The following is a 57671-nucleotide window of genomic DNA, read 5'->3' on the forward strand; positions in this document are numbered from 1 at the left end:
GCTGGTGGGTGATACCACCAAACATCACGTGTGAAACTTTATCGATTTGACTGTGAGCAGCGGCATTTAGTTCTGGATGATTGTAGCCGTGGATGGCTGACCACCAAGATGACATACCATCAATAATTCGTTTTCCGCCTTCTAATTCTAGGTAAACACCGTCTGCGTTGGTGACAGGGTAGCAGGTCAGAGGTGTTAACGTTGATGTGTAAGGATGCCAGATATGCTGGCGATCAAAGGCGAGATCCATAGTAACTTCCATTTCTGGTGTGATTAAATAATAACCAGATGTAAACATTTGCTATTATCAATATGTTGACAGTCTAAAGCTTGTCGGTAGACTAGCCAAGCATAAATGCAATCTCTATTGATGGAGGTGCAATATCAAAAAAATAAAAAAAGGATCGACACGTGGAAGTTCGTCATGACTGGACAGTTGCTGAAGTAACAGCACTGCTTGAAAAACCGTTTATGGATTTAATGTTTGAAGCTCAAGTGGTTCATAGACAGTACCAAGAGCACAACCACGTGCAGGTAAGTACGCTTTTATCAATTAAGACGGGGGCTTGCCCTGAAGATTGTAAGTACTGTCCTCAAAGTGCTCACTACCGAACAGATGTCGACAAAGAACGCTTAATGGAAGTAGAGCGTGTTTTGGATGCGGCGCTAAAAGCTAAGAACGCGGGTTCGACTCGTTTCTGTATGGGCGCGGCATGGAAAAACCCGAAAGAACGTGATATGCCTCACCTAACTGACATGATCAAAGGTGTGAAAGGCATGGGCTTAGAAACTTGTATGACGCTAGGTATGTTAACGCCAGATCAAGCTGGTGACCTAGCGGACGCAGGTTTGGATTACTACAACCACAACCTTGATACGTCTCCTGAGTTTTACGGCAGCATCATTACGACTCGTACTTATCAAGATCGTTTAGATACCCTATCTCACGTGCGTGATGCGGGTATGAAGATCTGTTCTGGTGGCATTATTGGTATGGGCGAAAGCACTAATGACCGTGCAGGTCTACTTGTCGAGCTCGCGAACCTTCCAGTACACCCTGAAAGTGTGCCAATCAACATGCTTGTAAAAGTGAAAGGCACACCGATGGAAAACGTCGATGATGTTGAGTCTTTCGACTTTATTAAGTTGATTGCGATTGCTCGTATCATGATGCCAATGTCTGCGGTTCGTCTATCTGCAGGTCGCGAGAATATGAACGAACAGATGCAAGCGATGTGTTTCATGGCGGGTGCGAATTCTATCTTCTACGGTTGTAAGCTACTGACTACGCCAAACCCAGACGAAGACACGGATATGCAGCTGTTTAAGAAGCTGGGTATCAACAGTCAACAGGTGGCTCAAAAGCCTGACGAAATTCAAGAAAATGAACTGTTAGATCAAGTGGTGGAGCGCGTTGCTGCTCGTCCAACGAAAGATGACATGTTCTACGATGCCACTGTTTAAATCTCGCATCAAAAGTGCCCTTGCTCATCGCCGTGAGCAAGGGTTAACTCGTCAACTTAAGGTACTCGAAAACAGCAATAGCCCTTTGCTTAATAGTGAAGGTTCTCGCTTTATTAATTTTTCGAGTAATGACTACCTAGGCTTGGCAAACGATCCTGAATTGGTCGATGCATGGCAAACCGGACTTTCCCAATATGGTGCTGGCAGTGCTGCATCGCCATTGGTCACGGGTTTTAGTCCTGCTCATAAAAATTTAGAGGCTCAGCTGTGTGAATGGCTTGGCTTTGAACGTGCCATACTATTTAGTTCTGGTTTCAGTGCTAACCAAGCTTTGTTGTTTTCTCTGCTCGAAAAAGACGACTCCCTGTTGCAAGACAAACTTAACCATGCCTCCTTGATGGAAGCGGGGATGCTTTCACCTGCAACCATGAAACGCTTTAAGCACAACGACACGCAACATCTAGAGTCGTTATTAAGCCGTTCTCTGCAATCCTTGGTTGTGACGGAAGGCGTATTCAGCATGGATGGCGACCAAGCTCCCCTCAATCAAATATCTAACTTGATCAATCAATACGACAGTTGGCTAGCGGTTGATGATGCCCACGGTATTGGCGTATTGGGTGATAAAGGGGCAGGGAGCTGCAACGCTTCGCAAATAACGCCTGATATCTTGGTGGTGACCTTTGGTAAAGCATTTGGCCTTTCAGGGGCTGCGATTCTTTGTTCGTCAGAAGTGGGTGATTACTTAACTCAGTTTGCTCGTCATCATGTGTACTCTACGGCGATGCCCCCTTCACAAGCGATGGCTTTGTCTCATGCATGTCACATGATTCAAACGCAAGAGTGGCGTCGAGAGAAGCTCATGGAGTTAAGTGCGCTCTATGCTGAGCAGATGAGCGGCACGAAAGGTTTTATTGATACTCAGACTCCGATTAAGCCGTTTGTGATTGGCGATGCTCAGGTGGCCTTATCTATAGCGGAGGTATTAAAGCGTAACCAAGTTTGGGTAACGGCGATAAGGCCACCAACCGTTCCGACAGGGACTGCTCGTCTGCGAATTACGTTAACGGCCAACCACAGCCAGAAGCAGGTTCTTCAGTTAACTGACTCGTTACTTCAAGCAATAGATCGAAGCGACAACGTTGGAAGCGAACTAAGCATAGAATCAAGCGTTGAATTAAAGAAAGAGGCTCAGTAAATGTCACAAGAAGCAGTAGTGCATAATTACGTAAGCCAAGATAAGAATGCGATTGCCGAAGCCTTCGGTAAAGCAGCAACAACCTATGATAAACACGCTGAGTTTCAGCGCGATGTCGGCCACCGACTATTGGATAAGCTACCGAGAGACCTCTCAGGTTTAAAGATGCTTGATTTAGGTTGTGGCACTGGCTACTTCTCTGAGCAGATGGTGAAGCGTGGTGCTGAAGTGGTGTGTGCTGATCTTTCTGTTGGAATGTTAGAAAGGGCAGAGCAACGTTGTGGTGTATCGGTCCCTTTATATCAACAAGCCGACGCCGAGCAATTACCGTTTGAAGATGGGTGTTTTGACATCGTTTTTTCAAGCTTAGCGTTACAATGGTGTGACGATTTATCGTCACCTTTAAAGGAGATGAAGCGCGTTGTAGCGGCTGGTGGACGTGTTATTTTCTCAACTTTGCTTGATGGGTCACTGTTTGAGCTGGAAAAATCATGGTCCAAAATTGACGCACATCAACACGTTAACCATTTTATTACAATCAATCAGGTAAAAATTGCGTTAGCGCAATCTAGCTGTACTGCTCATCAACTAGACTTGCCCACCATCACCGTTTGGTACGACACTGCGTTTGAACTGATGCGCGATCTTAAAGGTATCGGCGCTAATCACGTAAGTGGTCGCTCACAAGGTTTAACAAGCCGCCGCATGTTGCAGCTTGTTGAACGGGAATATCGAGAGTTTAAAAACCATCAAGGTTTCTTACCAGCTACATATCAAGTTTGTTTAGGGGTTATTCAATTATGATTGATGCATTATTCATTGCAGGTACGGATACCGAAGTGGGAAAAACTGTGGTTTCAAAAGCGATTCTTCAAGCTTTGGCTGCACAAGATTTATCAACAATTGGCTATAAGCCAGTTGCTGCAGGGTGCGAAGAGTACCCAGAAGGGTTACGTAACAGTGATGCATTGCATCTTCAAGAAGCGGCGACGCAAGATGTTGCTTACGAAGACGTTAACCCGTGCGCATTGTTACTACCATCATCACCTCATATCGCTGCAAAGCATGACGGTGTCGTTGTTGATGAAGCGGTATTATCAGCGAAGTTAGAACAGCATAAGCAGAACTCTGATATTGTTTTAGTTGAAGGTGCTGGTGGTTGGCGTGTGCCGGTTTCAGATGATGAATATTTGTCTAGCTGGGTTAAGAAAGAGCAGCTTCCAGTCGTACTGACTGTGGGTATTAAGCTTGGTTGTTTGAGCCACGCTCTATTAACTGCAGAAGCTATTCGTGCAGATGGTCTAAACCTAGTCGGTTGGGTAGCGAACCGCATTAATCCAGGCACTGAACATTATGCTGATATTATTGCGATGCTTGAAGACAAGCTAGGTGCACCGAAATTAGGTGAAATCCCTTACGTACCAAAAGCGAAGTCTAAGAACATTGGTAAGTACATTAATGTACAGTCATTGCTTGATCTGTAAGTTTCAAGTTATACGTGTTAAACAAGAAAAGGGCTGCGATTGCAGCCCTTTTGCTATTTTAAGCCTTTTGACCAGATGTTTATAAAACTGGTCTTTTAAACAAGCTTGAGATTAATGTTCTTTTGTCAGTCCCATTAGTGCTTGTTGTGTCTCTGTTATATTGGTTTGCGCTGCTTGTGGCGTAAGAATACCGATCTGTTTCTTTGCTTCTTCTTCAGTAATCCCTAGGTGACAGCACAGTAAATCGATAGCCATTTGAGTATTAGTACCTTCAACCATGATCCTTTCCTTTTGTTCCATGAACTAGCCAATACAGTAATTGACTGACACTCTAAACGGATCGCTGGTGGTTAACCATACGACTTAGGTCTAATGGACGATTGAGAAATGAACCACTCCCGTAATCAAATGTTGCAATTTAATGCTTAACCTTGTTTTCTTAATCTAAGACTATATGTATAAGTAAGTATAAGTCTTCAAGGTTGGAATAAATTGCTGTCTGCCTTGTCTATAACAATAAGTTTTATAAAAACAGCTTTTATGCGGAGATAAGTAATGAAGCGAGTAATGTTGTTCCTTGCAACCAACCTTGCGGTTGTATTGGTACTAAGTGTTGTTCTTAATATTGTATATGCAGTCACAGGTATGCAACCAGGAAGCCTCTCAGGCTTGTTGTTAATGGCTGCGGTGTTTGGTTTTGGCGGCTCATTCATTTCATTAATGATGTCAAAGAAAATGGCGCTACGCTCAGTAGGCGGCATGGTCATTGAAAGCCCCCGTAACGAAACAGAACATTGGTTGATGGAAACGGTAAGCCGTCAATCTCAACAGGTTGGTATTGGTATGCCAACAGTGGCGATCTACGACTCGCCAGACATCAACGCATTCGCGACGGGTGCTAAGCGTGACGATTCTTTGGTAGCGGTATCAACAGGTCTGCTACACAACATGACACGTGATGAAGCTGAAGCGGTATTAGCGCATGAAGTGAGCCACATCGCGAACGGCGATATGGTAACCATGACGTTAATGCAGGGTGTAGTGAACACGTTTGTTATCTTCCTATCTCGTTTCATCGCCAACATTGTTGCGTCGAATGACAACGAAGAAGAGGGCGGCAGCAACATGATGGTGTATTTCGGTGTGTCTATGGTACTGGAGTTGGTATTTGGTTTCTTAGCAAGCTTCATTACGATGTGGTACAGCCGTCATCGTGAATTCCATGCTGATGCAGGTGCAGCGCACCTAGTCGGTAAAGAGAAAATGATTGCAGCGCTTGAGCGTCTGAAGGTGAGCCATGAGCCACAACTAGAAGGTTCTATGATGGCGTTTGGTATCAACGGTAAGAAGTCTCTTACAGAGCTTCTAATGAGCCACCCACCACTAGATAAGCGTATTGCGTCTCTACGTAACATGTAATCGCTACGTATTATTCAGTCGCTAATCGACAAGATACATTTGAAAGGCTTCCTTCGGGAGGCCTTTTTTGATCTTGGCATCTAAGACAGTAAGTATTCGAGGGATAGGTGTCTGGTGATCGAGGGTTACTAGTGATGAAGCGTTGCGATATTTTTTGGTTGATATCGCACGGGCTGATATGTGTAGGGCAATAAGGAGGGAGCGTTTGGTGTTCATTTGATGACAGCTCGTACTCAATACACTTGGTTCCAATCAACAAAAAGGCTTCCACATGGGAAGCCTTAGTCTATTCTGTGATTCGAAATTCGAATCTTACAGCTTGTCGGTTAGCTCGATTGCTTGACCGATGTAGTTCGCTGGAGTCATCTCTTTCAGGCGAACTTTCTCGTCTTCAGGAATCTCTAGACCATCGATGAATGCACGCATGCCTTCGCCATCTACACGTTTACCACGAGTTAGCTCTTTTAGCTTCTCGTATGGCTTCTCGATGCCGTAACGACGCATTACTGTTTGTACTGGTTCAGCCAATACTTCCCAGTTCTTGTCTAGTTCAGCAAGTAGCGCAGCACGGTTAACTTCAAGCTTGCTAATACCTTTAAGAGTCGAAGTGTATGCAATGATAGCGTAGCCAACACCCACACCTAGGTTACGAAGAACTGTAGAATCAGTAAGGTCACGCTGCCAGCGAGAAACTGGAAGTTTTTGTGCTAGGTGGCTAAATACTGCGTTAGCTAGACCAAGGTTGCCTTCAGAGTTTTCGAAGTCAATTGGGTTAACTTTATGCGGCATAGTAGAAGAACCGATTTCGCCAGCAATAGTCTTCTGCTTGAAGTGACCAAGAGCGATGTAGCCCCAAACGTCACGGTCGAAGTCAAGAAGGATAGTGTTGAAACGAGCAACAGCATCGAATAGCTCAGCGATGTAATCGTGAGGTTCGATTTGAGTTGTGTACGGGTTCCAAGTTACGCCAATAGATTCAGTGATGAACTCTTCGCTGAACTGGTGCCATTCAACTTCTGGGTATGCAGAAAGGTGTGCGTTGTAGTTACCTACAGCACCGTTGATTTTCGCTAGGATCTCAACGTTTTCGATTTGCTTGTATTGACGTTCCATACGGTACGCAACGTTAGCCATCTCTTTACCCATCGTAGAAGGGGAAGCAGGCTGACCGTGTGTGCGAGACAGTAATGGAATATCACGGTACTCGTTCGCAAGTGCTTTGATAGCATCAATTACGTTACGGATTTCTGGAAGAATCACTGTATCACGAGCTTCTTTAAGCATAAGCGCGTGAGAGGTGTTGTTGATGTCTTCAGAAGTACATGCAAAGTGAATAAATTCGTTTACAGCGTGAAGTTCAGGGACGCCAGCAACTTTCTCTTTCAAGAAGTACTCAACCGCTTTAACGTCGTGGTTAGTCGTGCGCTCGATCTCTTTGATACGTAGAGCATCTTCTTCACTGAAGTTAGCAGCTAGTTCATCAAGAAACTGGTTAGCTTCTGCACTGAACGCTGGTACTTCTTTGATTGCATCTGTAGCTGCAAGCTTTTGTAACCAACGAACTTCAACGATAGAGCGGTACTTTAGTAGGCCAAACTCACTAAAGATGCTGCGTAATGCAACAGTCTTGCTTCCGTAACGGCCGTCTACTGGTGAAACAGCAGTCAATGCTGACAGTTCCATGGTGTTCTCCTGAATTGAGTTTTCTAAATTTTGAGAGGTTTATACCAGTAACAATCGCAATTGTCACGCACATGGCGCAATCGTTTGCGTGAGAGTTGTATTGGTACGAAAAACAAGCTCGCGACGAGGCGCGAGCTAATAAATCACATGCGAGCTAGCAGGATTTGAGCCTGCTCGATCATTTTTTTGCGACCGAAGATAAGGTGGCGACGTTTGCCGCCAACTTGCCGCCATAACACAGCGCTTCGAATTCCTGATAGCAGCAGAGCACGAACCTTATGCTGGCTCGATGTCTGTTGAAGTACTGCTGGCGTACCAGAAACCTGAATACGAGGGCCAATAGGGCTCACTACATCTAAGTAGATGCTCGCAAGGTTGCTGATCATTTGCTCGTCAAACAGATCGAAGTGCTCAGTTTGACGCTCTGCAGTTTGAATACGATCACCAAGCTGTGACATAGAGTCATTGCGAGCAGATAGTTTACGTTCAAGCGCCATCAAGCTGATGATGTAGCGAGTAATGTCGCTACCAGCAGGAGTACTGTCGATTCCTTTTACTAAGCATTCAAGGCCTAGTTTTAGGTTTGCCTCACGGCCAAATACACCCACAGTGTTCGCTGGGTTGGTATTTAAGATGGCATTGAGTGAAGCTTCGAAGGCATCTTTATCACAACGGCCGTCTTTCGCTACTTGTTGAACCAAAGCCACAGCTTGGCAAATTCCAGCGAAAGCAATAGTACGGTCATAAAGTGTATTAGCCACGTAGTAACTCCTAGTTGTTTTCTATCGTTTGTTGTTCGTTCGATTAGATTAGATGCGTTTTTCGATGATACCACCACCAAGACATACCTCATCTTGGTAGAACACAGCCGATTGGCCTGGCGTTACAGCGATTTGCGGCTCATCGAAGATAACCTTAATGTTATCATCGTCAATTGGAATGATTGTACAAGGAATATCGGTTTGACGGTAACGTGTTTTTACCGTGCATGTCATAACTTCAGTAATTGGTGTGCGATTAACCCAATGAAGCTGAGATGCGAACAAACCTTCTGATTTAAGAAGCGGGTGGTCTTTACCTTGAACCGCGATCAGAACGTTACGCTTAAGATCTTTTTCACCAACAAACCATGGTTCTTCGTTACCGCCGCCACCTTTAGTGCCGCCAATATGAAGACCTTTACGTTGACCCAAAGTATGGTACATCAAGCCTTGGTGCTGACCAATTACTTGACCGTCTGGCGTCTCGATATTACCCGGTTGAGCTGGTAAGTATTTGCCTAAGAACTCAGTGAACTTACGCTCACCGATAAAGCAGATACCGGTAGAGTCTTTTTTCTTCGCAGTGATCAAGTCTTGCTCTTCAGCAATACGGCGCACTTCAGGCTTCTCTAATTCACCAACAGGGAATAGGCTGCGTGCCACTTGATCTGAGCTTAACGTGTATAAGAAATAGCTTTGGTCTTTATTGCTGTCTAGGCCACGTAGCATTTCTGGTTTCACGCCAGCGTCTAGCTCTTCTTGAGTTGGGAAAGTACGACGAACGTAATGACCCATCGCAATGTAGTCTGCGTCTAATACTTCATCCGCAAACTCCAAGAATGCTTTGAATTTGATTTCTTTGTTACAAAGGATATCTGGGTTCGGTGTACGACCCGCTTTGTATTCTTCAAGAAAGTACTCGAATACATTATCCCAGTACTCTGCTGCAAAGTTGATAGTGTGAAGGTGGATACCTAACTTGTCACATACTGCTTGAGCATCAGCAAGGTCTTCAGCTGCCGTGCAGTATTCTTCGTTATCGTCTTCTTCCCAGTTTTTCATGAAAAGGCCTTCTACCTGATAGCCTTGTTGCTGAAGAAGATACGCCGATACTGACGAATCTACACCGCCGGACATACCGACAATTACTTTCTTTTCGCTGTTTCCAGAGCTGATATCTGACATGTCTAAACACCGTTACTATTACTTGGTCGCAGATTCTAACAGAAAGAGAAACACCGTGACAGATCCGAGACCGGAATCACAGTTTCATTTGCACAAATATTGCGCTGACTTCGTTAGAGAATCGCATGAACGCGAGGAGACTCGCTAGGATGTCAGATCTATATGTGGCATAGTCGCTCGAAATCCAAGACCTGAGATAAAAAATGTCTGAACAAAATGAGTTTATGCAAGAAGAACAGTTGATCGAGATTATCGAGAACCAACTTGAAGATGGCCAACCGGTGAAAGTGAAAGAGACGCTGATGCGTTTAATGATGACAGGAACTCCTCGTGAAGAGGCAATTGCTGCGATGGCATGTGCATTGGCAATTGAAGTATTTGACGTGATGAAAAACGGCGCTGAGTTTAATCAAAAACGTTACGCTGAGCATTTGGGCATGCTGCCTGATTTAAGCTTTATGGAAGGCGAATAAAAAAATAGCCTCGCAAACGTTTGCTATAGTTTGAGAGATTGCCGCGTTAAATATAGCGCGGTAGAATCCGCCACCTATTTCCCCTTGACTTAGACTGCCTTATGAAATTCCCTGGACAACGTAAATCAAAGCACTATTTTCCGGTTCACGCTCGTGACCCTTTAGTAAGCCAAGCTCAAACTAGCAAAAGAATGTCACGTACTCATATTATCGGTATTGACCAAACTTTGGTGGATATTGAAGCGAAAGTGAGTTCTGAGCTAATCGAAAAATACGGCCTAAGTAAGGGACACTCACTGGTTATCGGTGATGAAGCTGCTGAATCCTTATATCAAGAATTAAAAGAACAGTGCCTGATCACCAATGAATACGCTGGTGGCACGATCGGTAACACATTACACAATTACTCAGTATTGGCGGATGACCGTTCAACACTGTTAGGTGTAATGAGCCAAGATATTAAAATTGGTAGCTACGGTTACTGCTATTTATGTAATACATCAAGCAGAATGGATCTGAACCATTTACAAGGGGTAGATGGCGCAATCGGTCGCTGCTTTGCATTAATTACAGAAGATGGTGAACGTACTTTCGCAATTAGCGAAGGACAAATGAACCAATTAAAACCAGAAAGCATCCCTGAGATAATTTTCCAAAATGCTTCTGCTTTAGTATTAACGGCGTATTTAGTTCGTTGTAAACCAGGTGACCCTATGCCTGAAGCAACAATGAAAGCGATTGAATATGCGAAGAAATACGATGTGCCTGTTGTTTTAACACTTGGTACTAAATTCGTGATTCAAGATGATCCAGAGTTTTGGAAAGATTTCCTTCAACAGCACGTAACCGTTGTTGCAATGAATGAAGACGAAGCAGAAGCCTTAACAGGTGAAAGCGACCCTCTTGCTGCTTCAGACAAAGCATTAGAGTGGGTAGACTTAGTTCTGTGTACAGCAGGCCCTGTTGGCTTGTTTATGGCGGGTTACACTGAAGACGCTGTGAAGCGTGAAACGTCATTGCCGTTGTTACCAGGCTCGATTGCTGAATTTAACCGTTATGAATTTAGCCGTCCTGCCCATAAAGAGTTATGTGACAACCCAACGAAAATCTACTCGCATATCGCACCTTACATGGGCGGTCCAGAAAAGATCAAAAATACCAATGGTGCAGGGGATGCGGCGTTGTCGGCTTTATTACATGATATGGCAGCAAATAAATATCATAAAGAAAATGTGCCGAACTCTAGCAAGCATCAACATGCATTCTTAACGTATTCATCTTTCTCTCAAGTTTGTAAATACTCAAACCGTGCAAGTTATGAAGTGTTGGTTCAGCACTCTCCACGTTTGTCTCGCGGCCTTCCTGAAAGAGAAGACAGCCTAGAAGAAGCATACTGGGAAAGATAAGATATTTTTATCGTTTTCATTTATATTTCTAATAGTGAAATATAAAAAAGGCTCCGAAAGGAGCCTTTTTTTTTCTGAACATATTGAAGCCGTAAATAATACTTTAGTCGACTTTAATATTAATTCTATTGCTTAGCGTGTAATTGATTACTCACTAAGTAAACTAAATGTTTAGATAGCAAATTCTTCTAGAGATTTACCAGCATCTAGTTGTTCTTGGATAGCTGAAGGCGTACGACCTTGACCTGTCCAAGTTTTCTCATCGCCATTGCCATCTACATATTTGTATTTAGCTGGACGAGGAGCACGTTTAGCTTTTGCTGTTTTTGTTTTTGCTTCACCAGAAAGCGCAGCAATAAGATCAGCAACATCGATGCCGTCTTTTGCAATTTGTTCAGCAATAGCAGAAAGCTTAGCTTCTTGCTCAGCTTTAGCAGCTTGTTCTTCTGCTTCAGACTCTTGACGCTCTTGTACAACAATAGTTAGCTTGTCTAGCGCTTCTTCAAGTTGCTCAAGAGTTAATTCACGTGAGAATGCGCGAAGGCTACGGATATTCAATAAAGTTTTTGTTAATTCAGACATGATATTTTCCATCAAGGTAAACTAAATAATCCTCCTAATAATAAACAGAGCCTAGGAATAAAACAAATAGTATTTCTCGTATTGGTTATTTAAATATAAAAGTGAGATGAATAGTTGAAAAAGAAACGGCTCACTTTTGATGAATTTATAATAATTATTAAGAATCTCTTAAAAATCGATATGTGACTGGTAGAGTAATTGCTTTCTGTGGACTATTTTTGTATTGATTAGTTCATTAACAAAAAGCTATTTTTCTCGGAATGATATGTTGCATTGTTGCTCTTGATGAGTACAATTGCGGCTACCTGATGCGATACTTTGGTTAATTTGTTGATAAACTCTTGTTTACACGGTTAATAATATTATCGCACGTAGAGGTGCAATTATAAAAAGTAGTTTTCGTTGGGGTGATGCCAATGAACGGGAATGAAAGGTCTAATTGCCGAAGTAAATTGTATATCTAAGCAATTTGCTGGGGTTGTGCTCAATAGGTACAACACTGCCATAGTCTTAATTTTAAACTATGGAGCGCTACTGTAGGGTTGGGTGAAGTGTTCACTTCCCTTTCGCTTAGTTCAACATGAGCTTGATAAGACGTATCAAGTTTGTCTGCAGTAGATCTCTAGCCAAATAAAAAACTGGTTTTTGAAGATCATGAATTTAATAGATTTTGCAACATCGCCTTTATCGCTGCTTCCTCCTTTGGTAGCATTGAGTCTTGCTATTGTTACCCGTCGTGTATTGGTTTCTTTGGGTGTCGGCATCGTCATGGGTGCGATTCTACTTGCTGATTATTCAGTAGGTAACGCAGCTAGCTACGTGTTTACTAAAGCATCTGGTGTTTTCATCGAAGATGGTGGTATCAACACTTGGAACATGAGCATTATCGCATTCCTACTTATCCTTGGAATGATGACCGCTCTATTAACACTTTCTGGCGGTACTCGCGCATTCGCTGAATGGGCACAGTCTCGTGTGAAGAGCAAACGTGGTTCAAAACTACTTGCTGCCTTCTTAGGCGTATTCATCTTTGTTGATGATTACTTCAACAGCTTAGCGGTAGGTGCTATCTCTCGCCCTGTAACAGACCGCTTCTATGTATCTCGCGCTAAGCTTGCTTATATCCTAGATTCTACTGCTGCTCCTATGTGTGTGATCATGCCAGCTTCTAGCTGGGGTGCTTACATCATTACTATCATTGGTGGCATCTTAGTAACACACGGTGTGACAGAGTATTCTGCATTGGGTGCTTACGTTCGTCTTATCCCAATGAACTTTTACGCTGTATTTGCACTACTTATGGTATTTGCGGTAGCGTGGTTTGGTCTAGACGTTGGTAAAATGCGTGAGCATGAGATTGAAGCATCACAAGGCCGTGGCTTTGATGGTGACAACGATCAAAAGCAAGCTCATGACCTGAATGAAGAGCTAGACATTGAAGAGAGCGAAAACGGTTCTGTCTCTGATCTTGTTATGCCGATCGTATCGCTAATCGTAGCAACAGTTGTTGCAATGCTTTACACGGGTGGCCAAGCTCTGGCTGTTGACGGTCAAGCATTCAACCTGCTTGGTGCTTTCGAAAATACAGATGTAGGCAAGTCTCTTGTTTACGGTGGCATTCTAGGTCTGCTTGTTGCGCTAGCGACAGTATTCAAGCAAAAGCTACCAATGGCTGATATCGCAAGAACAATGTGGATCGGTGCAAGCTCAATGTTTGGCGCTATCCTTATCCTTGTGTTTGCATGGACAATCGGTTCTGTTATCGGTGATATGGGGACAGGTTCGTACCTATCATCTCTAGCGACTGGTAACATTGATTACCACTGGCTTCCAGTTATCTTGTTCCTTCTTGCTGGCCTAATGGCATTCTCGACAGGTACATCTTGGGGTACGTTCGGCATTATGCTTCCTATCGCAGGTGACATGGCTGCAGCTTCTGACATCGCGCTTATTCTACCTATGCTAAGTGCGGTTCTGGCTGGTTCAGTATTTGGTGACCACTGTTCTCCAATTTCTGACACCACGATTCTGTCTTCTACTGGTGCTCGTTGTAACCACATTGACCACGTATCAACTCAGCTTCCATACGCGTTGTCTGTAGCGTTCGTATCGTGCATTGGTTTCATCACGCTAGGTATGACGTCTTCAATTGGCATCGCATTTGGTGCGGCGTCTCTAACGTTTGTTGCAGTATGTTTTGCATTGGCTTACTTCTCTCGTTGCAAAATGGCAACGTGCAAAAGCTAAAAGTGAAAGCTAATCAGTAAAGTATCAGGGAGGCATTAGCCTCCCTTTTTTGTGCCTGTTAATTTAATTTTAAATTTCGTGAAAAAAGTTCGAATAAATGGTTGAAAAAGGATGTGACCTTAGTTAGTGTGGAGAGAAGACAGCAAACAACCTAAGAGCTTATAAGTATGCGTAAACTAGTAATGAACATTCATCACCATCATCACCCTATCTAGTCTTTCGGGGAGATTTACGTATACCGGGAGCAAGAATTCTCCCGGAGGTTAAGTCAAAGAATTTAGATTTAAACCCTCGGGACGACAAAGTCTTCCGGGGGTTTTTTAGTTTTAACGCTTTTAAATAATCAATAAATTCAAATATTTGCACAGGGATACAGCAATGCAGACACAACGCCTAAGAATCGCAATTCAAAAGAAAGGTCGCTTAAGTAAAGAGTGCCAAGATCTACTTAAAAAATGTGGTGTTAAATTTAACATTATGGGTGAGCGTTTAGTTGTTCATTCACTAAATATGCCAATCGACTTGTTACTAGTTCGTGACGATGACATCCCAGGTCTTATCATGGATGGTGTCGTTGACCTTGGTTTCATCGGTGAAAATGAACTGGAAGAAGTTCGCCTAGACCGTGTTGCTCTTAAAGAGCCTTCAGAGTTTCGCACACTGCGTCGCTTAGACTTCGGTGGTTGCCGCCTGTCTATCGCTATCAACAAAGACGAAGAATACAACGGCCCACAAGATCTAGCGGGCAAACGTATTGCGACCACTTACCCACAACTATTAAAAGCCTACATGGACGGGCAGGGTGTTGAATTCAGCACTTGTATGTTAACAGGCTCGGTTGAAGTGGCTCCTCGCGCAGGCTTAGCAGACGCTATCGCCGATTTAGTTTCTACAGGTGCGACGCTAGAAGCGAACGGCCTAAAAGAAGCAGAAGCTATCTTCCAATCTAAAGCAACACTGATTCAACGTGTTGGTGATTTCGACGCAGACAAAAATGCATTGATTGAAAAACTATTGACTCGTATGCAGGGTGTTCAACAAGCAAAAGAGTCGAAGTACATCATGCTTCACGCTCCAACTTCTCAGCTAGAGCAAATTAAAGCACTACTGCCTGGTGCTGAAGACCCAACGGTTCTTCCTCTATCAACAGACAAAGACAAAGTTGCCGTTCACTTAGTAAGTACAGAGAACTTGTTCTGGGAAACCATGGAACAATTGAAAGAGTTGGGTGCAAGCTCAATCCTAGTACTACCAATCGAAAAAATGATGGGGTAACTGCTATGAGAACCGTTGTTTGGCAATCATTAAGTGAATCACAGCAAGACTCAGTTTTAGAGCGCCCAGCGATTGCTGAAGGTGCGAATATCACAGCGACCGTGTCTGGTGTAATTGCAAAAGTAAGAAATGAAGGCGATGCAGCGCTCAAAGAACTGACCGAAAAATTTGATGGTGTAACACCTGAATCGATTCGAGTAACTTTCTGAAGAGATCGAAGAAGCCTGCGCGCGTTTGACACCAGAGATGAAGCAAGCGCTTGAGCAAGCTTATCGTAATATCGCTAAGTTCCACGAAGCTCAAAAACCTCAACCGATTAAGGTTGAAACTCAACCTGGTGTGATTTGTGAGCAAGTGACTCGCGCTATTAATACGGTGGGTTTGTACATCCCTGGGGGCAGCGCACCACTTCCATCAACGGTTCTTATGTTGGGTGTTCCTGCTCAGATTGCTGGTTGTCGTAAGGTTGTGCTTTGTTCGCCTCCGCCAATTGCTGATGAAATCTTGTATGTCGCTAAGCTTTGTAAAATCGATGAGGTTTACAATGTAGGCGGTGGTCAAGCGGTTGCAGCTATGGCTTACGGTACAGAGAGTGTTGCGAAGGTCGATAAAATCTTTGGCCCAGGTAACGCTTATGTGACCGAAGCTAAACGCCAGGTAAGTAACGACTTCCGCGGTGCAGCGATTGATATGCCTGCCGGCCCGTCTGAAGTGTTAGTGATTGCTGACGAAACCGCAGACGCGGACTTCATTGCGGCAGACCTACTAAGCCAAGCCGAGCACGGTCCTGATTCACAAGTGGTATTGGTAACACCATCTCCAATTGTGGCAGACAAAGTAACCGAAGCGGTGCAAAAGCAGCTGAAAGAACTGTCTCGCGCTACGATCGCTCAGCAAGCATTAGCTTCAAGCCTAATTATCATTGCAGAATCGATCACTCAAGCAATTGCGATTTCGAATTTCTACGGTCCTGAACACTTGATTGTTCAAACCAAGAACCCACGTGAACTGCTGCCATTGTTAGATAATGCAGGTTCAATCTTCCTTGGTGACTGGTCTCCAGAGTCTGCGGGTGATTATGCTTCCGGTACAAACCACGTATTACCGACTTACGGCTATACCAAAACCTATTCAAGCCTAGGTTTGGCTGATTTCTCTAAGCGTATGACAGTACAAGAGTTAACGGCTGATGGCTTAAAAGGCCTAGCGCCAACAGTAGTAACAATGGCGGAAGCCGAAGGTTTGGACGCGCACAAACGTGCGGTGACCATCCGAATTGAAAAGTTAAATAAAGCGAAATAAGGGCAGGGCATGGAAAAGTTAGCAAGAAAACAAGTTCAGGCTCTGACACCTTACTTGTCTGCAAGACGCATCGGTGGTAGCGGAGATGTATGGTTGAACGCCAACGAATCTCCGTTTGATAACGAGTACACCCTAAATCTAACTCGACTTAATCGCTACAGTGAGTGTCAGCCGAAAGAGCTGATCGATGCTTACGCTCAGTATGCAGGTGTTGCACCAGAGCAAACGTTGACTACTCGTGGTGCTGACGAAGGTATCGAACTTTTGATTCGCGCGTTCTGTGAGCCAAATGAAGATGCGATTCTTTACTGCCCACCGACCTACGGTATGTACGCTATCAGTGCAGAGACGATTGGTGTTGAGCGTAAGGTCGTGCCTTTGACGTCTGAATGGCAACTGGATCTTCCTGCTATTGAAGCTCAACTCGATAACGTAAAAGTAGTGTTTGTTTGTAGCCCAAACAACCCAACAGGTAACCTAGTTAACCGTAAAGACATCGTTAAACTGCTTGAGATGACTCAAAACAAAGCGATTGTTGTGATGGACGAAGCGTATATTGATTTCTGCCCTGAGGCATCAACGGTTGATTTGCTTGCTCAATATCCGAACCTCGCGATTCTGCGTACCTTGTCGAAAGCTTTTGCACTAGCAGGGCTGCGCTGTGGCTTTACGTTGGCAAACCAAGAACTGGTTGATGTACTGTTAAAAGTGATAGCGCCTTATCCAGTACCAGTTCCTGTTGCTGATATTGCTGTTCAAGCGCTTTCAGAACACGGCTTAGCAAGGGCGAAATTTCAGGTTCTTGATTTGAGTGCCAACCGAGCCTATTTACAAGCGGGTTTATTGGGTATGCCACGATTGACGGTATTCGATGGTTGGGGTAATTACCTACTGGTTAAATTTCCTAACGGCGATGAGTTATTCAAAGCGGCTTGGGAGACTGGCATCATCTTGCGTAATTCGCCAATTGAAGACTGTGTTCGTATTAGTATTGGTAACCGCGAAGAGTGCGAAAAGACACTTGGATTCATTCGCAACTTTTATAAGTAGCGAACGGCTTACCAGTAATAACATTTGTCAGTTTTGAGTTGATTGATAACCAGCTGGCAAATGAAACCGATATTTTGGGTTAGCGTTACATTTTAGCTAGGCCACCAGATTTAAAATTAAAAGGAAGTTCAAGTGAGTAAACAACAGAAAATACTTTTTATAGACCGTGATGGCACCTTAATTGTTGAGCCGCCAGTCGACTTTCAAGTAGACCGTTTAGACAAACTAAAATTCGAACCGTTAGTGATTCCTAGCTTGCTTGCACTACAAGATGCTGGCTACCGCTTAGTGATGGTCACTAATCAAGATGGTCTAGGTACTGATAGCTACCCACAAGAAGAGTTCGATGCTCCACACAATATGATGATGGAGTTCTTTGAATCTCAGGGCGTTAAGTTTGATGATGTTCTAATCTGCCCTCACTTTGATGAAGACAACTGTTCTTGCCGTAAACCAAAGCTAGGTATGGTTAAAGAATACCTTCAAGGCGGTAAAGTCGACTTCCAAAAGTCAGTCGTAATTGGCGACCGAATGACCGATCTTCAACTTGCTGAGAACATGGCAATTCGTGGTATCCAATATGGACCAGATGCGCAAACGGAAGGCACACTCAATTGGCCACAAATCGTTAAAGATCTAACGGTTAATGCTCGTGTAGCAGAAGTGGTTCGTACGACCAAAGAAACCGACATTAAGGTAGCCGTAAACCTTGATGAAACCGGTGGTAACAAGATCGATACTGGCATGGGTTTTTTCGATCACATGCTTGATCAAATCGCGACACACGGCGGTTTCCAATTGAACCTGACTGTGAAGGGCGATCTACACATTGATGATCACCACACAGTAGAAGACACGGCGCTTGCGCTAGGCCAAGCACTGAAAGATGCGCTAGGCGACAAACGTGGCATTGGCCGCTTTGGTTTCAGTCTGCCGATGGATGAGTGTTTAGCTCAGTGTGCGCTAGACCTTTCTGGTCGTCCATACTTGAAGTTTGATGCTAAGTTCAGCCGTGAGCAGGTGGGTGATCTTTCGACTGAGATGGTGGTTCACTTCTTCCGTTCTCTAACCGACACACTGGCTTGTACGTTACACCTTTCTTCTGCTGGTAATAATGATCACCACATCATTGAGAGCCTGTTTAAAGCGTTTGGTCGTACTCTTCGCCAAGCAATCAAAGTTGAAGGTAACGAGTTACCAAGCAGCAAAGGCGTCCTGTAAGGCTAGCGTTAGCAAGGAAAAAACAATGAAAGATCAAAAAGTCGTCATTATTGATACTGGTTGTGCCAACGTTTCTTCGGTGAAATTTGCCATTGAACGTTTGGGCTATGAGGTTGAAATTTCAAAAGAGCCAGAAGTGGTTCTTGCCGCCGACAAGCTATTTCTACCCGGTGTAGGCACGGCGAGTGAGGCAATGAAGAACTTGCAAGAGCGTGACCTTGTTTCTCTTGTACAACAAGTAGAGAAGCCTCTGCTGGGTATTTGTTTAGGTATGCAGCTGTTAGGCAAACTGTCTCAAGAGAAAGGTCAAAAGGCTGATGCGTTGGTTGAATGTTTAGGCTTGTGTGATGGTGAAGTTCGTTTACTTGAAACGGGCGATTTACCGCTACCACATATGGGTTGGAATACTGTTACTGCGACACCTAACCACCCGCTATTCAAAGAGATTGAAGAAGGCGAGTACTTCTACTTTGTGCACAGCTTCGCAATGCCAGTGGGTGACTACACAATCGCACAATGTGATTACGGCAACCCGTTCACAGCGGCGGTGCAAAGTGGCAACTATTATGGTGTTCAGTTCCACCCAGAGCGTTCGTCAAAAGCTGGCTCTAAGCTGATTCAGAACTTCTTGGAATTGTAATAAGGATTAGGCAGCCGCTAACGTTGCCAGATAAGGAATGTAAATGATTATTCCCGCATTAGATTTAATTGAAGGCCAAGTAGTTCGCTTATTCCAAGGGGATTACGGGCAAGTAACAGAATACAAAGTCGATCCAGCAGAGCAGTTCAATTTGTATCACCAAGCTGGCGCAGGTTGGCTTCACCTCGTTGACTTAACGGGTGCGAAAGACACAACCGCTCGTCAACTTGATCTCATCGCTAAGCTACTTGCTAGTACGCCTGCCAATATCCAAATTGGTGGCGGTGTTCGTAATGAGCAAGACGTAGTTGACCTACTTGAAGCAGGCGCGCAGCGCGTTGTTGTTGGTTCAACAGCGGTGAAACAACCTGAGCTTGTTAAAGGTTGGATGGAAAAGTACGGCGCTGAAAAAATCGTACTGGCTCTGGACATCAATATTGACGAAAACGGTACACGTAAAGTCGCGATTTCAGGTTGGCAAGAAGATTCAGGTGTGACGATTGAAGCTCTGATTGAAGACTACCTAACGGTTGGCCTGAAACACGTTCTGTGTACTGATATTTCACGTGATGGCACGTTAGAAGGATCAAACGTAGAGCTCTATGTTGATCTTTGTAAACAGTATCCGCAAGTACAATTCCAATCATCTGGCGGCATTGGTAGCTTAGCTGATATCGAAGCGCTTAAAGGTAGCGGCGTTTCTGGCGTGATTGTTGGTCGCGCACTGCTTGATGGAAAATTCACAGCAGAGGAGGCATTTGCATGTTGGTAAAGCGAGTAATCCCTTGTTTGGATGTCCGTGATGGACAGGTGGTTAAGGGCGTTCAGTTCCGTAACCACGAAATTATTGGCGACATCGTTCCGCTAGCACAACGCTATGCGGAAGAGGGCGCTGATGAATTAGTATTTTACGATATCACGGCCTCAAGCGATGGTCGTGTAGTCGATAAGAGCTGGGTGAGACGCGTAGCAGAAGTGATTGATATTCCTTTCTGTGTTGCTGGTGGTATTAAATCAGCAGAAGATGCCGCACGCATTCTTGAGTTTGGTGCGGATAAAGTATCCATCAACTCACCTGCATTGGCTAACCCACAACTGATCACTGACCTTGCAGATAAGTTCGGCGTGCAGTGCATTGTGGTTGGCATCGATTCATACTTCGATAAAGAGACGGGTAAATATCAGGTTTACCAATTCACTGGCGATGAAGCGCGTACTAAAGCAACTAAATGGGAAACCAAAGACTGGGTGCAGGAAGTACAAAAGCGTGGCGCTGGTGAGATTGTGTTAAATATGATGAACCAAGATGGCGTGCGTAACGGCTATGATATCGATCAGCTAAATATGGTACGTGAAGTCTGTAACGTGCCATTGATTGCCTCTGGTGGCGCTGGCGCGATGGAGCACTTTGCTGAAGCTTATAAAAAGACCAACGTGGACGGAGCACTTGCGGCTTCGGTATTCCACAAACAAGTCATCAATATTGGTGAACTTAAACAGTATTTAAAACAACAAGATGTAGAGGTGCGACTATGAGTTTTGAACCCGTAAGCTTATCAAAAACAGAAATAGGCGCATTATCAGAGCGTATCAATTGGGAAAAAGTGGGTGGCTTAGTGCCTGCTATTGTTCAAGATTACCAATCGAGCCAAGTGTTGATGATGGGATACATGAACCCAGCAGCACTCGAGAAAACAGGCGAGACTGGCCAAGTTACGTTTTTCTCTCGCACAAAAGAGCGTCTTTGGACGAAAGGTGAAACGTCGGGCAATGTATTGCAACTGCAAAACATTGCCTTGGATTGTGATAATGACACCTTGCTGGTCAAGGTTAATCCCATTGGCCCAACATGCCACACTGGTACTACAACGTGCTGGGATGGAGATAAACAACAAGAGTCTCAGATGGTGTGGCTTCATCAGCTTGAGCAGCTATTGGCTGCCCGTAAGGATGCCGATCCTGAATCTTCTTATACTGCCAGTCTGTATGCCCGTGGCACGAAGCGTATTTCGCAAAAAGTGGGCGAAGAAGGCGTTGAAGTCGCGCTTGCGGCGACGTCGGGCGATAAGGCGGAGCTAGTGTGTGAATCAGCAGATTTGATTTACCACCTAATGGTTCTACTACAAGACCAAGGCCTATCGATGAACGACGTCGTGAACAAATTAAAAGAGCGCCATAAGTAAGCCCTCTTTAGATTAATAAAACGACGCAAAAGACAAAAAAAGCCCCGTAAACAAACATGTTTACGGGGCTTTTTTAGTGTTCAATTCTTGAGTACATCTCTTCACCTTTAGGCCTCGTCATTCCGAGAAGCCTAAGCGACATTCTTAATCTGATTCCCTAGATGTACGAGCTACCCACAGCACTTTTTATATTTCTTACCACTGCCACAAATACATGGGTCATTGCGGCCGATCTTAAAGCTCTCAACGGTTTGATTTAAGCGAGGATCAATTTCTGGTTGTGTAGCTTCTTCTTGCTCGTCTTCTTGAGCGGGGAAGGTGCCATCGATATAAAACCAAAGACCATCTTCACGAACGAAACGCGAGCGCTCTTGCATGCAGTATTGTGCACCTTCTTCATTGATGTAAGCTTTAAACTCAACAAAGCCTTCGTTCTCGTGTGAACCTGTTGCTGTATCAATGACTTCTAGACCCGCCCAATCATTATCGATAGATTCTGCAATACCTTCTCTCTGTGATTCTGCATTACAGCTAGGATGATAAGTAGCAACCACATAATCAACCAAACCAAGTACATGTGCAGAATAACGTGAGCGCATCAATTGCTCGGGCGTTTCAACGGCACTGTGGTTAAGGTGCGCTAATTCGCAGCATTGTTGGTAAGTATTTTTGCTACCGCATGGGCATGAAGACATAGTCAAATCCTGTAAAAATGGCCTCTATTAAGAGGCCATAAATGAATGAGTGGAGTTTAACAAGAAATGATCGCTCGCCAAAGCTTAGTTTCTATTGGGGCAGTTGTGTGAAATGAACTATTTCAATGCCGGGGACAAGAGCTCTTGAGCCCAAGTCGTTGCTTCGTCATAAGCTTGTCCGAGTTCTACTTCGCTTAATTTGAGCAGTTTACGAATGCGTGTTGCTTCATCCCATCGAGCTTGTTCATAAGCGATAACCATCGCCAAGATCGCACCTAATACGCCTTTACGTTGTATTAGAGCTTGTTTTATCTCTTCCTCAATCGGTACTGAGTCAAGTACTTGTTTCAACGGTTGATCAAACAATGAATCGAGCAGGGAGAACATACCGGTCAAAAAGGCTTGTCCGGGTTCAACTTTCACATTCATCTTCTCGACTAACAGTTCACACTCACGTGCACGTAATATCGCTAAACCATAGAGTGAATCAGGCTTGTCTTCTTTTGCGGATGCAATCGCCACAAGTGAAACGAACTTGCGTAGCTTTTGTTCGCCAAGGAAGATAAGCGCTTGGCGAAATGAGCGGATGGTTGTTGCTGATCCGCCTGCGGAGTTCACATAGGCAAGTAACTTGTAAGACATCGTTACGTCTAATGTAATCAGACGTTCTACTTCACCGAAGTCGATAGGATCGTTAGCGATCTCTTTCAATAGCTGAACAATCGTCAAAAACGCAGGGTTGAGAGCGCGAGTTTGAATCATTTCCGGTTTACTAAAGAAATAGCCTTGGAAGTAAGTGAAGCCTGCTTGGTTTGCTTCTTGATATTCATCGTAAGTCTCGACTTTTTCAGCGAGGAACTTAATGTCCAACCCTTTGAGAGAGTTCATGAACATTGAAGCTTTCGCGATTGAGATCAAACGGATATCAAACTTAATTATTGAAACGTACGGTAAGAAGCGCTTCCACGCTTTGCTCGGTACAAAGTCATCCAATGCGATGGTATAACCCGCGTCGTAGATGGTTTTGATTGCTTCAAGTAATTCGTCGGTTGGTTCACAGTCTTCAAGAACCTCAACAACGAGGCTTTCTTTTGGAAACAGGGTAGGGACCAAGTTAATTAGGCTTGCATAAGGAAAGTTCACGAACCCCAGCTTATTACCCAACGTATTATAGTGAGTTGATAAAAAGTGATCGGAAAGCAAACGACTAGTAGCGAGCTCCGACTCTACTTCAGGGAAAGTGTTCTTAGGACCATCCCTGAATAGCAACTCGTAACCTATGGTTTTCTTGCCTGTGTCGAGTATTGGTTGACGCGCTACGTATGAATATTTCAACTTGGTACTGTGTTCGGTTTATTTCTGATAGAGAGATAATAGCTAATTCAGTGGAAATTACCACACACAATCTAAGAAACTCTGACCGATAATAATAATCAAAGTGAAAGTTTAAGACGGATGTTAAAAGCTATTGCTAAACTCTCGATTCTGTAGGTCAAAACTTTGCGGAGTGAACACCAGCACTGAACCTTGAGTATACCAATCACCCAATACGATACGTGTTTTAGTGCGATTGTTGGTATTAAAGGTGTGGATGTCAGGACGATGAGTATGGCCGTGGATCATCAGGTCGACGTTGTTTCGCTCCATCACATCTTCGACTTCTTGTTGTGTCACATCCATGATGTCGAGAGATTTCGTCTGCTTGTCATCTTTGATATCAGATTGAACCTTCGAGACAATTTTCTTCTTGATGAAAAATGGAATTCTGTTGAAGACCCATTGCAGCCATGGTTGATGCACTTTTTCGCGGAAGGCGAGATATTTTACATCTTCGGTACACAGGGTATCACCATGCAATACGACCGCTTTTTGTCCGTAGATATCGATAGTTGACAATTCATCTAGAAGTTGTACGCCTGTTTGTTTCGCAAATTTTTTTCCAACTAAAAAGTCGCGGTTACCTTGTGTGAAATAACAAGGTACGCCAGTGTTAACTAAGTCTATAAACGTTTGGCGAATTGAATTCGCGAACTCGCTTGTATCGTCGTCACCAATCCAGAATTCGAAAAGGTCACCTAATACGTAGAGCGCATCTGCTTCTACCGCCTCGTTCTTCATGAAAGTAAGGAAGCAGTCGGTGATGTCTGGTCGTGACGGAGCAAGGTGCAGATCTGATATAAAATATGTTTTCATAGGTCTAAAAAAAGGGAGCGATTCGCTCCCTATATCCTGATTTTATCGGCTCATCAATTATTAATACTAGGGCGTGTTGACCTTTCGCGGTTAAATTTCGTTCGAGGGCAACACGCCTTTAACCGAAAGCGAGTAATTAAGCTTCGATTGTAGTACCAGTGATGATCACTTCTTCTAGAGGTACATCTTGGTGCATACCCATAGAACCAGTGCTAACACCTTTGATCTTGTTTACGATGTCCATGCCTTCAACAACTTCTGCGAATACACAGTAGCCCCAACCGTCTAGGCTTTCGCTACGGAAGTTTAGGAAAGAGTTGTCGTTAACGTTGATGAAGAACTGAGAGCTCGCTGAATGCGGTTCCATAGTACGAGCCATTGCCAGTGTACCCACTTTGTTCGTAAGGCCGTTGTTTGCTTCGTTCTTGATCGTCGCGCGAGTTGTTTTTTCTTTAAGGCCAGAAGTCATGCCGCCGCCTTGAACCATGAAACCATCGATAACACGATGGAATAGCGTGTTGTCGTAAAAACCGTCACGGCAATACTGTAGGAAGTTTGCGCTTGTTTCTGGTGCTTTTTCTTCGTTAAGCTGAACTTTGATGTCACCAAAATTTGTGTGAAGGATGATCATGATTGTTACCTTACTGTCTTTTTAATATGAAGTTCGAATTCTAGCGCATGTTGGCGGACTTTCAAATCACCAAATCATTAACTTAACTCTGTTGTTTGAGGTAATACCAATCGTAGTAAATAACTGGTCATCCTAGCTTGTAAAAACACTTGATAACGTCGTTAGAAATTTTGAATGTAGAATAACTACTTATCGAAAATTTCTTCCTTGTTCTCAAGCATTTTTTCTACGCTATTTATGACCATCTACTTACTGTGATTGGTATAATTCCTGCTTTTGGGGATTACCTATTAAGCTATGACTTGTTATACTGCGAGCTTATTTTTGATTAATCCATAAAATAGATAGAGATCATGCTGAAGATATATAACACGCTCACAAGACAGAAAGAGGAATTTAAACCAATTACAGCTGGCAAAGTCGGTATGTATGTCTGTGGGGTAACCATATACGATCTCTGTCATATTGGTCATGGCCGTACGTTCGTTTCTTTCGACGTAGTAACTCGCTACCTTCGTTACCTTGGTTACGATCTGAACTTCGTTCGTAACATCACGGATATCGATGACAAAATCATCAAGCGTGCTAACGAAAACGGCGAATCTTGTGATTCTCTGACTGAGCGTCTTATCGGTGAAATGCACGCAGACTTCGATGCATTGAACATGAAGCGTCCAGATGTTGAGCCTCGAGCGACAGAATTCATCACTGAAATCATTGAGCTTGTTCAAAAGCTGATTGACCGTGGTTTTGCTTATGTTGCAAGCAACGGCGACGTGATGTTTGAAGTTAATAAATTCGACGAATACGGTAAGCTTTCTAAGCAAGACCTTGATCAGCTTCAAGCTGGTGCTCGAGTTGATGTTGATTCTGCAAAACGTAGCCCGTTAGATTTCGTTCTTTGGAAGATGTCTAAGCCAGGTGAACCTACGTGGGAATCGCCATGGGGTCCAGGTCGTCCAGGTTGGCACATTGAATGTTCAGCAATGAACTCGTCTATCCTTGGCAACCACTTCGATATCCACGGTGGTGGTTCAGATCTACAGTTCCCGCACCACGAGAACGAAATCGCGCAATCTTGCTGTGCACATGGTACTGACTATGTAAACACTTGGATGCACAGCGGTATGGTGATGGTAGACAGAGAAAAGATGTCTAAGTCACTGGGTAACTTCTTCACTATCCGTGACGTGCTTCAGCATTACGATGCAGAAACCGTGCGTTACTTCTTAATGTCTGGTCACTACCGTAGCCAACTGAACTACAGTGAAGATAACCTAAATCAAGCTCGTGCATCGCTAGAGCGTTTATACACGTCACTTCGTGGCCTAGACCTAACAGCAGCTCCGGCTGGTGGTCAAGAGTATGTAACTCGTTTCTCTACGGCTATGAACGATGATTTCAATACACCTGAAGCTTATTCAGTGCTGTTTGAAATGGCTCGTGAAATCAACCGTATCAAGACTGAAAGCCTTGAAAAAGCAAGTGCTCTAGGTGCATTGATGCGTGAACTTGCCGACATCATAGGTATTCTTCATCAAGACCCAGAAGCTTTCCTTAAAGGTGATGCTGCTGGCAATGACGACGAAGTAGCAGAAATCGAAGGCCTTATTAAGCTACGTAATGACTCTCGAGCTTCGAAGGATTGGGCTAACGCCGACCTTGCACGTGATAAGCTAAATGAGTTGGGCATTGTTCTGGAAGATGGCCCAGAAGGCACGACTTGGCGTCGTAAGTAAATCTTATAAAAAGGGCTGATTTTCAGCCCTTTTTTTCTAGCAAAAATTCTTTAATTTCACCTTTGCTTTTATCTTCAACTTTTAATTAACAGGAATATTTCTGTGGCTCAGATGTATTTTTATTACTCGGCAATGAATGCGGGTAAATCCACAACGCTTCTTCAATCTTCATTCAACTACCAAGAGCGCGGCATGACGCCAGTGATCTTTACGGCAGCATTAGATGACCGCTATGGTATTGGTAAAGTGAGCTCACGAATTGGTCTTCAATCTGAAGCTCAATTGTTTAAAAGCGACACCAATATGTTTGATGCGATCCAAAAGCTCAATGAAGAAGAAAAGCGTCATTGTGTTTTGATCGATGAGTGTCAGTTCTTATCGAAAGAGCAGGTTTACCAGCTAACAGAAGTCGTGGATAAGCTGCGTATTCCTGTACTTTGTTACGGTTTGCGCACTGACTTCTTGGGTGAACTGTTTGAAGGTAGCCGTTACCTGTTATCTTGGGCCGACAAGTTAGTTGAGCTGAAAACGATTTGTCATTGTGGTCGTAAAGCAAACATGGTGATTCGTACTGACGAACACGGTGTTGCGATTGCTGAAGGTGACCAAGTGGCTATAGGTGGTAATGACCAATATGTTTCAGCTTGCCGTTTGCACTACAAAGAAGCGTTAGGTAAATAAACGGCTCTTTGCTTGATTTTTCTTAAGCAATAAAGTCGAAATCAACAAGTTCAAGTAATAACTAAGAATAAGAAACGGTGGCTAAGTGCCACCGTTTTTGTTTTCTGAAAGGAGTATTACGTTACTTAAAGCTTTATTCGAACCCCAGCTTCTTCAATGTTTGGTAGGCATGGTCAACGTCATCAGGGATTGGCATTTCAATCTGAAATCCTTGATCAGGATAAGACTTGATTCGTTCGAAATCAGCAATTAAAGCACCCAAAACCATGTCTAGTGGTAACTCCTCATTAAAGTAATCAACCCAGTCTTGCCATTGTGAAGTGACTTGAATATCGATAACTTCGTCAGGCCACTGCTTTGCAAACGTGGCGTAAGTCCGTTTCTCCATAAAGGGTTTCTGTACTAAGGTCAATCGTTTCGGTGATAGCCTACGCTCAGTCAGCAATTTGTGAGTGAATCGTACATTCTCCCCAGTATTGGTTGCGTGTTTCTCAATGATAATGTCAGAGTCAGGCACGCCAGCATCTCGCGCGATCGCCGCAAATGTTTCGGCTTCTGAGCGTTGAAAGTTCCCTTCGGTAAAGCGCCCCACACCGCCAGAAAAGACAATATAAGGCGCCACACCTTGGTGATGATAGAGCTCACCTGCGTATTCAGCAACGCGAGTGTCGTTACTGCACAACACAAATATACAGTCTGAAGGCGCAACCTTGTGACCCATCGACATGAAGTTCCAAAGGATGTCGACCGAGCGATGTAGCTTAGTCCTTGAGTTCTTTGCAGATGGCTTAGCTATGGATTGATTAGTCATAAAGAGCGTCCAATGTGGAATCGAATTTAAACGAGTAACCTAAACCGAGGATCTTTTTAGAAGAGATCAGTTTGTCTGGGGTGTCGACAATAGGAGGGAGTGGCGCGCTGCTATTGGCACTTTTTAGTGCAGCAGCGTAGAACTCCGCCTTGCTCACTGTATTTGGTGTGGTGACATTTACGATTTCATTGTGCAGTTGATTGATTGCGAAATCGACCGCACCAATCGCATCATCAAGGTGAAGCATGTTGGCTGGTGCTTGAGAGCTGACCTGCTTTAGCTTGCTTGCGAATCGAGATGGATGACGACTAGGGCCGATTAATCCACTGAAGCGAAGAACGGTGTAATCGATACCGGAATCCATCACCAATTGTTCAGCCTGAAGCATCACGCGTGCATTGTCCGAAAATGCAGAGGCTTGTTCATCTTCTGAAGTTGAAAGACTGAGTGAGGCGTCTTGCTCGTAAAGAACTCCGGGCTTGTTTGGGTATACCGTCGTGGAACTGACCATAATGAGCTTTTTCACGTTTGCCTTCTGGCAAGCGCTGATCAGTTGTTGCCAATTGTCGGTGTACTTTACACCAGCGCCTTTTCTAAAGCCGGGAGGAAAGCTACCAATAACTATCTCGCTGTTGTTTTCCAACAGGAGTGAGTAGAGTTGGCCAATAGCGCGTTCAGGTTGTATTGCATCGAAACTGAACACTTCACAAGGAATGCGTTCGTTGCCAATAGCGTCAGCGCCTGTTTGGGTAGTCTTCGTCACCACGACTTGGTTACCATGTTTGACGAGATGTTCAGATAAGGGCACACCGACCCAGCCTGCACCCACAATAAATATAGAAGCCATTTGTTCCTCACAACTGCAAGTTATGGATTTATGATAATACCAATCGTTGTAACTAACTGGTCACCTTAGCTTGTTAAAAATCTCGATAACTTCGTTAGGACTTTTAATTGTAGAATAACTACGTATCTAAAAATCCTTCCTTGTTCACGAGCTTTTTTCCTACGCTATTTCTGCTCAGTTACTCACTGTGATTGGTATAAGCCTAACAAACCTTTGCCCAAAAATGAAAAAACTCCACGGCCGAGGCGAGTGGAGTTTTTACTAGAACAATGGAGCTTTAGTTTAGGACGCGAAGTAGTTTGTCTGCGCGCTCTGCCATCTGTATACCTTCATCTGTTAGGTAACCGCCGTCTGGCTGAGTACAAAGGTTCTTTTCGAATAGGCGCTTAACAGCGTCTTGAGTTTCTTGAGCTGCCTCTTGATGAACTTTAATTCCAGTAGCTGCGCTACTAACATCAAATTGAAGAAGGAGGTTTAAATCAGCAATGTTTTCAGCGTTGTACTTCATAATTAACCTATATATTCATAACGTTCTCTACCTTCACCATAGTGCGCATTCACGACTCAGGCAATAGCAAATAAAGAGAATTGATAAGTGATACCAAATTGAATGATTAATCAGCGTATGAGTAGTTGTTTTTTGTTTAATTGGGCGAATTTCACACGCTTCATTAATGAATGATGTTTATTGCTAAGTGGTTGTAATATATTGTGAGAATAGAAATATAATGCATCGAGCAAATATTGTTTAAAAAAGGAAATGCATCAGTGAGATCCAACAAAGTAGCATTAATGATCAGTATGCTATTTGCAATTGTAGGGTGTCAGAGCACTCCCTCTCAACAGACTGAAGTGAACCAAAGCACTAATGGCCGTGAGTCTTCATCAAATGCCCGCACATTTGATTCTGTGCAAAGTGTTCATCTCGAATGGGAAAGTAAGCTTGAAAGCCATGTTCAATTGTCTCTTTATGCGCCAGAAAATTACAATGAACTACTAGATGCTTGGGATGATGCGGAAAGCATTTATGCCGATTTACTGAAAGACGAAACTCGCCTAACGAAAAGCTATTCAATTTTTTCGAGCCTAACGTACGCTGAAGCTTTTGATGAAAAAATCGCTTTGGTTAAGTCAAACTATGATTCGATTCTAGTGTTAAAGAAAAAGGCCGATAGAGTATTAGCGGATTCGATCGTTCAGATGGATTATCTGAAATACTTAGGTGCTGATACGATGTTCGCGTCGAACTATAAGAGGCTTTATGTTGAATACAGTGAGTTGTTTGAATACGTATTGGTTGATGAACTTGAAGATGCTCAGGAAGCGCAGGTTGAGTTTCTTAACCATGCTCGCTCATTAGAAGTCAAAGTCGCTCATAAGAAATACATTGAACCGCTAAAGAACGAATTAGAGTTCTTAGAAGATGAAGACTTTGATGATGTTGTGCCGCTTACCTTTGCTAAGGCCCGTTCTCAAATCGCATTGGCGGAAAATCAGGTAAAGGCGAGTCCCCGCGAAAAATCAATTATCGAAGACGCCGTTAAAGCCGCTGAATTTGAATTGAACCACGTGCGCAGTGTCGCGCATGAGGTCAAGTTGCTTGCTAATGTGAAGGGTGATCGATTTGAGCAATCGGTATTGAATGCCGAGAACCAGTTTTTGAGTATTTCTCAGATCCTGAATGATCAAGACTACCGTGATGTGGTTTTGCGTCTTCAAGCTCAGAAGATCGTCGATAGTATTAAAACGCTAAAAAGCTTAGATATGACCGCGCAACTGAAATTTGAGGTTGCAGCACTTTCAAAACAACTTGCCGATTTAGAACTCGAAAATCAGAAACAAGCCCAACAGCTTGCTGAGACAAACAAGCATAACGAGTTTTTGGATGAGCAGGTTACTAAGAGTGATGCACACATAAATAGCTTGGAAGAGCTGGTGGACAGTTTGAAAAGCTTAGGCGGTAAAGTTGCCACCGAAAGTCGCTCCGACGTGACACCGATTAACGTTGAGTCCAACCTTGAAGATGCCGCTTTAGAGCAATCATCAGAACAAGTGATTGAACCTTCGGTTTAGCATAACTATTTCCTTTATTTGTGATTGACTTAAAAGCGCCTTAGGGCGCTTTTTTACGTTCTATTGATCTATATCAAAATCTTGAGATAGAAGGCGCTGGATAGTGTGTCTTATTCCTTTTTTTACTATAAATTGTTGATATTTAAAGGTCTTTTATTTTTGTTGTTGATAAGATTTCATTCATCAGAGTTTTGTTTTGACTACTAAAGTCGTATAAATTTTCAATATCATTGCAGGTTTGGTGCTTTTTCGGTTGCTGTTGGTAATTTGAGCGCAAAATAGCTCTTGAACTCAGAAATGAAAGAGAGGATTATCGCGCTCCCCAACGACATGTTTCAAAGTGTAAATCATGAATCTAAACCAATTTGACTCATTATTACCGCCACAAATGGCTGAGCGCGCTGCAGATATTGGCGTAGGTAAAGCAACAAAAGATCCAATAAAATCCTTTCTTCTCGCTATTTCAGCGGGCATACATATCGGGATTGCGTTCGTATTTTACACCATCGTAACGACAGGTGCTGGTGATTTACCGTGGGGCATTACTCGTGTACTCGGTGGTTTGGCATTTAGCTTAGGCTTGATCCTTGTGGTGGTTACTGGCGGCGAGTTGTTTACCAGCTCTGTCTTAACGTTAGTGGCGAGAGCGAGCGGCAAGATCACTTGGGTGACCTTGATTAAAAACTGGGCGACGGTTTATGTGGGCAACCTTATTGGTGCTTTATTGCTAGTTGTATGTATGCTCGCGACTAAACAATACATGTTTGACAATGGCCAAGTCGGGCTCAACGCTATGGCTATCTCTCAGCACAAAATGCATCACGACTTTATTCAAGCGATTGCGCTCGGCATCATGTGTAATCTGTTGGTGTGTATCGCGGTGTGGATGACATTCAGTGGGCGTACCCTAACGGATAAAATTGCGGTTATGATTTTACCTGTAGCGATGTTTGTATCGTCGGGTTTTGAGCACTGTATTGCGAACATGTTCCAAGTACCACTCGCTATCGGCATTAAAACATTTGCTCCTGCTGAGTTTTGGACAATGACAGGTGCTAACCCTGCCGACTATATTGACCTAAACATGATGGGTTTCTTAATGAACAACCTATTGCCTGTGACTTTAGGCAACATCATTGGCGGCGGTATCTTTGTCGGCATGTGGTATTGGTTGATTTATTTACCAGATTAACCATGATTCGGTCATCGTATCGATGTGAAGTATTACTCTTAAAAGACGGTCTGCATTGCAGGCCGTTTTTTATTGTGGAAAACCTTTTAGTTTCTTTTTTAATGAACCATCAAAACACTCAATAGTAGGATCGAGTAGGGCAGCATAGGCCTTTGAAATTAAGTAACGATCAATGTAAATGATCCTTAGTCGAGTCAAAGTGACTAAAAAAGGATCGATACTGTTTTGGTTATCCACAGTTTCTGTGGATAACCTGTCTCAAAGTCAGTGTGTAACCAGATCATAAAGGAAGGAAGAGGTTAGTTTGTGGGTTTAATTCGTGCGAGGACTCGACCTTCTTTCGTCAGAGATGTTTTTAAAGAAAGGTGAAGGGCGAGTGCCAGTGAACTACTCATCATCACGAAAATAGCCAACATGATCATCAGTTGATACTTAATCGCGATCATTGGCGAGGCTCCCCCTAGGATTTGTCCTGTCATCATCCCCGGAAGTGTCACTAAGCCCGTTGTCGCCATGGAAGCCATGATAGGAGACATTGCCTTCTGTATCGCATTACGTACAAAAGGCGCTGCTGCGTAGGTTGGAGAAGCGCCTAAAGCGATAGCCGCTTCGTACTCTGACTTCTGGGTTTCAAAAGCACCGAACAAGTTCTGTAGAGCCACTATATTACTGCTTAAGCTGTTACCTAATAGCATTCCTGCAATGGGGATAAGGTATTGCGCACTAAACAACGGTGTTGGCTTGATGATAAAGAAGCAGATAAACAAAACAATGGGCACGCACGTTACTGCAAGACCAATAGCAACTGGGCCAAGTAGAAGCTTTCTAGGCAGCTTAGATTTTTCGACAATGGAACTTGCTCCGACGGCTATCATGGCAAATAGCCACAGTAAATTGACCCATAAGCTATTTAGAGTAAATAGATATTCTAGATAAAGCCCCACTAAAAATAGCTGTACGGCCATACGCACAATACTAATAGAAGCCTCTTTGCCTAGACCTAGTTTCAGTTTGTGATTAATGGTGATCGGAAGGATGAGAAGTGAGCTAAATAGCACTAACTGGCACCAAGATATGTCGATAACGTCTTGCATAGTGCTTCCTTTTTATTGGATACACATCATATCTGAAAGTGCCAAATGATGCATTTCAGCACGCCAGTTTTTGCTTCAATTGTTACGCAATATCTTAGCAATTGTAGTCAAAAATATTGGTTATTTGAGGAATTTTTAGCTACTACTTAGTAAGTAGAACGTTAAAATTGGTTACAGCACAGTTTCATAAGTGTTGGCCTCTAACGTTTTTGAAGCACACTTAACTCTTCACATTTGTTAATACTTTTTAATATATCTCTTTAACTGAAAACAAAACTGGATGAACTCAAAAAAGTATTGATTAACAACAATTAAAGTATGGATTTCGTTGAACCACACTTTGTGTATGGTTTAATATTCGTGAGTAGATAGCTAAGAAAATGTTCCCAGTAAATTAGCTCAGCAAACGGGCTAATCGGAATTACTAAATACAAAATAGGCACAGTGTATGAGTGATGTTAAAAAAGTTGAAACGGGCGAAAAACGCTCGCTAGAGTGGAAGTCATTCCTCTTTATCGCGGTGGTTCTCTTTCCAATATTGAGTGTAGCGTTTGTAGGTGGGTACGGGTTTATCGTTTGGGCACTTCAGGTCTTCTTCTTTGGTCCTCCTGGTGCACATGGCGTTTAGCCTTTATCAAGCCTCATTAGCATTTAAAAAGTTTAAGAGAGTAAAACAATGAAATCGTTAATCATTAAAATGTGGCGAACTATGTGTCGCCCAGCAGTCCACATTAGCCTTGGTGTGCTTACCATGGGTGGATTTATCGCTGGTGTTATTTTCTGGGGTGGTTTCAACACAGCCCTAGAAGCTACAAACACTGAAAATTTTGCATCAGCTGTCATACCATGCGTGATAACGTATACGTTGAACTGCAGGAAACGGTTCACTGGAAAAACCACTCAGGGGTTCGAGCTACTTGCCCTGATTGTCACGTACCTCATAATTGGACTGATAAGATTGCCCGTAAAATGCAAGCTTCAAAAGAAGTGTTTGCACAGGTATTTGGTAACTATGGTGAACCAGGTGTTTTCGAAGAACGCCGCATTGAGCTTGCCAAGCACGAGTGGGACCGCACCGCTTCTCGGCTAATAAGTCTTTAGAGTGTAAAAACTGTCATAACTACGACTCGATGGATTTTAACCAGATGTCTCCAACGGCTCGAATTCAGATGAAACAAGCAGCAGAGAAAGATCAGAGTTGTGTTGATTGTCATAAAGGTATCGCCCACCATCTACCTGCTGGCATGGATAGTATCGGTGGTATCGTTGGTGATCTTGAAGGTATGACATCTGATACAGATTATGGCGCAGGCCAGGAACTAGTGAGTGTCCGTCATTTGCCTATTTACTTTGATGACAAAGGTGAAAAAGAAGCAGGTCTTCTTAACCCTGCATCGACTGTAAAAGTATTAAAAGATAAAGGCGATTACGTTGAAGTTGAAATCGATGGCTGGCGTAAAGCGAAAGGCTTTGGTCGTGTAATTCAGGAAGATTTCGGTAAAAACATCGCAGTAGCTTCTTTGCTTAAAGAAGCATCAACAGACGCAAAAGTTGTTATCGCTGGTGAAAAGAAAGTTGATGATCTTACTGGTTTACCTTGGGAAAAAGTGGCTGCGACCGTATGGATTAAGAAAGAATCTATGCTCAACGATATTAATCCTATTTGGGAAAAATCAAAAGAAGCTTACAAAACAAACTGTTCCGTTTGCCACACTCAACCTGCCGAAGATCATTTCGATGCAAATACTTGGCCGGGTATGTTTGACGGTATGCTAGCGTTCGTGAATCTAGACACAGATAGTGAAGCATTGATTTTAAAATACTTACAGAAGCACTCTTCAGATTATGCTGAAGGTCACCACTAATAAGCGTCGGATTGGAGTAAATTAAATGGCTATTACACGAAGAAGTTTTCTGAAAGGTGTAGCAACGACTAGTGCAGCGTCAGTTATCGGCCCAAGCTTATTGGCTTCAGCTTCTGCAAACGCTGCTGAGTCTACCGGTACTTGGAAAGTAACTGGTTCACACTGGGGCGCGTTTCGCGCTCATGTTTACGCAGGTAAAGTTCAAGAGGTTAAACCACTAGAATTAGATAAGAACCCGACGGAGATGCTGAATGGTGTAAAGGGTATTATTTATAGCCCTTCACGTGTTCGTTACCCTATGGTTCGTCTGGACTGGTTGAAGAAGCGTAGATACCCCCGTGCATGCACGGGGTACTTACTGTTACAACTCCATGCGGAGTTGACCAGAATCCTTTTCGCCCTGGTGTCTAACGTAATTCGCTATAACTTGTTCATTCACGCCTACGCTACTGACAAAGTAACCTGGCGACCACACAATGTTCTCTTTCCAGTAAACCTTACTTAGCCAACTGAACGTTTTTCGCATGTGGTGCGACGATTGGCTTTTTAGTTTACCCATGACGTCTGAAATACTGTATTTCGGTGGGATAAGCATCATCATATGCAGATGATCTTCATCAAAGCCTATCGTCTCAATCTCAACGCCAGGTAAACTTCGCAGTAACTTTGGCATAACCTTCCGTAGGTAGCTGCACATACCAGGATTCAGGATTTTCCGACGGTACTTAGTTACCCAAACTACGTGATACTTCGTGTAGTAGACACTATGGGATGAGGTGTAATATTGCATTTATCCATCGTACCGTCTCCAAAGGCATTCATCCACGGGTAAACCCGTGGTTTTCTGTATCCACAGAATAAATACAGCTCTGAAACACGCGGTAACAACCGTTTCATCCGTGTAACTTGGGATGAAGCTCTAGATCTTTTCTACCGTGAGTTAGAACGTGTTCAGAAAGAATACGGTCCGTGGGCTCTACACGCAGGTCAAACAGGCTGGAACCAAACTGGTGCGTTCAACAACTGTACAGCACACATGCAACGTGCTGTAGGTATGCACGGTAACTTCCTCACTAAAGTAGGTGACTACTCTACTGGTGCAGGTCAAACGATCATGCCTTACGTGTTAGGTTCTACTGAAGTTTATGCACAAGGTACATCTTGGTCAGAAATTCTAGAGAACTCGGACAACATTGTTCTTTGGGCAAACGACCCAGTGAAAAATCTCCAAGTGGGTTGGAATTGCGAAACTCATGAGTCATTCAACTACCTAGCGCAGTTAAAAGATAAAGTCGCGAAAGGTGAGATCAATGTTCTTTCTGTTGACCCTGTTAAGAATAAGACGCAACGTTACCTAGAGAACGACCACCTGTACATCAACCCACTTACAGATGTCGCTTTCATGATTGCTGTGGCGCACGTGCTGTACAACGAAAATCTTTACGACAAAAAGTTCATTGAAACTTACTGTCTAGGCTTTGAAGACTTCATCAAGTACGTTCAAGGTGAGACGAAAGATAAAGTTGTTAAGACACCTGAATGGGCAGAGTCTATCTGTGGTGTGAAAGCGGATAAGATTCGAGAATTCGCACGCATGCTAGTGAACGGTCGTACCCAAATCCTTATGGGTTGGTGTATCCAGCGTCAAGAGCACGGTGAGCAGCCATATTGGGCAGCAGCAGTAGTGGCAGCAATGGTTGGTCAAATCGGCCTACCTGGTGGTGGCATCTCTTACGGTCATCACTACTCAAGTATTGGTGTACCTTCGACTGGTTTCGCGGGTCCCGGTGGCTTTCCTCGAAACCTAGATACAGGTATGAAACCGAAATGGGATAACAGTAACTTTAATGGCTATAGCCGCACTATACCGGTTGCAAGATGGGTCGACTGTTTGCTAGAACCTGGCAAAGAGATCAATTACAACGGGAGTAAAGTTAAACTTCCTGATTTCAAGATGATGGTTATTTCAGGAAATAACCCATGGCACCATCACCAAGATCGAAACCGTATGAAGCAAGCGTTTCAAAAGCTTCAAACTGTCGTCACTATCGATTTTGCATGGACAGCAACTTGCCGTTTCTCTGATATCGTTCTTCCTGCATGTACGCAGTGGGAGCGAAATGATATTGATGTATACGGATCTTATTCAAGCAAAGGTCTGATTGCAATGCATCGCCTAGTTGATCCATTGTTCCACTCTAAGTCTGATTTTCAAATCATGAGCGAACTTACTCAACGCTTCGGGCGTCGCGAGGAGTACACTCGTGGTATGAGTGAGATGGAGTGGATTCGCAGTCTTTATAATGATTGTAAGAAAGCGAATGAAGGCAAGTTTGAAATGCCTGAATTCGATGAGTTCTGGGAACAAAGCGTATTAGATTTTGGTGAAGGTAAACCTTGGGTTCGTCATGCTGATTTCCGTAAAGATCCAGAAATCAACCCATTAGGGACGCCTTCTGGTTTTATCGAGATTACCTCTCGCAAAATTGGGCGTTATGGTTATGAGCACTGCCAAGAGCATCCAATGTGGTTTGAAAAATCTGAGCGTTCGCACGTTGGTCCTGGGTCCGATAAACATCCATTCTGGTTGCAGTCTTGTCACCCAGATAAGCGTCTGCATTCACAGATGTGTGAATCAGAGGAATGGCGTGCAAGTTACGCGGTACAGGGGCGTGAGCCTGTATACATCAACCCATCTGATGCGAAAGCAAAAGGCATCAAAGAAGGTGATCTGGTGCGGGTTTTTAATGACCGTGGTCAGCTTCTTGCTGGTGCCGTACTTACTGACAGCTACCCACGTGGAGTTATCCGTATCGAAGAAGGTGCTTGGTATGGTCCTCTAAACGAGAAAGTAGGTGCAATTTGTACTTATGGTGACCCTAACACACTTACTCAAGACATCGGATCTTCGGAGCTAGCACAGGCTACTTCTGCGCACACATGTATTGTGGATTTTGAGAAGTTTGTTGGTAAGGCACCTCCAGTTACTGCCTTTGGCGGACCTATCGATGCATCTTAAACAAATTACTTAAGCTGCTAAGTTTAGATTAAAGCCCCTGTGAGCCAAGCTCACAGGGGCTTTTTTTGATTTTGACAATACGTATAAGTATTTATGATTAGCCGCCTGTGAAGCGCGTCTGGAAGAATATTGATAGAGGAAAGACAGTTAAGCTTTAAGGCTAGAGTGTGTTGATGGCTAAGAGTGGCTGTAAGTGGTAATTAGGATGACAAAGTATGAGAAAGCAAAAAGGTCGATACCAAGTACCGACCTAATAGAGACCTATCGAGCTATGAGATTTAAATCTCGAACATAAACCAATAACCGTATGCACAGATTAATGCGGGTATGCCTGAATATAATGTGGCCACAAGAGCCGCTTTAGGTGCCATTGCGATAGCAGGGAATAAAGCGTCACCATCATTTGATATTGCATTACCGACCTGAGCTGAAAGTGGCAGTGCACCTGAAAGGTAAAGACTAGTGACCAACAATTGCGGACCACACCCCGGCAGTAAACCCATCAGCACACCCGCCAGGGGGAGCATTATCCCCCAGCTTGAGAATAGCGTCGCAAAGTCAACATTTGCAAGCACAGAGCCAAACTCGAAGAAAAGAAAAGCGACCACCACCCATGCAGTGACAAAGTTTGTATCTTGAGCGGTTTTTTGTAGTGGGTGAGAACCTACACATTTTTCATCTTCACTTACGGCCGATTTGTAATCCTCAATTTCACGAGTAAGCCCCCACAAAAACATCGAGCTAATCAGTAAAATCGTTCCCGTCCATTCCATAGACATTTCAGGCAGTGTGAGCAACTGGTTTACATCGACTTGAAAAGAGCCAAGCAGGGCAACAACAGCTCCCGGAATAATAAGTACAGACCATAGGTAACCCTGAAGGTTTATCGCTTTTTTAGAAACAGGGTTTTGATCTTGAGGTTGTGAGGCGCCGCTGTTTTCCGCTTCATTTTTCTCTGCCTGTTTCGGACGTAAAAAGTCGTCTGCGTGAAACAAGTTTATGATTCGTCCTGAGGCGGTACCTACGATTACGCCCATCGCCATCATGGCTAAACCTGTTTTGGGCTCGCTGGCAATTAACAGGAAGGCCGCGTCACCCATGGTGGAAACCAGCACAGCCACAACCGCACCAAATCCGAGTTTGCCAGAAATAAATTGTGTTGTGACCACAATCGCTCCCCCACAGCCTGGCAATGCCCCCATTAGCGCGGCGAATACAACTTGGTTTGAACGAGATTGATGGACGAGCTTATTGAAGACGTTGTCTTTGTTGATGTATAGACTTAACCAGTGGTAAATCGCTAAGGTTAACGCAACGTAACATGACACTGCCCAGAAGGCGTCTGATAACGTGGTGACAGTCAATTCTCGCGTAGCGGGAGCCGAAACTAAGGCTGCAACTGAGATAGGTAAAAGCAGGCGCTTAAAAGACAGTGAAAACTGAGTTGTTTTCGCTGCGCTACTGCTTGGCAAAAAAGAGATTAGTCGATCCATAGATGTTACTCAAAATTAGTGGCTTACAGATAAATATATACGAATGATAATAATTATCAATTGCATTTGTTGTTTTTTTATCTATTGTTGCCATTGGCTAAACCTAGGAAACATGACCAATCTAAAAAAATGAGGTAAAGTATAGCTAATAAAGAGGGGCTCTAAAGGTAGAGTCATAATTGTTAGTGTAATAGGAAGAAACATGATTTTAGTTGTTGGTCACAAAAACCCTGATAGTGACAGTATTTGTAGTGCGTTAGTTGCAACGGAGCTTCTTAAAGCTCGTGGCGAGGAAGCGACACCAATTCGCCAAGGCGAGATCAACCGCGAAACTCAACACATTCTTGAAGTCGCTGGTGCTGAAAAGCCAGAGCTTCGTACTTCTGTTGCTGGTGAGAAAATCTGGCTAGTAGACTACTCAGATCTAGCACAAGCACCAGACGATGTTGCTGAAGCAGAGATCGTAGGCATTGTCGATCACCACCGTCTAGGTGATGTGATGACGGTTAATCCTATGGAAGCTTGGATCTGGCCTGTTGGTTGTACAAATACTGTACTTTTCAACATGTTCAAGATTGAAGGTCACGCTATCTCTCAACAGATCGCTAAATTGATGATGTCTGCAATTCTTTCAGACACCGTTGGTTTTGCTTCTCCAACATGTACTCAAAAAGACAAAGACGCGGTTGCTGAGCTTGCTGAAATCGCTGGCGTAACAGACGTTGATGCTTTCATCAAAGCACTTCTAATCGCTAAAACAAACATTGAAGGCCTATCTGCTGCACAGCTAGTAGAAAAAGACCTTAAAGGCTACCCATTCAACGGTCGCGATGTTGTTGTTGGTCAAGTTGAGCTTGCTACTCTTGAGCAAGTAGACGGTATGATCGAAGCGCTAGAAGCTGATCTTGAAGCGCGTTGTGAGAAAGATGGTCTAGCGTTCGCTGCAGTAATGCTGACAGATATCACTACAGCTCAAACTCGTCTTCTATACAAAGGTGAGTGGGCTGATAAGCTGGTTAAATTCGAGAAAGACGGTGTATTGATGATGGAAAATACACTTAGCCGTAAGAAGCAAGGTTGGCCTTGGCTTCAAGGCGAGCTTGTTTAACCAAGTCGCTTAATTATAAACGCCTGCTAATTTAGCAGGCGTTTTTCTTTGAAGTAGACTTTCTTCTCAATAGAAATATTTGAAGTTAATGCTACTCAGCATAAAATGAACAAAGTTACTGACTAACGTAGGAAATTAAGATGACTACACAGCTAGACGATAAAAAAATCGCTGAAATTAATAAGTATACGGGTGAGCAACGCCTTAAATACTGTGTGAAAGAAATCGTAGCAAACCGTGAAGTATGGATCTTAACCGATGAACACGGTTGTGTGATGCTGAACACCGAAGATGAAGATTGTGTTCCAGTATGGCCAAACCAAGAGTTCGCAGAATCGTGGGCGACGGGTGATTGGTCTGAGTGTAAAGCAGAGTCTATCTCTTTGAACAAGTGGCACAGTCGCTGGACGAACGGTCTAGAAGACGATGAACTTGCCGTTGTGGTATTCCCGAACGAGCAAGAAGAGGGGGTTATCTTGTTCCCTGACGAATTCGACTTTGAGCTGAAGAAGCAGGCGGCTAAGCGCTAATTCTCTAGCCAGCGTTGTCTTTTCTCGGACAACGCTGTTGTTTTATTTCTCCCTTCTAAGCCGTTTTCCAAAAAAGAAAGTAACACTTAACTGGTTTCCGTTAGTAACCGATCAATTGATATAAAAGCGCCTGCTGTGCTGCTTTAGAAGCTTGTTGAAGAACGCCTGCTTCGCTGTATCTCTTCAATATCTTCCGAACAATGGGCTTTGCTTCTCTTTCGGTCATTCCAACCTTTAATTCCTGTTCATATAATAGCTTTAGCAGCACTACATCTAATGGCGATAATAAGTCTTCGGGCGTGTGGTCATTGAATATTGGAGGGTAGGCTTTGTCTGAGTCATTGGGTAACCCAAGTACCTGTGTGATTTCTTCAACAATACATGCGACCAGCTTTCCTCTTGCTCTCGCTTGATCCACTGGGATAACAATCCCTGCGTAAACAATCTCTCCATTGGAATTGGTTCGATAGCCTGCAGTACAGATAGCGCTGTTTAGGTGCTGTGTAGATTTTAGTTTGAGTACGGTTTTGGCTTCAGCTATCCACTTACTTTGTCGCGTGTATATCCATTTGACGTTTGCATCCGATTCTCGTGTGACGATTTTAATCGGATGTTGGGTGACTTGCGATAGGTGCTGGACGTGCAATTCGGCGAGTTCTTGGTGAAGCTCTTCGTCGCCGACTCGGTGATCGAACCATATCTTAATAGGTTGTTTCCACTTGGCGAGCGGCTTATTGCCTTGAGCGTATTCATGGCGTAAAGCGACATCATAAAATGCGTTTTCGACAAACGTTTTATCAAGCCAAGTGAGTGGATTGCTGGCAACGTTGAAAGAAAGCATTGTTAATAAAATAAATGTTAATAAAGGAAATGCAAGTAAGAGAATTGATTTGAGGTTTGGAATTGGCATCAACAAGTGTTTCTCCTCCTTGAGAACCACATCGAAACCTCCCATCTCTACGTTTTTATTAGCGATGGGAGCGAGGTGATGAGCTAGTGGTTTGGCGCTTTGAAGAAGTGACTTTCTACCAGTCTTTGAGTGATCTGGTGGGTCGGGTTGGTGAGCACCTCATGCGTTTCACCAGACTCAACGACATTTCCTTCGTGCATGACAATGATCTTATCGGTGATGTGCTTAACGATACCGATATGCTGAGACATGTAAACAAACGATACGCCCATCTCTTCTTGCAGCTCTAAGAACAGGTTGATGATCTGAGAACGCATCGACATGTCTAAACCATTCAATGCTTCGTCTGCAACAATGATTGATGGTTGAAGGATTAAGGCGCGCGCCAAACATACCCTTTGTTTTTGACCAGCAGCTAACATCTGCGGGTAAAAGTAGGCGTGCTCTGGCAACAGTCCAACACGCAGCAAAGTCTCTTTCACGCGCTTCATACGCGCTTCTGGAGGCATTCCTGTATTTCGCTTTAAAGGGCCTTCCAGAATTCGACCTATTTGTATACGCGGGTTAAGTGAGGTGTTGGGATCTTGGAAGATCATACGAATCAGCTTACAGCGCGTCGAATAGTCTTTGTGTTCCAGTCTTTCACCGTTAACTCGAATTTCGCCTGAAGTGGGCTCTACCATACCTGCCAGCATTCGTGCCAATGTAGATTTACCAGAGCCGTTCTGGCCGATAAAACCAATGGTTTGACCGGCTTCCAGACTAAAACTCACAGGTTTCACTGCCTGATGAATCTTTTTATGAAAAAGGCCAGAGCGTGTCGTAAAGTCTTTTGATAACTCACTGACTTCTAATAATGCACTCATGATTTCTTTTTCTTCTCCATATTAAGAGGGAAGTGACAACTAAACTTGTGGTTTTTAAGACGTTTGGTATGAGGGATCGCAACACATTGCCTCTGTGCGTATGGGCAACGCGGACCTAGCCGGCAACCTATCGGTAAATGCTGCAAAGGAGGAATTGACCCCGGCAGCGACTGCAACTTTTCTTTGTGTGGAATCCAATCGTTGAAGTCGGGCATCGCTTTGAGTAGCGCGACGGTATAGGGGTGCTTTGGCACATCCAACAGTTTGTCTGTATCCGCTGATTCGACGGATTGACCGCAATACATCACGGTGATTCGAGTCGCCCACTGAGTGATGGTCGTTAAATCGTGGCCGATGAGGAGAATTGTCGTGTTGTGAAGTTGATTCATCCGGCTCAACAAGCGCAAGATCTGCGATTGTGTTATTGGATCGAGATCGTTAGTCGGCTCATCAGCAATCAGGATCTTTGGCTTGGCAGCAATCGCCATCGCAATCATGACTTTTTGACATTCACCATCAGTCAGCTCATACGAATAGCTTTCCATCAGGCGAGAGTGATCTTTAATGCCGACTTTATGCAGTAGAGCATTGGCCTGTTTCTTACGCCATTTGAATCGTTGCCACCATCGACCCTCGAATGAATATGAAGGAATCGCTTCAATCAACTGGTGACCCACTTTTTCAGAGGGGTCAAGACAGGTAGATGGCTCTTGGAAGATCATTGCGATATCGCGTGCGATCACTCGGCGTCTTTCTTTCGGCGTCAGTTGCAGTAGGTCGATATTACCTAAGCGCATTCGGTCGGCGGACACTTTCCAGTTTTCTTTACGAACACCGACGATCGCTTTTGCAACCAGGCTTTTACCAGAGCCAGATTCACCCACCAGACCACGAATTTCCCCTTCATTCAGGGTAATACTCATTCGGTCAACGGCTTTAACCATCCCTTGCGGGGTTTCAATTTCGATGGTTAGGTGTCGAATATCAAGTAACGGCATTATTCGATTCCTGCATTTAGCGCTTGGCGAACACCTTCACCCACGAGGTTAACAACGATAACGGTAAACATAATAGCTAAGCCGGGTAGGGTTACTGTCCATGGTGCTAGGTAAATCAGTTCGACTGAGTCACCCAAGATAGAGCCCCATTCAGTACTAGGTGCTTGAGCGCCAAGTCCTAGGAAGCCCAAGGCCGTGATATCAAGAATCGCGACTGATAGTGCAAGTGTAATCTCAAGCGCAACAACGGTCAGAATATTAGGAACAATCGAGTTCCATAACAAATAGAAGTCGTTCGCACCATCAAGACGAGAAGCCAGAATATAGTCTTTCTCTACCTCGGCATGCACGGCAATGTACACCGAGCGGATAAAGCGTGGTATCAGAGCCAAACACAGCGCCAGTAAGATATTAAATTCACCAAAGCCGAGAAAAGCTACGAAGATTATCGCGAGGAGCAAAGACGGAATCGACATAACGGTATCAAGCAGGTGATTTAACGTGCTTGATAGCAACCCACGAGTCATGCCCGCGAGAACACCAATCAGACAGCCTATGACCGCTGCAATGAAGGTAATGATAACTGCTGCGCCAAAGGTCAGCTGTGACCCAATAATCAGGCGAGAAAGAATGTCTCGACCCAAGTCATCGGTACCTAGGAAATATTCAACCGTGCCAGCTGGATCCCAAGAGGGCGGTGTTAACAAATGCCCCGTTTGCTCTTGAGAATCGTGAGGCGCCAACCAAGGTGAAGTGATCGTCATTAAAATAATCAGCCCCAAACACCACAACCCAAACATCGCTAGGTTGTTGGCACGAAAGCTTCGCCAGAAACGCTCGAACTGGGTTGGAATTTGTTCTTCCTGGTAGACGTTATTTGTTAGCATACCATTCCTTCCTTACCAGTGGATTGACCATTGCGCCCAACAGGTCTGACAAAATATTCGCAGTCAGAACCAACGTTGCGACCACAATCACACCCGCTTGAATTGAAACATAATCTTGATTAGACAGAGCATCGAGTAACCAGCGACCAATGCCCGGCCAGTTGAAGATAGACTCAGTGATAATAGCCAGCGTTAACATACTCGATAGTTGAACACCGACCTTTGGAATGATCGGTGGAATCGCATTTCTTAGCACGTGCTGGGTGACGATTTCTCGCGTTGAAAGACCTTTAATTCGTGCTGCTCGGATGTAGTTTTGTGTCATCACTTCGGCCACTGATGCACGCATCAATCGAACAACCTGAGTGGTTGGCGCTAATGCTAAAACCAGACAAGGCAATGCCATATGCTCTATGACACTCTGCAGAGCATGCGCGCGATATTTACCTTCGGCAAAGAATGCATCGATCATCGCAAAGCCAGTCACATGTTCAATTTCATAGAGCAGATCGTAACGACCACCTACCGGGAACATTTCGAAGTGCAAAGAGAACACCATGATCATCAATAACGCGACCCAAAAGATAGGTGCCGAGTAACCTGCCATCGAGGTAAACGATATAGTGGTATCGACAAACTTGCCCTGTCTCATACCCGCAATCGTACCAAAAGGAATACCGATAAATAGCGCGAGAATAAAGGCGAAGAAACATAGCTCTAGAGTGGCAGGGAATACCACAACCAGCTCATCAATGATCGGGACACCGTGTTTGCTCAAACCAAAGTTAAGTGTCGACAATTCGGTGATATAGCTAATCCAACCGGGCCAAAAATCTTGAATCGCCCAAGGTGAAGTTTGGTCTAATCGAAGTAGGGAAAAGCCCACTAACGTAAGAATAGCGAGGGTAATGACGAATAAGTTAACGCGTCTCAGTGTGTACCAAAACATCAGCGCACCTCTCTTCTGACTTGATCAAAAGGTTGGGCATTGAACGGACTTTGTTTAAACCCGGTCAGTGAGCGGTCGTGTACGCGAAATTGAACACCGTGAGCCAGAGGTATCACAGGAACTTCTTCATTGAGAATATTTTGGGCTTGTCGATACAAATTCACACGGTGCCTTTGTTGATTGATTTCCAAAGCGAGATCCAGAAGGAAATCAAAGTCTGAGTTACACCACATAGAAACGTTTAATCCAGCACGTTCAGAGCTGCAAGAGAGCAGGGGACGTAAGAAGTTATCTGGGTCACCCGTATTGCCAATCCAGCCAGTCAGAAGCAGATCGGTAGAGGCGATAGAAGACAGTTGTGTGCGGTCGAATCGGTCATCGGTATAGAGCTTCAGTTCTATGCTTATGTCGGCCAAGTTAGCTTGGATTAATTCTGCCGTTTTCCTTGGGCTCGGATTGTAAGCTCTTGGTTCTAAAGGAACCCACATCGATAGCTCTAGCCCAGGTTCTACACCGGCTTCTCTAAGAAGAGCAACGGCGTAGTTGCGGTCATAGCGAACTTGAACACTGTCTTTCTGGTAAGCCCAAGAGGTCGGTGGCAACAGCGTGTAGGCTTTCGTGCCTGTACCGTAATAAACCGAGTCGAGAATATTTTGGCGGTTGATGGCTAAATTCAACGCCTTTCTTACACGAGAGTCACGCAGTGCAGGGTGTTCAGTATTGAGCGCGATGAAAGAGACATTGACCGCTGGCGTGGCGGAAATTTTTAAGTCTTCATGAGCTTGAATTATAGGGATTTGGCTAGAGATTGGTGAATTTAACACGTCACACTCACTGCGCAGAAGCTTGGCAAGCGTTCCCGTACCACGTTGTGAAGTGTCGAATACAACTTGGTCCATTTGTACGTCACCCTTCCAGTAGTGCTTGTTCTTTTTCAAGCGCACTAGGTCATTTATTTGGTATTCATCTAGGTAAAATGGGCCAGTACCGACAGGCTTAGAGTCGAGTTCGTTTTTCTCGTCAGAGGCAACAAGTTTGTAGGCGTACTCTTTGGAGTGAATGACGGCGTAGCTGGTGGCGATATTATTGAGAAATGAGTTGTCAGGGCGACTTAACTGGAATTTTACGGTTAGATCATCGACCGCCGTAATATCAACAATCAGGTTTTGAAAATCGATGCCAGCAAACCATGGATATAAACCGCCACCCACATAATGGAATGGGTTGGAGCTATCAACAATACGTTCGAAACTAAAGACCACATCTTGTGCGTTCAAGCTACGAGTCGGTGTAAACCAATCGGTGGTTTGGAACGAAACGTTTGGTCGCAATGTGAAAGTGTACTCTGTACCTGATCTATCGACAGACCAGCTGGTTGCTAGGTTCTGTTTTGGTCGATATGTCATGGGATCAAGAGTGAGCAGCGTGTCGAAGATTTGAGGGCTCAACGATTCTGAGGTAATGCCACTATCAACCAGCTGTGGATTGAACGTACTAGGGTTACCTTGGCCACAATAAGTGAAGCCTTTTTCACGGATTTGCTCGTGATCGACACTTTCACCACATCCAGCTAAAAATCCCAGCGTGCAGATGCTCAGTGATAGTCTTATTAGTGCTTTCATAAAAAGAAATACTTTGCGAAACGAGGCGTTAGAGGAGCCTCAAGATCCAGGTAATTTAACATTTTATTTATTCGGCTCCAAATAATAATCAAGCGTGGACAGCTATTTATCGTTCGCTTGTCCGACAATCGCGTACTTCCTCACCATTCCACGTAATTGATTGTAGGTTAACCCAAGTAATTCGGCGGCTTGTTTCTGGTTGTATTTACTTTGCTTTAAGGCTTGATTGAGTAGTTTGATATCTTGTTGTTCTTGCCATGCTTTGTAATCGAGAGGTAAAGAAAAAGAGCCCTCAGATGAAGTATGGTCGTTGGCTGGCTCATTGCCAATTTCCTGAGTGGATTCTTGGCCATTTTTCCACGCTGGCTGAAACGGGTTAAATACTAAATATTCAATAGGATATGGATTCTTGCCGTGCTGGTAGATAGCGCGCTCTACAACGTTTTTCAGTTCTCGCACGTTTCCGGGCCAAGAGTAATCGAGCAGCGCCTCCACAGCCGATGGTGCAAAGCCTACAAAAAGATCCAGTTCGAGCTCTCGACACATCTTGATGGCGTAATATTCGGCGAGCAACGTGATGTCCTCTTTTCTTTCGCGAAGAGGAGGAATGGTAATGACATCGAAGGCGAGTCTGTCTAAAAGGTCGGGTCTGAATTCACCTTTGAGTGCCATTGCGGGTAAGTCGGCATTGGTCGCACAGACTAGCCTTACATTGGCACTTAATGCCTTTTGCCCACCTACACGTTCGTACTGGCCGTATTCAATAACGCGCAACAGTTTTTCTTGAACCGAAAGAGGGGTTGTTGCTAATTCATCCAAAAACAGCGTTCCACCTTCTGCTCTTTCAAAGCGCCCTTGATGGCGTCCTTTTGAGCCGGTAAAAGATCCGGACTCGTGACCAAACAACTCAGAGTCAATCAAACCTTCACTGAGTGTTGAGCAGTTCAGCGAGATCAAAGGTTGATCCCAGCGTCTTGAAAGGTAATGTAACCTTTGTGCGATAAGCTCTTTACCTGTGCCACGCTCCCCGATGATCAGAATGGGCCTTTCGATTGGAGCTAATTGAGAAACTTTATCTAAAACAGAGAGAAAGCTTGGAGATTCACCAATAAGATTCTGCTGCATAGCGGGTCCTTGTGAGGTTTGAGCGCCGGTGGATGTTATTAGAGTACTTTGTCTAAATGGCTTAAATTAAGAGAGTAGTGGTGAAAAATACCAATACTTGGCTAAATTCATAATAGCATGGTTCGAGTTAATCACCATTTTGTTGTAAGTGTTTGATAATAAATGGGTTAAAAGTTGGCACGCTACTTGGATTACTTTTGGTAGGTTTAACAACAAACGTAAATTTTTGAGCAAGTGGATTGAGAAGTCGAACATCGATTTAAAGCGCATCTATCATCATTGTAATTAAGGAGTTCCTCATGGGTATTTTTTCTCGCTTTGCAGACATCGTAAATTCAAACATCAGCGCACTATTAGATAAGGCTGAAGATCCTGAAAAAATGATTCGCCTGATCATACAAGAAATGGAAGATACATTGGTAGAGGTTCGCACTAACTCAGCAAAAGCAATCGCAGATAAGAAAGAGCTAGCGCGTAAAGTTGAAGCTATCGAAACTCAGATTCTAGATTGGCAAAATAAAGCAACACTTGCTCTAACTAAGCAACGTGAAGATTTGGCAAGAGCGGCTTTAATCGAAAAGCAAAAGTTAGAAGATATCATCAAGAGCCTTCATACCGAGCAAACTTTGGTTCATGAAACCATCGAAAAGCTGACCAGTGAGATTGGTAAGCTTGAAACCAAAATTGCAGAAACACGCGCAAAGCAGCAAGCATTAATGATTCGTAATAATGCGGCAAGCAATCGTCGTGATGTTCAAAAGCATCTGCATTCAAGCAAAACCCACGAAGCAATGGCGAAGTTTGAGCAATTCTCGCGTAAAGTGGATGAATTAGAAGCTGAAGCGGACGTTTACGCCAACACGGGTAACGCAAAATCGTTAGATCAAGAGTTTGCAGATCTGCAAGCTCAAGATGAAATTGAAAAAGAGCTGGCGAAACTGAAGCAACAAGTTGAAAACCGAGATAAATAATTTTAGGAGTTGTCTATGTCAACATTTCTAATTGCAGGTCCACTGATTGTCTTTTTAATCTTTGTGGCACCGCTATGGTTATTCTTACATTACCGTAGCAAGAAGAAATCCAGCAATGGTCTTTCAGAAACGGATCTTGATCGCTTGCATAAGCTTTCTGAGCAAGCTGAAACTATGCAAGATCGTGTGAAAACACTGGAAAAAATACTGGATGCGGAGTCGCCAAGCTGGAGACGGAACTATGAGTAGAGAACTGTATCGCGACCCAATTAACGGTAAGTTATCTGGAGTGTGCGCTGGGTTAGCGAACTATTTTGGCCTAGAAGTTTGGTTGGTTCGCATCTTGGTTATCTCTGCGGCGCTGCTTGGTGGTAGCTTTCTCGTCCTATTAGCGTATTTAGCTTTAACGTTTATGCTTGAAAAACAACCACCTAAGTATGTCGATGAAATGAAAGCCAAGCAAGAGCACACGCTCAAGAAAAAGCCTTGGGAAAAAGGGCAAACGGCTGAGTCGCTATTGAACACTTTAGAGGGTGATTTCCAGACGTTAGAGACCAGTGTACGCAACATGGAAGCTTATGTTACTTCCGACACCTTTAAAGTCGATCGTGCATTTAAGAGCATGTAGTTTGTTACCCTAAAAATAATAGAGAACGGTTTAGGAAAATTTATCCCAAGCCGTTATTTTTTTAATAATTTTGTCTAAATAAATATTGTCATAACTGGTAACTTACATGTGATTAATCTATGTTAATAAAATACTTATAGATATGGATGATCGACATGTACAAAGCCTCCCTAGTCCTGTTGGTAACCCTATCAGGGTTATCTGGGTGTGGTAAGGAGCAGCCTCCTGTTCCAGATCCCGAATCAAGACCTGCTAAACTTTTCACTGTCTCCGTTGGTAATAATGCCTTTGAACGAAATTTCCCCGCCACCACCGAAGCGGGCGATAAAGCTGTCTTGGCCTTTCGTGTTCCAGGTTTATTGCAAACGCTCGATGTTACTGCTGGCCAACAGGTATCAAAAGGCGAAAAACTCGCGATGCTCAACCCTGATGAGTATCAGCTACTAGAGAAACAAGCCAGAGCTAACTTTAAACTTGCCGATGTGCAGTATCAGCGTGCGATTAAACTGCGTAAAGATAGAGTGGTCTCAGAGCAAGATTTTGATCAAGCGAAAGCCAACCACAACTCTGCTCGAGCTGTACTTAATCAAGCTAAAGCCAACTTACTCTACACCACATTAATTGCGCCTTATGAAGGCACTATTTCTATTATTCCTGCTGAAAACCACGAGTATATTGCGGCAAAGCAAGGGGTGATGAATATTCAAACCAATCAAATCCTCAAAGTCGTCTTCCTATTACCTGACCAATTAATTACTCGCTTTTCTTCAGGTTTTGAAACAGACGCGACCATGGTATTCGATGCTTTTCCAGAACATTTTTACGAACTGACTTTTCAAGAGGTCGATACCGAAGCGGATCCAAAAACAGGTTCTTACAAAGTCACCATGATAATGGAGAGACCGACTGATATCGGGATCTTGCCGGGCATGTCTGGCACGGTGAAGCTGGTGTCTGCAATAGCGGCGGCAACCAAAATTCCTACCTCTGCGATGATGACTGACGGAGATGATGTCTCTGTATGGCGCGTGAATAACGACGGTATTGTTGAACAAGTTGCAATCGTGATCGACGAAAAACGTCATATTGTTTCAGGTTTAAATGATGGTGACCGTGTGGTGACTTCTGGTGTTAACGGACTTGAATCTGGCGTTAAGGTTCGCGAGTGGATCAAAGAAAGGGGGCTTTAACATGAAGACAATTCAAATGGCTCTCGGCCTATCCTGTCTAGCTTTGCTGACTGCTTGTAAAGACAAAAGTATCACTGAATCCGACAAGCTGCCTCTCATCAAAGCGATTGAAATTTCGGTTCTCGATTTTAATGACAAACTCTATTTCCCTGCCGTCGCCAATGCTGCTGAAAAAGCTCATCTTAGCTTTCGAGTGGCAGGCGAGATATTTAAGCTAGATGTTAAAGAAGGCGAACGCGTAAAAGAGGGCGACATTCTTGCTGAGCTTGACCCGACTGATTACCAACTAGATGTCGACAACGCTCAAGCGAGATATACCGTAATTGATAGCCAATACAGACGTTCGAGCCCACTGGTTAAAAAAGGCTTATTGGCTAAGTCTCAGTTTGATGAAATCGCAGCTCAACGCCAAATTGCTTACGCCGAACTTGAATTGGCAAAACTGCGTTTATCGTTCACTAAACTTCGTGCGCCTGTGGATGGGATTATTTCTCGTGTCAGTGTTGATCAATATGAAAATATTCAAGTTGGCCAACAAATCGTGAATATTCATAGCGTTGAAGATGTCGAAGTTATTATACAACTGCCGGATCAAATCTACGTAAATCAACCTAGTGAGACGATCCTTTCTAACGTTGAAGTTTTAGTGAGAGTGCCAAGCGGCAATGAGTATTCTGCGGGAATCAAAGAGTTTACGACTGAGCCCGATCCAAGCACGGGAACTTTCACCGTAACGTTAGCACTGCCGATGCCGAAAGATGACCTGATTCTTGATGGCATGGCGGTTGAAGTGACTTCGCACGGTAGGGATATCGACCTTGAGTTAAAAGCTGGCGTGCTTATCCCAATTGAGGCTGTGTTCAATGCTGATGGGGATGACCTGTCTCGTACAAATTCTTACGTATGGGTTCTTAATGATGATGATACTGTCTCTAAGCAGCAAGTCGTGTTAGGCAAAGCAAATCAGAAAACATTGCAGATTATCAAAGGATTAGAAATAGGGCAGCATGTCGTTGTTGCAGGCGTATCGCGATTGCGTGATGGGATGACAGTGGAAGTATTGTCTCAGGAGACGAACAATGAGTGAAGTGAATAACAAGCCTCAAAATGACGCTCCACAAGGTGACGACCAGATCACAGGTGTCGCGTCTTACTTTATACGTAACAAAGTTATTAGTTGGATGCTCTCGCTGATCTTTCTGATTGGCGGTGTTTCTGCGTTCTTTGGCTTAGGTCGTTTAGAGGACCCAGCTTTCACCATTAAAGATGCAATGGTTGTTACCTCTTATCCTGGGGCTACGCCGCAACAAGTGGAAGAGGAAGTGACCTACCCACTAGAGAAGGCGATACAACAGCTGACTTATGTGGATGAAGTTAACTCCATTTCAAGTCGTGGCCTGTCACAGGTTACGGTCACCATGAAAAACAACTACGGCCCAGATGATCTTCCGCAGATTTGGGATGAACTGCGTCGTAAGGTCAACGATCTCAAGGTGGAATTACCGCCTGGGGTGAATGATCCTCAGGTCATTGATGACTTCGGTGACGTTTACGGTATTTTGCTTGCCGTGACGGGGGATGGTTACAGTTATAAAGAGTTACTCGATTACATTGATTACCTAAGGCGAGAGCTTGAACTGGTTGATGGGGTCAGTAAAGTCTCTGTTTCCGGTCAACAGCAAGAGCAGGTTTTCATTGAGATATCGATGAAACGGATAAGCTCACTTGGGATATCTCCAAGCACCGTCTTCAACCTATTATCCACCCAAAATATTGTCTCCAGTGCTGGCGCAGTTCGGATAGGCGATGAATATATACGTATCCATCCAACGGGCGAGTTTCAAAACGTTGAACAACTTGGCGATTTGATTCTGACTGAAGGTGGTGCTCAAGGGCTTATCTACTTAAAAGATGTAGCCGACGTGACACGCGGTTATGTTGAAGTACCCACCAATATCATCGGCTACAACGGAAAACTGGCCCTCAACCTCGGGGTGTCCTTTGCCCAAGGCGTGAACGTGGTGGCGGTAGGTGAAGCTTTTGACCGACGTTTGGCAGAGCTTAAGTATCAACAGCCCGTTGGAATAGACATTTCAGAGGTCTATAACCAACCTAAGGAAGTAGATAAATCCGTCAGCGGCTTTGTGGTTAGTTTAGGGCAGGCGGTTGCGATCGTAATAGTAGTGCTGCTGTTCTTCATGGGGTTGCGTTCCGGTCTGTTGATTGGCTTGATACTGTTACTGACCGTGTTTGGTACCTTCATTTTCATGCAGTACTTCAAAATCGACCTACAGCGTATCTCACTGGGTGCATTGGTTATTGCCTTGGGGATGCTGGTGGATAATGCCATTGTGGTGGTGGAAGGGGTATTGATCGGCACGCAAAAGGGACGATCCCGGATGCAGGCCGCCACTGATATCGTCACTCAAACAAAATGGCCGCTGCTTGGTGCGACCGTTATTGCGGTTACGGCTTTTGCTCCAATCGGTCTATCTGAAGACTCGACGGGCGAATACTGTGGCACCTTGTTTACGGTTCTACTTATCTCATTAATGTTGAGTTGGTTTACTGCAATCTCGATTACCCCGTTTTTTGCGGATATTTTCTTCAAAGGTCAGAAGGTTGATCCTGATAGCGAAGGCAAAGACCCATACAACGGGATGGTCTTCGTTATCTACAAAAACTTCCTAGAATTTTGTATGAAACGAGCTTGGTTAACCATGTTTGTTTTGGTTATCGGCTTGGGTGCGAGCGTTTATGGCTTTGGTTTTGTTAAACAAGCTTTCTTCCCATCTTCTACAACACCGATGTTCCAAGTCGATGTATGGATGCCGGAAGGTACTGATATCCGAGCGACCAACACGAAACTTAAAGTGTTGGAAAACTGGTTATCGGAGCAAGAGGAATCCGAGCACATTACAACCACTGCGGGTAAAGGTTTACAGCGTTTTATGTTGACCTATTCACCGGAGAAAAGTTATAGCGCGTACGGCGAAATTACGGTTCGAGTGAAAAGCTATGAAGTACTTGAAGCGCTTATGCTTCGTTTCCGCGAACATGTTGATACACAATTCCCTGAGATCGATTACAAGCTTAAACAGATTGAATTAGGTCCGGGCGGCGGCGCGAAAATTGAAGCTCGTATTGTCGGTTCCGATCCAACAGTTCTTCGTTCTATTGCCTCTCAGGTGATGGATGTGATGCGTGCGGATTCAGGCGCTTATAACGTTCGTCATGACTGGCGTGAAAGAACTAAGGTGTTAGAGCCTCAGTTCAACGAAAGCCAAGCTCGTCGTTACGGTATCACTAAGTCTGACGTTGATGATTTCCTAGCGATGTCATTCTCAGGTAAGTCGATTGGTGTATACCGCGATGGTACGACGTTGATGCCTATCGTGGCGCGTTTGCCTGAAGATGAGCGTATCGATATTCGTAACATCGAAGGAATGAAAATTTGGAGCCCTGCATTAAGTGAGTACATTCCGCTACAGCAAGTGACGTTAGGTTACGAGCTAGAGTGGGAAGATCCGTTGATCATTCGTAAGAACCGTAAGCGTATGCTAACGGTTATGGCTGATCCGGACTTATTGGGCGAAGAAACAGCATCAACGCTTCAAAAGCGTTTGCAGCCACAAATCGAAGCGATCGAAATGCCACCGGGTTATTCACTCGAGTGGGGTGGTGAATATGAATCGTCGGCAGATGCACAAGCGTCATTGTTTACGACGATGCCTTTGGGTTACTTGTTTATGTTCTTGATCACTGTGTTCTTATTTAACTCAGTGAAAGAGCCGCTGATTGTTTGGCTAACGGTACCACTCGCCTTGATAGGGGTGACGACGGGCCTACTGGCCTTGAACACGCCTTTTGGCTTCATGGCGCTGTTAGGCTTCTTGAGTCTATCGGGAATGCTACTCAAGAACGGTATTGTATTGCTCGATCAGATTGGGATTGAGATGAAATCAGGTAAAGATCCATATGTAGCGGTAGTGGATGCGGCATTGAGTCGTGTACGTCCGGTATGTATGGCGGCGATCACGACCATTCTTGGTATGATCCCACTACTGCCTGATATTTTCTTCAAACCAATGGCGGTAACCATTATGTTTGGTTTGGGCTTTGCTACAGTATTGACACTAATTGTTGTTCCTGTGCTTTACCGTTTATTTCATAAAATTGAAGTAAGGTAATATCAGTTACCCTAAGAATGAATGCCCCTTAATGGGGCATTATTTTTTGCTAAGTTGCTAATAATTAAAGGTCTAAAGACCCTAAATAAAGAGGCTTAAAATGGAAATAAATGCATCGGATCGAACGTGTGCATGGGCACTCAAGCACGAGCTTGAAAGGGAATATCACGACAAGGAATGGGGTGTACCAGTGTACGATGATCAAGTCTTGTTTGAGTTCGTTACCTTAGAGGGCGCACAAGCTGGTCTTAGCTGGATTACGATACTTAAGAAGCGAGAAGGGTATCGTGCTGCTTTCGATAATTATGATCTTAATAAGCTCTCGTTGATGAACGAAGACGATGTGCCAAATGTCATTGAGAATTTTGATGTGGTTAGGCATAGGGGAAAGATAGCGTCTGTCTATAACAATGCACGTGCAACACTTGAACTTCAAAAGGAGTTCGGTTCTCTGTCTAACGCGTTATGGCAGTTTGTTGATAACAAGGTAGTCGAGAATCAATGGACAGAGATGTCTCAAGTTCCCGCTTCTACAGAGCAATCAAAAGCGATGAGTAAGTTTTTGAAGAAAAGAGGCTTTAAGTTTGTAGGGGAAACAATCTGTTATGCGTTTATGCAAGCAACCGGCATGGTGAACGATCACATCGTCGGTTGTTCTTATAAATAAAGGTGCTTCTATCCTTAGTTGAACATGCTGATTGGTTATTGAGCAATGAATGATAATTGATAATTGATAATTGATAGATGCTGGATTAATGTGATAAACAAAAATTAGAAAAGGGCTGTCTAGGCTAAGTCCTAAGTCCTAAGTCCTAAGTCCAAAAGGCAGGAATACCCTGCCTTTTGGTACTGAATCTGCTTAACTTTTTAAATTAAACAAGCGCGTTATAACGCTCTAAGCCAGCCTCTAGGTCTGCAATTAAGTCATCGACGTCTTCCAAGCCGATATGAACGCGTATCAGAGTTCCTTCGAAGTTTGGATTTGCTACTGTTCTTAGGCTGTTAAAGCTGCTTGGTTCATTAGCTAGAATCAAACTCTCAAACCCTCCCCATGAATAACCCATACTGAAGTGTGTCATACCATCAAGTAGAGCGGTCGTCGCTTGTGGGTTTGAGTTTTTCAGAACGAACGAGAACAGGCCATTACCGCCAGTAAAGTCTCGCTTAAAGAATTCATGACCAGGACAAGATTCAAGGGCAGGGTGACGAACATGATCAACTTCAGGACGAGTCTCTAACCATTTCGCGACATTTAAGCTGCTTTCAGCGTGTTGGCGAAGTCGAACGTCAAGCGTTCGAATACCGCGAAGACCAAGATAAGCATCATCTGGAGATACGCACTGTCCCATCAAGTAACTCTGTTCACGTAGTTGATCCCAGCACTTTTCGTTGGCAACAGCGGTACCTAGCATTACGTCTGAATGACCCACGATGTATTTAGTAGCTGCTTGAATCGAGATATCAACACCGAAATCAAACGGTGAGAAGTTCACACCTGCCGCCCAAGTATTATCAAGCATAACGATGATGCCATGTTCGTGAGCAATACGAGCTAGGGTTGGAACATCTTGAACTTCCATGGTTACTGAACCCGGAGACTCGGTAAATAATACCTTGGTATTTGGCTTGATAAGGCCTTGGATGCCTTCGCCAATCGTTGGTTCGTAGTAAGTTGTTTCTACGCCCATCTTTTTCATGATGGTGTCACAGAAATCACGCGTCGGCTCGTAACAGGTATCGACCATTAAGATGTGATCACCGGTTTCAACAAACGATAAGATTGCGTTTGAG

General features: G+C 44.0%; 53 protein-coding genes, 4 pseudogenes, 1 riboswitch and 1 other annotated feature (2 of these 59 running past the window's edge). Of the genes and pseudogenes, 33 read left to right on the forward strand and 24 right to left on the reverse strand.

The genetic code is table 11. The features are described from left to right. On the reverse strand, positions 1-250 hold the 5' portion of the coding sequence (gene bioA / locus ACMAZD_RS06475; protein ID WP_435248979.1) for an adenosylmethionine--8-amino-7-oxononanoate transaminase. The gene continues 1028 nt to the left of window position 1, outside the view; 250 of the gene's 1278 nt are visible here — the first part of the coding sequence; it begins with the start codon at positions 248-250; the stop codon falls past the left edge of the window. Between the two features lie 161 nt (positions 251-411). Here bioA and bioB point away from each other — a divergent pair, with 161 nt between their 5' ends. From bioB to bioD, 4 genes are read left to right on the forward strand one after another with little or no spacing between them, the layout of a single operon-like run. Then, positions 412-1464 (forward strand): biotin synthase BioB, encoded by a 1053-nt coding sequence (gene bioB, locus ACMAZD_RS06480; RefSeq protein ID WP_435248980.1) that lies wholly within the window; start codon positions 412-414, stop codon positions 1462-1464. Further along, entirely contained in the window at positions 1451-2662 is a 1212-nt protein-coding gene (bioF, locus tag ACMAZD_RS06485; RefSeq protein ID WP_435248981.1) for an 8-amino-7-oxononanoate synthase, read from the forward strand. The genes bioB and bioF overlap by 14 nt, the downstream gene beginning before the upstream one ends. Further along, positions 2663-3466: a malonyl-ACP O-methyltransferase BioC gene (bioC, locus tag ACMAZD_RS06490; RefSeq protein ID WP_435248982.1), complete on the forward strand. Its 804-nt coding sequence runs from the start codon at positions 2663-2665 to the stop codon at positions 3464-3466. After that, a complete protein-coding gene (gene bioD / locus ACMAZD_RS06495; RefSeq protein ID WP_435248983.1) occupies positions 3463-4146 on the forward strand; it encodes a dethiobiotin synthase in 684 nt (227 codons plus the stop codon). The genes bioC and bioD overlap by 4 nt, the downstream gene beginning before the upstream one ends. 111 nt (positions 4147-4257) lie before the next feature. Here the strand turns inward: bioD and ACMAZD_RS06500 are convergent, their stop codons facing one another. Further along, positions 4258-4425 carry a hypothetical protein gene (locus ACMAZD_RS06500; protein ID WP_017057057.1) on the reverse strand — a complete coding sequence of 56 codons (168 nt, stop codon included), beginning with the start codon at positions 4423-4425 and terminating at the stop codon, positions 4258-4260. Between the two features lie 276 nt (positions 4426-4701). Between ACMAZD_RS06500 and htpX the strand changes: the two genes are divergently transcribed. Next, on the forward strand, positions 4702-5565 hold the full coding sequence (gene htpX, locus ACMAZD_RS06505) for a protease HtpX (RefSeq protein WP_102270769.1): 864 nt from the start codon (positions 4702-4704) through the stop codon (positions 5563-5565). Positions 5566-5877: 312 nt separating this feature from the next. Here the strand turns inward: htpX and purB are convergent, their stop codons facing one another. The 3 genes from purB to mnmA all read right to left on the reverse strand — a co-directional run bounded on the left by purB (position 5878) and on the right by mnmA (position 9194). Then, positions 5878-7248, reverse strand: coding sequence for an adenylosuccinate lyase (gene purB, locus ACMAZD_RS06510; RefSeq protein WP_435248984.1), 1371 nt, complete (start codon positions 7246-7248; stop codon positions 5878-5880). A 143-nt stretch (positions 7249-7391) separates the two neighbouring features. After that, positions 7392-8009: a high frequency lysogenization protein HflD gene (hflD, locus tag ACMAZD_RS06515; protein ID WP_004734565.1), complete on the reverse strand. Its 618-nt coding sequence runs from the start codon at positions 8007-8009 to the stop codon at positions 7392-7394. 48 nt (positions 8010-8057) lie between these two features. Then, the gene (gene mnmA / locus ACMAZD_RS06520; RefSeq protein ID WP_435248985.1) at positions 8058-9194 is read right to left on the reverse strand and encodes a tRNA 2-thiouridine(34) synthase MnmA; all 1137 of its coding nucleotides are present in this window, start codon (positions 9192-9194) and stop codon (positions 8058-8060) included. A 203-nt stretch (positions 9195-9397) separates the two neighbouring features. Between mnmA and ACMAZD_RS06525 the strand changes: the two genes are divergently transcribed. Together ACMAZD_RS06525 and ACMAZD_RS06530 are read left to right on the forward strand one after the other, a co-directional pair. Continuing rightward, positions 9398-9667, forward strand: coding sequence for a hypothetical protein (locus tag ACMAZD_RS06525; RefSeq protein ID WP_004734567.1), 270 nt, complete (start codon positions 9398-9400; stop codon positions 9665-9667). A 101-nt stretch (positions 9668-9768) separates the two neighbouring features. Beyond that, entirely contained in the window at positions 9769-11073 is a 1305-nt protein-coding gene (locus ACMAZD_RS06530) for an inosine/guanosine kinase (protein ID WP_435248986.1), read from the forward strand. Positions 11074-11244: 171 nt separating this feature from the next. Here the strand turns inward: ACMAZD_RS06530 and ACMAZD_RS06535 are convergent, their stop codons facing one another. Continuing rightward, positions 11245-11655: an H-NS family histone-like protein gene (locus ACMAZD_RS06535; protein ID WP_017109924.1), complete on the reverse strand. Its 411-nt coding sequence runs from the start codon at positions 11653-11655 to the stop codon at positions 11245-11247. Positions 11656-12019: 364 nt separating this feature from the next. Next, positions 12020-12197, forward strand: a riboswitch (Lysine riboswitch). A 112-nt stretch (positions 12198-12309) separates the two neighbouring features. Between ACMAZD_RS06535 and ACMAZD_RS06540 the strand changes: the two genes are divergently transcribed. From ACMAZD_RS06540 to hisIE, 9 genes and pseudogenes are all read left to right on the forward strand, one after another. Next, the gene (locus ACMAZD_RS06540; protein ID WP_435248987.1) at positions 12310-13902 is read left to right on the forward strand and encodes a Na+/H+ antiporter NhaC family protein; all 1593 of its coding nucleotides are present in this window, start codon (positions 12310-12312) and stop codon (positions 13900-13902) included. A gap of 190 nt (positions 13903-14092) precedes the next feature. Next, positions 14093-14227 (forward strand) — a sequence feature (His leader region). A gap of 53 nt (positions 14228-14280) precedes the next feature. Beyond that, entirely contained in the window at positions 14281-15177 is an 897-nt protein-coding gene (hisG, locus tag ACMAZD_RS06545; RefSeq protein WP_435248988.1) for an ATP phosphoribosyltransferase, read from the forward strand. A 5-nt stretch (positions 15178-15182) separates the two neighbouring features. Beyond that, positions 15183-16479, forward strand: a pseudogene (hisD, locus tag ACMAZD_RS06550) (histidinol dehydrogenase). A gap of 9 nt (positions 16480-16488) precedes the next feature. Then, a complete protein-coding gene (gene hisC / locus ACMAZD_RS06555) occupies positions 16489-17529 on the forward strand; it encodes a histidinol-phosphate transaminase (protein ID WP_435248989.1) in 1041 nt (346 codons plus the stop codon). Between the two features lie 132 nt (positions 17530-17661). Then, positions 17662-18750: a bifunctional histidinol-phosphatase/imidazoleglycerol-phosphate dehydratase HisB gene (hisB, locus tag ACMAZD_RS06560; RefSeq protein ID WP_435248990.1), complete on the forward strand. Its 1089-nt coding sequence runs from the start codon at positions 17662-17664 to the stop codon at positions 18748-18750. 25 nt (positions 18751-18775) lie between these two features. Further along, positions 18776-19390 (forward strand): imidazole glycerol phosphate synthase subunit HisH, encoded by a 615-nt coding sequence (gene hisH / locus ACMAZD_RS06565; RefSeq protein WP_435248991.1) that lies wholly within the window; start codon positions 18776-18778, stop codon positions 19388-19390. Positions 19391-19433: 43 nt separating this feature from the next. Then, positions 19434-20162 carry a 1-(5-phosphoribosyl)-5-[(5-phosphoribosylamino)methylideneamino]imidazole-4-carboxamide isomerase gene (gene hisA / locus ACMAZD_RS06570; protein ID WP_435248992.1) on the forward strand — a complete coding sequence of 243 codons (729 nt, stop codon included), beginning with the start codon at positions 19434-19436 and terminating at the stop codon, positions 20160-20162. Next, complete coding sequence (hisF, locus tag ACMAZD_RS06575) at positions 20153-20926, forward strand: imidazole glycerol phosphate synthase subunit HisF (RefSeq protein ID WP_435248993.1); 774 nt, start codon at positions 20153-20155, stop codon at positions 20924-20926. Before hisA ends, hisF begins: the two co-directional genes overlap by 10 nt. Then, positions 20923-21573, forward strand: a complete 651-nt coding sequence (gene hisIE, locus ACMAZD_RS06580) for a bifunctional phosphoribosyl-AMP cyclohydrolase/phosphoribosyl-ATP diphosphatase HisIE (RefSeq protein WP_435248994.1) — start codon at positions 20923-20925, stop codon at positions 21571-21573. The genes hisF and hisIE overlap by 4 nt, the downstream gene beginning before the upstream one ends. A 170-nt stretch (positions 21574-21743) precedes the next feature. On the opposite strand, the gene ACMAZD_RS06585 is transcribed toward hisIE, so the two are convergent. The 4 genes from ACMAZD_RS06585 to ACMAZD_RS06600 form a co-directional block, all read right to left on the reverse strand. Beyond that, positions 21744-22268: a YchJ family protein gene (locus ACMAZD_RS06585; protein WP_435248995.1), complete on the reverse strand. Its 525-nt coding sequence runs from the start codon at positions 22266-22268 to the stop codon at positions 21744-21746. Positions 22269-22385: 117 nt separating this feature from the next. Continuing rightward, complete coding sequence (locus ACMAZD_RS06590) at positions 22386-23603, reverse strand: EAL and HDOD domain-containing protein (protein ID WP_435248996.1); 1218 nt, start codon at positions 23601-23603, stop codon at positions 22386-22388. Between the two features lie 123 nt (positions 23604-23726). Further along, complete coding sequence (lpxH, locus tag ACMAZD_RS06595) at positions 23727-24461, reverse strand: UDP-2,3-diacylglucosamine diphosphatase (RefSeq protein ID WP_435248997.1); 735 nt, start codon at positions 24459-24461, stop codon at positions 23727-23729. A 136-nt stretch (positions 24462-24597) separates the two neighbouring features. Then, positions 24598-25092: a peptidylprolyl isomerase gene (locus ACMAZD_RS06600; protein WP_435248998.1), complete on the reverse strand. Its 495-nt coding sequence runs from the start codon at positions 25090-25092 to the stop codon at positions 24598-24600. Between the two features lie 353 nt (positions 25093-25445). Here ACMAZD_RS06600 and cysS point away from each other — a divergent pair, with 353 nt between their 5' ends. Continuing rightward, a complete protein-coding gene (gene cysS / locus ACMAZD_RS06605; RefSeq protein WP_435248999.1) occupies positions 25446-26831 on the forward strand; it encodes a cysteine--tRNA ligase in 1386 nt (461 codons plus the stop codon). Between the two features lie 102 nt (positions 26832-26933). Next, positions 26934-27512: a thymidine kinase gene (locus ACMAZD_RS06610; RefSeq protein ID WP_435249000.1), complete on the forward strand. Its 579-nt coding sequence runs from the start codon at positions 26934-26936 to the stop codon at positions 27510-27512. Between the two features lie 133 nt (positions 27513-27645). Here the strand turns inward: ACMAZD_RS06610 and ACMAZD_RS06615 are convergent, their stop codons facing one another. The 3 genes from ACMAZD_RS06615 to ACMAZD_RS06625 form a co-directional block, all read right to left on the reverse strand. After that, positions 27646-28323, reverse strand: coding sequence for a YdcF family protein (locus ACMAZD_RS06615; RefSeq protein ID WP_435249001.1), 678 nt, complete (start codon positions 28321-28323; stop codon positions 27646-27648). After that, positions 28316-29170, reverse strand: coding sequence for an NAD(P)H-binding protein (locus ACMAZD_RS06620; RefSeq protein WP_435249002.1), 855 nt, complete (start codon positions 29168-29170; stop codon positions 28316-28318). Before ACMAZD_RS06620 ends, ACMAZD_RS06615 begins: the two co-directional genes overlap by 8 nt. A 277-nt stretch (positions 29171-29447) precedes the next feature. Further along, positions 29448-29678, reverse strand: a complete 231-nt coding sequence (locus tag ACMAZD_RS06625) for a TIGR02647 family protein (protein WP_004734587.1) — start codon at positions 29676-29678, stop codon at positions 29448-29450. Between the two features lie 260 nt (positions 29679-29938). On the opposite strand from ACMAZD_RS06625, the gene ACMAZD_RS06630 reads away from it, so the two are divergent. Then, positions 29939-31243 carry an ATPase gene (locus tag ACMAZD_RS06630; RefSeq protein WP_435249003.1) on the forward strand — a complete coding sequence of 435 codons (1305 nt, stop codon included), beginning with the start codon at positions 29939-29941 and terminating at the stop codon, positions 31241-31243. A gap of 349 nt (positions 31244-31592) precedes the next feature. Next, a complete protein-coding gene (gene focA, locus ACMAZD_RS06635) occupies positions 31593-32435 on the forward strand; it encodes a formate transporter FocA (protein WP_435249004.1) in 843 nt (280 codons plus the stop codon). Between the two features lie 299 nt (positions 32436-32734). Here focA and ACMAZD_RS06640 read toward each other — a convergent pair whose 3' ends face one another. After that, positions 32735-33529, reverse strand: coding sequence for an ABC transporter permease (locus ACMAZD_RS06640; protein WP_435249005.1), 795 nt, complete (start codon positions 33527-33529; stop codon positions 32735-32737). A 448-nt stretch (positions 33530-33977) separates the two neighbouring features. Here ACMAZD_RS06640 and torE point away from each other — a divergent pair, with 448 nt between their 5' ends. The 3 genes and pseudogenes from torE to ACMAZD_RS06655 all read left to right on the forward strand — a co-directional run. Continuing rightward, positions 33978-34157, forward strand: coding sequence for a trimethylamine N-oxide reductase system protein TorE (gene torE / locus ACMAZD_RS06645; RefSeq protein WP_435249006.1), 180 nt, complete (start codon positions 33978-33980; stop codon positions 34155-34157). Between the two features lie 48 nt (positions 34158-34205). After that, a pseudogene (gene torC / locus ACMAZD_RS06650) lies at positions 34206-35394 on the forward strand (pentaheme c-type cytochrome TorC). Between the two features lie 25 nt (positions 35395-35419). Next, positions 35420-35746: pseudogene (locus tag ACMAZD_RS06655) on the forward strand (twin-arginine translocation signal domain-containing protein); the annotation flags it as partial. Positions 35747-35755: 9 nt separating this feature from the next. Here ACMAZD_RS06655 and tnpA read toward each other — a convergent pair. Further along, positions 35756-36184 (reverse strand): IS200/IS605 family transposase, encoded by a 429-nt coding sequence (tnpA, locus tag ACMAZD_RS06660; RefSeq protein ID WP_140150538.1) that lies wholly within the window; start codon positions 36182-36184, stop codon positions 35756-35758. A 63-nt stretch (positions 36185-36247) separates the two neighbouring features. On the opposite strand from tnpA, the pseudogene torA reads away from it, so the two are divergent. Then, positions 36248-38413: pseudogene (torA, locus tag ACMAZD_RS06665) on the forward strand (trimethylamine-N-oxide reductase TorA); the annotation flags it as partial. A gap of 278 nt (positions 38414-38691) precedes the next feature. Here torA and ACMAZD_RS06670 read toward each other — a convergent pair. Then, the gene (locus ACMAZD_RS06670; protein WP_435249007.1) at positions 38692-39906 is read right to left on the reverse strand and encodes a putative manganese transporter; all 1215 of its coding nucleotides are present in this window, start codon (positions 39904-39906) and stop codon (positions 38692-38694) included. 202 nt (positions 39907-40108) lie between these two features. On the opposite strand from ACMAZD_RS06670, the gene ACMAZD_RS06675 reads away from it, so the two are divergent. Continuing rightward, complete coding sequence (locus tag ACMAZD_RS06675; protein ID WP_017104082.1) at positions 40109-41014, forward strand: manganese-dependent inorganic pyrophosphatase; 906 nt, start codon at positions 40109-40111, stop codon at positions 41012-41014. 140 nt (positions 41015-41154) lie between these two features. Further along, positions 41155-41544, forward strand: coding sequence for a DUF2750 domain-containing protein (locus ACMAZD_RS06680; protein ID WP_004734596.1), 390 nt, complete (start codon positions 41155-41157; stop codon positions 41542-41544). Between the two features lie 100 nt (positions 41545-41644). Here the strand turns inward: ACMAZD_RS06680 and ACMAZD_RS06685 are convergent, their stop codons facing one another. The 7 genes from ACMAZD_RS06685 to pspF form a co-directional block, all read right to left on the reverse strand. Then, positions 41645-42454: a DUF2927 domain-containing protein gene (locus tag ACMAZD_RS06685; RefSeq protein WP_435249337.1), complete on the reverse strand. Its 810-nt coding sequence runs from the start codon at positions 42452-42454 to the stop codon at positions 41645-41647. Positions 42455-42537: 83 nt separating this feature from the next. After that, positions 42538-43320: a peptide ABC transporter ATP-binding protein gene (locus ACMAZD_RS06690; protein WP_435249008.1), complete on the reverse strand. Its 783-nt coding sequence runs from the start codon at positions 43318-43320 to the stop codon at positions 42538-42540. Continuing rightward, complete coding sequence (locus ACMAZD_RS06695; protein WP_435249009.1) at positions 43317-44318, reverse strand: peptide ABC transporter ATP-binding protein; 1002 nt, start codon at positions 44316-44318, stop codon at positions 43317-43319. Before ACMAZD_RS06695 ends, ACMAZD_RS06690 begins: the two co-directional genes overlap by 4 nt. Beyond that, a complete protein-coding gene (locus ACMAZD_RS06700; protein ID WP_435249010.1) occupies positions 44318-45205 on the reverse strand; it encodes an ABC transporter permease subunit in 888 nt (295 codons plus the stop codon). The genes ACMAZD_RS06695 and ACMAZD_RS06700 overlap by 1 nt, the downstream gene beginning before the upstream one ends. Then, positions 45192-46154, reverse strand: a complete 963-nt coding sequence (locus ACMAZD_RS06705; protein WP_372207269.1) for an ABC transporter permease — start codon at positions 46152-46154, stop codon at positions 45192-45194. Before ACMAZD_RS06705 ends, ACMAZD_RS06700 begins: the two co-directional genes overlap by 14 nt. Further along, positions 46154-47776: an ABC transporter substrate-binding protein SapA gene (gene sapA, locus ACMAZD_RS06710; RefSeq protein ID WP_435249011.1), complete on the reverse strand. Its 1623-nt coding sequence runs from the start codon at positions 47774-47776 to the stop codon at positions 46154-46156. The genes ACMAZD_RS06705 and sapA overlap by 1 nt, the downstream gene beginning before the upstream one ends. 102 nt (positions 47777-47878) lie before the next feature. After that, positions 47879-48901 (reverse strand): phage shock protein operon transcriptional activator, encoded by a 1023-nt coding sequence (gene pspF / locus ACMAZD_RS06715; RefSeq protein WP_435249012.1) that lies wholly within the window; start codon positions 48899-48901, stop codon positions 47879-47881. A 299-nt stretch (positions 48902-49200) separates the two neighbouring features. Here pspF and pspA point away from each other — a divergent pair, with 299 nt between their 5' ends. The 7 genes from pspA to ACMAZD_RS06750 all read left to right on the forward strand — a co-directional run bounded on the left by pspA (position 49201) and on the right by ACMAZD_RS06750 (position 56547). Further along, positions 49201-49872 carry a phage shock protein PspA gene (gene pspA, locus ACMAZD_RS06720; RefSeq protein ID WP_435249013.1) on the forward strand — a complete coding sequence of 224 codons (672 nt, stop codon included), beginning with the start codon at positions 49201-49203 and terminating at the stop codon, positions 49870-49872. Between the two features lie 15 nt (positions 49873-49887). Then, the gene (pspB, locus tag ACMAZD_RS06725; RefSeq protein ID WP_192890372.1) at positions 49888-50121 is read left to right on the forward strand and encodes an envelope stress response membrane protein PspB; all 234 of its coding nucleotides are present in this window, start codon (positions 49888-49890) and stop codon (positions 50119-50121) included. Further along, entirely contained in the window at positions 50114-50500 is a 387-nt protein-coding gene (gene pspC / locus ACMAZD_RS06730) for an envelope stress response membrane protein PspC (protein ID WP_435249014.1), read from the forward strand. The genes pspB and pspC overlap by 8 nt, the downstream gene beginning before the upstream one ends. Before the next feature lie 155 nt (positions 50501-50655). Continuing rightward, a complete protein-coding gene (locus ACMAZD_RS06735) occupies positions 50656-51690 on the forward strand; it encodes an efflux RND transporter periplasmic adaptor subunit (RefSeq protein WP_435249015.1) in 1035 nt (344 codons plus the stop codon). Between the two features lies 1 nt (position 51691). Next, positions 51692-52777, forward strand: a complete 1086-nt coding sequence (locus ACMAZD_RS06740) for an efflux RND transporter periplasmic adaptor subunit (RefSeq protein WP_435249016.1) — start codon at positions 51692-51694, stop codon at positions 52775-52777. After that, the gene (locus ACMAZD_RS06745; RefSeq protein ID WP_435249017.1) at positions 52770-55880 is read left to right on the forward strand and encodes an efflux RND transporter permease subunit; all 3111 of its coding nucleotides are present in this window, start codon (positions 52770-52772) and stop codon (positions 55878-55880) included. Before ACMAZD_RS06740 ends, ACMAZD_RS06745 begins: the two co-directional genes overlap by 8 nt. 100 nt (positions 55881-55980) lie before the next feature. After that, the gene (locus ACMAZD_RS06750; RefSeq protein ID WP_435249018.1) at positions 55981-56547 is read left to right on the forward strand and encodes a DNA-3-methyladenine glycosylase I; all 567 of its coding nucleotides are present in this window, start codon (positions 55981-55983) and stop codon (positions 56545-56547) included. Positions 56548-56752: 205 nt separating this feature from the next. Here the strand turns inward: ACMAZD_RS06750 and ACMAZD_RS06755 are convergent, their stop codons facing one another. Then, positions 56753-57671, reverse strand: partial view of a cystathionine beta-lyase gene (locus ACMAZD_RS06755; RefSeq protein ID WP_435249019.1) — the 3' portion only. The gene runs 266 nt beyond the window's last position; only the last 919 of its 1185 coding nucleotides appear in the window; the start codon falls outside the window, past its right edge; its stop codon occupies positions 56753-56755.

This window comes from Vibrio sp. nBUS_14 (assembly GCF_051201655.1).
Taxonomy (GTDB): Bacteria; Pseudomonadota; Gammaproteobacteria; order Enterobacterales; family Vibrionaceae; genus Vibrio.

What these genes read in the sequence shown, in the direction of transcription:
- bioF (WP_435248981.1), top strand. Translation starts at nt 1,451, where the DNA reads ATGCCACTGTTTAAATCTCGCATCAAAAGTGCCCTTGCTCATCGCCGT.
- bioC (WP_435248982.1), top strand. Translation starts at nt 2,663, where the DNA reads ATGTCACAAGAAGCAGTAGTGCATAATTACGTAAGCCAAGATAAGAAT.
- bioD (WP_435248983.1), top strand. Translation starts at nt 3,463, where the DNA reads ATGATTGATGCATTATTCATTGCAGGTACGGATACCGAAGTGGGAAAA.
- ACMAZD_RS06500 (WP_017057057.1), bottom strand. Translation starts at nt 4,425, where the DNA reads ATGGTTGAAGGTACTAATACTCAAATGGCTATCGATTTACTGTGCTGT.
- htpX (WP_102270769.1), top strand. Translation starts at nt 4,702, where the DNA reads ATGAAGCGAGTAATGTTGTTCCTTGCAACCAACCTTGCGGTTGTATTG.
- purB (WP_435248984.1), bottom strand. Translation starts at nt 7,248, where the DNA reads ATGGAACTGTCAGCATTGACTGCTGTTTCACCAGTAGACGGCCGTTAC.
- mnmA (WP_435248985.1), bottom strand. Translation starts at nt 9,194, where the DNA reads ATGTCAGATATCAGCTCTGGAAACAGCGAAAAGAAAGTAATTGTCGGT.
- ACMAZD_RS06525 (WP_004734567.1), top strand. Translation starts at nt 9,398, where the DNA reads ATGTCTGAACAAAATGAGTTTATGCAAGAAGAACAGTTGATCGAGATT.
- ACMAZD_RS06530 (WP_435248986.1), top strand. Translation starts at nt 9,769, where the DNA reads ATGAAATTCCCTGGACAACGTAAATCAAAGCACTATTTTCCGGTTCAC.
- ACMAZD_RS06535 (WP_017109924.1), bottom strand. Translation starts at nt 11,655, where the DNA reads ATGTCTGAATTAACAAAAACTTTATTGAATATCCGTAGCCTTCGCGCA.
- ACMAZD_RS06540 (WP_435248987.1), top strand. Translation starts at nt 12,310, where the DNA reads ATGAATTTAATAGATTTTGCAACATCGCCTTTATCGCTGCTTCCTCCT.
- hisG (WP_435248988.1), top strand. Translation starts at nt 14,281, where the DNA reads ATGCAGACACAACGCCTAAGAATCGCAATTCAAAAGAAAGGTCGCTTA.
- hisC (WP_435248989.1), top strand. Translation starts at nt 16,489, where the DNA reads ATGGAAAAGTTAGCAAGAAAACAAGTTCAGGCTCTGACACCTTACTTG.
- hisH (WP_435248991.1), top strand. Translation starts at nt 18,776, where the DNA reads ATGAAAGATCAAAAAGTCGTCATTATTGATACTGGTTGTGCCAACGTT.
- hisA (WP_435248992.1), top strand. Translation starts at nt 19,434, where the DNA reads ATGATTATTCCCGCATTAGATTTAATTGAAGGCCAAGTAGTTCGCTTA.
- hisF (WP_435248993.1), top strand. Translation starts at nt 20,153, where the DNA reads ATGTTGGTAAAGCGAGTAATCCCTTGTTTGGATGTCCGTGATGGACAG.
- hisIE (WP_435248994.1), top strand. Translation starts at nt 20,923, where the DNA reads ATGAGTTTTGAACCCGTAAGCTTATCAAAAACAGAAATAGGCGCATTA.
- ACMAZD_RS06585 (WP_435248995.1), bottom strand. Translation starts at nt 22,268, where the DNA reads ATGTCTTCATGCCCATGCGGTAGCAAAAATACTTACCAACAATGCTGC.
- lpxH (WP_435248997.1), bottom strand. Translation starts at nt 24,461, where the DNA reads ATGAAAACATATTTTATATCAGATCTGCACCTTGCTCCGTCACGACCA.
- ACMAZD_RS06600 (WP_435248998.1), bottom strand. Translation starts at nt 25,092, where the DNA reads ATGATCATCCTTCACACAAATTTTGGTGACATCAAAGTTCAGCTTAAC.
- cysS (WP_435248999.1), top strand. Translation starts at nt 25,446, where the DNA reads ATGCTGAAGATATATAACACGCTCACAAGACAGAAAGAGGAATTTAAA.
- ACMAZD_RS06615 (WP_435249001.1), bottom strand. Translation starts at nt 28,323, where the DNA reads ATGACTAATCAATCCATAGCTAAGCCATCTGCAAAGAACTCAAGGACT.
- ACMAZD_RS06620 (WP_435249002.1), bottom strand. Translation starts at nt 29,170, where the DNA reads ATGGCTTCTATATTTATTGTGGGTGCAGGCTGGGTCGGTGTGCCCTTA.
- ACMAZD_RS06625 (WP_004734587.1), bottom strand. Translation starts at nt 29,678, where the DNA reads ATGAAGTACAACGCTGAAAACATTGCTGATTTAAACCTCCTTCTTCAA.
- focA (WP_435249004.1), top strand. Translation starts at nt 31,593, where the DNA reads ATGAATCTAAACCAATTTGACTCATTATTACCGCCACAAATGGCTGAG.
- ACMAZD_RS06640 (WP_435249005.1), bottom strand. Translation starts at nt 33,529, where the DNA reads ATGCAAGACGTTATCGACATATCTTGGTGCCAGTTAGTGCTATTTAGC.
- torE (WP_435249006.1), top strand. Translation starts at nt 33,978, where the DNA reads ATGAGTGATGTTAAAAAAGTTGAAACGGGCGAAAAACGCTCGCTAGAG.
- tnpA (WP_140150538.1), bottom strand. Translation starts at nt 36,184, where the DNA reads ATGCAATATTACACCTCATCCCATAGTGTCTACTACACGAAGTATCAC.
- ACMAZD_RS06670 (WP_435249007.1), bottom strand. Translation starts at nt 39,906, where the DNA reads ATGGATCGACTAATCTCTTTTTTGCCAAGCAGTAGCGCAGCGAAAACA.
- ACMAZD_RS06675 (WP_017104082.1), top strand. Translation starts at nt 40,109, where the DNA reads ATGATTTTAGTTGTTGGTCACAAAAACCCTGATAGTGACAGTATTTGT.
- ACMAZD_RS06680 (WP_004734596.1), top strand. Translation starts at nt 41,155, where the DNA reads ATGACTACACAGCTAGACGATAAAAAAATCGCTGAAATTAATAAGTAT.
- ACMAZD_RS06685 (WP_435249337.1), bottom strand. Translation starts at nt 42,454, where the DNA reads ATGCCAATTCCAAACCTCAAATCAATTCTCTTACTTGCATTTCCTTTA.
- ACMAZD_RS06690 (WP_435249008.1), bottom strand. Translation starts at nt 43,320, where the DNA reads ATGAGTGCATTATTAGAAGTCAGTGAGTTATCAAAAGACTTTACGACA.
- ACMAZD_RS06695 (WP_435249009.1), bottom strand. Translation starts at nt 44,318, where the DNA reads ATGCCGTTACTTGATATTCGACACCTAACCATCGAAATTGAAACCCCG.
- ACMAZD_RS06700 (WP_435249010.1), bottom strand. Translation starts at nt 45,205, where the DNA reads ATGCTAACAAATAACGTCTACCAGGAAGAACAAATTCCAACCCAGTTC.
- ACMAZD_RS06705 (WP_372207269.1), bottom strand. Translation starts at nt 46,154, where the DNA reads ATGTTTTGGTACACACTGAGACGCGTTAACTTATTCGTCATTACCCTC.
- sapA (WP_435249011.1), bottom strand. Translation starts at nt 47,776, where the DNA reads ATGAAAGCACTAATAAGACTATCACTGAGCATCTGCACGCTGGGATTT.
- pspF (WP_435249012.1), bottom strand. Translation starts at nt 48,901, where the DNA reads ATGCAGCAGAATCTTATTGGTGAATCTCCAAGCTTTCTCTCTGTTTTA.
- pspA (WP_435249013.1), top strand. Translation starts at nt 49,201, where the DNA reads ATGGGTATTTTTTCTCGCTTTGCAGACATCGTAAATTCAAACATCAGC.
- pspB (WP_192890372.1), top strand. Translation starts at nt 49,888, where the DNA reads ATGTCAACATTTCTAATTGCAGGTCCACTGATTGTCTTTTTAATCTTT.
- pspC (WP_435249014.1), top strand. Translation starts at nt 50,114, where the DNA reads ATGAGTAGAGAACTGTATCGCGACCCAATTAACGGTAAGTTATCTGGA.
- ACMAZD_RS06735 (WP_435249015.1), top strand. Translation starts at nt 50,656, where the DNA reads ATGTACAAAGCCTCCCTAGTCCTGTTGGTAACCCTATCAGGGTTATCT.
- ACMAZD_RS06740 (WP_435249016.1), top strand. Translation starts at nt 51,692, where the DNA reads ATGAAGACAATTCAAATGGCTCTCGGCCTATCCTGTCTAGCTTTGCTG.
- ACMAZD_RS06745 (WP_435249017.1), top strand. Translation starts at nt 52,770, where the DNA reads ATGAGTGAAGTGAATAACAAGCCTCAAAATGACGCTCCACAAGGTGAC.
- ACMAZD_RS06750 (WP_435249018.1), top strand. Translation starts at nt 55,981, where the DNA reads ATGGAAATAAATGCATCGGATCGAACGTGTGCATGGGCACTCAAGCAC.